Source organism: Parasphingorhabdus sp. JC815 (genome assembly GCF_040717415.1).
GTDB lineage: Bacteria > Pseudomonadota > Alphaproteobacteria > Sphingomonadales > Sphingomonadaceae > Parasphingorhabdus.
In genome coordinates this window covers 1,143,327-1,200,997 of the sequence record NZ_JBFEFM010000001.1, presented here as the reverse complement: position 1 = coordinate 1,200,997, position 57,671 = coordinate 1,143,327, and the positions used below count along the sequence as shown (strand labels likewise).

Annotated in this window: 46 protein-coding genes and 1 tRNA gene (2 of these 47 cut by a window edge); 31 read left to right on the top strand and 16 right to left on the bottom strand. The window is 50.9% G+C overall.

Features of this window, described 5'->3' with window-relative positions; genetic code table 11:
- Together AB1K62_RS05750 and AB1K62_RS05745 are read right to left on the bottom strand one after the other, a co-directional pair.
- Nucleotides 1-1,223, bottom strand: the 5' portion of a protein-coding gene (locus AB1K62_RS05750) for an acyl-CoA synthetase (protein ID WP_367001973.1). The gene continues 391 nt to the left of window position 1, outside the view; only the first 1,223 of its 1,614 coding nucleotides appear in the window; the start codon lies at nt 1,221-1,223; the stop codon falls past the left edge of the window.
- A gap of 239 nt (nt 1,224-1,462) precedes the next feature.
- A tRNA-Gln gene (locus AB1K62_RS05745) sits at nt 1,463-1,536 on the bottom strand.
- Between the two features lie 392 nt (nt 1,537-1,928).
- Here AB1K62_RS05745 and AB1K62_RS05740 point away from each other — a divergent pair.
- The 6 genes from AB1K62_RS05740 (at nt 1,929) to AB1K62_RS05715 (ending at nt 8,904) form a co-directional block, all read left to right on the top strand.
- Nucleotides 1,929-3,032: an acyl-CoA dehydrogenase family protein gene (locus tag AB1K62_RS05740; protein ID WP_367001971.1), complete on the top strand. Its 1,104-nt coding sequence runs from the start codon at nt 1,929-1,931 to the stop codon at nt 3,030-3,032.
- A complete protein-coding gene (locus AB1K62_RS05735) occupies nt 3,032-4,243 on the top strand; it encodes an acyl-CoA dehydrogenase family protein (protein ID WP_367001970.1) in 1,212 nt (403 codons plus the stop codon). Before AB1K62_RS05740 ends, AB1K62_RS05735 begins: the two co-directional genes overlap by 1 nt.
- Nucleotides 4,244-4,497: 254 nt before the next feature.
- Nucleotides 4,498-5,694 carry an acyl-CoA dehydrogenase family protein gene (locus tag AB1K62_RS05730; RefSeq protein ID WP_367001969.1) on the top strand — a complete coding sequence of 399 codons (1,197 nt, stop codon included), beginning with the start codon at nt 4,498-4,500 and terminating at the stop codon, nt 5,692-5,694.
- Between the two features lie 20 nt (nt 5,695-5,714).
- Nucleotides 5,715-6,830, top strand: a complete 1,116-nt coding sequence (locus tag AB1K62_RS05725; protein WP_367001968.1) for an acyl-CoA dehydrogenase — start codon at nt 5,715-5,717, stop codon at nt 6,828-6,830.
- A 276-nt stretch (nt 6,831-7,106) separates the two neighbouring features.
- Nucleotides 7,107-8,210: a Ppx/GppA phosphatase family protein gene (locus AB1K62_RS05720; RefSeq protein WP_367001967.1), complete on the top strand. Its 1,104-nt coding sequence runs from the start codon at nt 7,107-7,109 to the stop codon at nt 8,208-8,210.
- Between the two features lie 19 nt (nt 8,211-8,229).
- Complete coding sequence (locus AB1K62_RS05715) at nt 8,230-8,904, top strand: RlmE family RNA methyltransferase (protein WP_367001965.1); 675 nt, start codon at nt 8,230-8,232, stop codon at nt 8,902-8,904.
- 313 nt (nt 8,905-9,217) lie between these two features.
- On the opposite strand, the gene AB1K62_RS05710 is transcribed toward AB1K62_RS05715, so the two are convergent.
- From AB1K62_RS05710 to AB1K62_RS05700, 3 genes are all read right to left on the bottom strand, one after another.
- The gene (locus tag AB1K62_RS05710; RefSeq protein WP_367001964.1) at nt 9,218-9,970 is read right to left on the bottom strand and encodes a DsbA family protein; all 753 of its coding nucleotides are present in this window, start codon (nt 9,968-9,970) and stop codon (nt 9,218-9,220) included.
- 119 nt (nt 9,971-10,089) lie between these two features.
- Nucleotides 10,090-11,556, bottom strand: coding sequence for a M48 family metalloprotease (locus tag AB1K62_RS05705; protein WP_367001962.1), 1,467 nt, complete (start codon nt 11,554-11,556; stop codon nt 10,090-10,092).
- A 229-nt stretch (nt 11,557-11,785) separates the two neighbouring features.
- A complete protein-coding gene (locus tag AB1K62_RS05700; RefSeq protein ID WP_367001960.1) occupies nt 11,786-14,650 on the bottom strand; it encodes an Rne/Rng family ribonuclease in 2,865 nt (954 codons plus the stop codon).
- A 605-nt stretch (nt 14,651-15,255) separates the two neighbouring features.
- On the opposite strand from AB1K62_RS05700, the gene AB1K62_RS05695 reads away from it, so the two are divergent.
- The 3 genes from AB1K62_RS05695 (at nt 15,256) to lepA (ending at nt 20,901) form a co-directional block, all read left to right on the top strand.
- Nucleotides 15,256-16,254 carry an N-acetylmuramoyl-L-alanine amidase gene (locus AB1K62_RS05695; RefSeq protein ID WP_367001959.1) on the top strand — a complete coding sequence of 333 codons (999 nt, stop codon included), beginning with the start codon at nt 15,256-15,258 and terminating at the stop codon, nt 16,252-16,254.
- A 315-nt stretch (nt 16,255-16,569) separates the two neighbouring features.
- The gene (locus AB1K62_RS05690; RefSeq protein ID WP_367002076.1) at nt 16,570-18,942 is read left to right on the top strand and encodes a PBP1A family penicillin-binding protein; all 2,373 of its coding nucleotides are present in this window, start codon (nt 16,570-16,572) and stop codon (nt 18,940-18,942) included.
- A 153-nt stretch (nt 18,943-19,095) separates the two neighbouring features.
- Entirely contained in the window at nt 19,096-20,901 is a 1,806-nt protein-coding gene (gene lepA / locus AB1K62_RS05685) for a translation elongation factor 4 (RefSeq protein ID WP_367001957.1), read from the top strand.
- Nucleotides 20,902-20,954: 53 nt separating this feature from the next.
- On the opposite strand, the gene AB1K62_RS05680 is transcribed toward lepA, so the two are convergent.
- Nucleotides 20,955-21,710 (bottom strand): class I SAM-dependent methyltransferase, encoded by a 756-nt coding sequence (locus tag AB1K62_RS05680; protein ID WP_367001955.1) that lies wholly within the window; start codon nt 21,708-21,710, stop codon nt 20,955-20,957.
- Nucleotides 21,711-22,021: 311 nt separating this feature from the next.
- On the opposite strand from AB1K62_RS05680, the gene AB1K62_RS05675 reads away from it, so the two are divergent.
- The 3 genes from AB1K62_RS05675 to AB1K62_RS05665 all read left to right on the top strand — a co-directional run bounded on the left by AB1K62_RS05675 (nt 22,022) and on the right by AB1K62_RS05665 (nt 24,716).
- Nucleotides 22,022-22,417, top strand: a complete 396-nt coding sequence (locus AB1K62_RS05675; protein WP_367001953.1) for a hypothetical protein — start codon at nt 22,022-22,024, stop codon at nt 22,415-22,417.
- A gap of 100 nt (nt 22,418-22,517) precedes the next feature.
- On the top strand, nt 22,518-23,864 hold the full coding sequence (locus tag AB1K62_RS05670) for a metallopeptidase TldD-related protein (protein ID WP_367001951.1): 1,347 nt from the start codon (nt 22,518-22,520) through the stop codon (nt 23,862-23,864).
- A gap of 57 nt (nt 23,865-23,921) precedes the next feature.
- Nucleotides 23,922-24,716 (top strand): 3'(2'),5'-bisphosphate nucleotidase CysQ, encoded by a 795-nt coding sequence (locus AB1K62_RS05665; protein ID WP_367001950.1) that lies wholly within the window; start codon nt 23,922-23,924, stop codon nt 24,714-24,716.
- Nucleotides 24,717-24,720: 4 nt separating this feature from the next.
- Here the strand turns inward: AB1K62_RS05665 and AB1K62_RS05660 are convergent, their stop codons facing one another.
- The 3 genes from AB1K62_RS05660 to crtY are packed head-to-tail and all read right to left on the bottom strand — an operon-like array spanning nt 24,721 to nt 28,340.
- Nucleotides 24,721-25,656: a phytoene/squalene synthase family protein gene (locus tag AB1K62_RS05660; RefSeq protein WP_367001949.1), complete on the bottom strand. Its 936-nt coding sequence runs from the start codon at nt 25,654-25,656 to the stop codon at nt 24,721-24,723.
- A gap of 3 nt (nt 25,657-25,659) precedes the next feature.
- A complete protein-coding gene (locus AB1K62_RS05655) occupies nt 25,660-27,171 on the bottom strand; it encodes a phytoene desaturase (RefSeq protein WP_367001948.1) in 1,512 nt (503 codons plus the stop codon).
- Nucleotides 27,172-27,182: 11 nt separating this feature from the next.
- Nucleotides 27,183-28,340 (bottom strand): lycopene beta-cyclase CrtY, encoded by a 1,158-nt coding sequence (gene crtY / locus AB1K62_RS05650; protein WP_367001947.1) that lies wholly within the window; start codon nt 28,338-28,340, stop codon nt 27,183-27,185.
- 150 nt (nt 28,341-28,490) lie between these two features.
- Here crtY and AB1K62_RS05645 point away from each other — a divergent pair, with 150 nt between their 5' ends.
- Genes AB1K62_RS05645 through AB1K62_RS05635 form a run of 3 tightly spaced genes read left to right on the top strand, consistent with a single transcriptional unit; the run spans nt 28,491 to nt 30,517 of the window.
- Complete coding sequence (locus AB1K62_RS05645) at nt 28,491-29,198, top strand: sterol desaturase family protein (protein ID WP_367002075.1); 708 nt, start codon at nt 28,491-28,493, stop codon at nt 29,196-29,198.
- Entirely contained in the window at nt 29,173-29,595 is a 423-nt protein-coding gene (locus AB1K62_RS05640) for a DUF2141 domain-containing protein (protein ID WP_367001945.1), read from the top strand. The genes AB1K62_RS05645 and AB1K62_RS05640 overlap by 26 nt, the downstream gene beginning before the upstream one ends.
- Before the next feature lie 52 nt (nt 29,596-29,647).
- Nucleotides 29,648-30,517, top strand: a complete 870-nt coding sequence (locus AB1K62_RS05635; RefSeq protein ID WP_367001944.1) for a MipA/OmpV family protein — start codon at nt 29,648-29,650, stop codon at nt 30,515-30,517.
- Nucleotides 30,518-30,538: 21 nt separating this feature from the next.
- On the opposite strand, the gene prfB is transcribed toward AB1K62_RS05635, so the two are convergent.
- The 3 genes from prfB to AB1K62_RS05620 all read right to left on the bottom strand — a co-directional run bounded on the left by prfB (nt 30,539) and on the right by AB1K62_RS05620 (nt 34,740).
- A complete protein-coding gene (gene prfB / locus AB1K62_RS05630) occupies nt 30,539-31,666 on the bottom strand; it encodes a peptide chain release factor 2 (protein ID WP_367001943.1) in 1,128 nt (375 codons plus the stop codon).
- Between the two features lie 113 nt (nt 31,667-31,779).
- Nucleotides 31,780-33,801, bottom strand: a complete 2,022-nt coding sequence (locus tag AB1K62_RS05625; RefSeq protein ID WP_367001942.1) for a GMC family oxidoreductase N-terminal domain-containing protein — start codon at nt 33,799-33,801, stop codon at nt 31,780-31,782.
- Nucleotides 33,802-33,972: 171 nt separating this feature from the next.
- Nucleotides 33,973-34,740 (bottom strand): CsgG/HfaB family protein, encoded by a 768-nt coding sequence (locus AB1K62_RS05620; protein ID WP_367001941.1) that lies wholly within the window; start codon nt 34,738-34,740, stop codon nt 33,973-33,975.
- Between the two features lie 329 nt (nt 34,741-35,069).
- On the opposite strand from AB1K62_RS05620, the gene AB1K62_RS05615 reads away from it, so the two are divergent.
- Nucleotides 35,070-36,377 (top strand): FAD-dependent oxidoreductase, encoded by a 1,308-nt coding sequence (locus tag AB1K62_RS05615; RefSeq protein ID WP_367001940.1) that lies wholly within the window; start codon nt 35,070-35,072, stop codon nt 36,375-36,377.
- Here the strand turns inward: AB1K62_RS05615 and AB1K62_RS05610 are convergent.
- On the bottom strand, nt 36,374-37,264 hold the full coding sequence (locus AB1K62_RS05610; RefSeq protein ID WP_367001939.1) for an alpha/beta fold hydrolase: 891 nt from the start codon (nt 37,262-37,264) through the stop codon (nt 36,374-36,376). The two genes, AB1K62_RS05615 and AB1K62_RS05610, sit on opposite strands and share 4 nt — an antisense overlap.
- A 78-nt stretch (nt 37,265-37,342) precedes the next feature.
- On the opposite strand from AB1K62_RS05610, the gene AB1K62_RS05605 reads away from it, so the two are divergent.
- Nucleotides 37,343-39,085, top strand: coding sequence for a D-aminoacylase (locus tag AB1K62_RS05605; protein WP_367001937.1), 1,743 nt, complete (start codon nt 37,343-37,345; stop codon nt 39,083-39,085).
- A gap of 62 nt (nt 39,086-39,147) precedes the next feature.
- Here AB1K62_RS05605 and AB1K62_RS05600 read toward each other — a convergent pair whose 3' ends face one another.
- The 3 genes from AB1K62_RS05600 to dnaN all read right to left on the bottom strand — a co-directional run bounded on the left by AB1K62_RS05600 (nt 39,148) and on the right by dnaN (nt 41,950).
- Nucleotides 39,148-40,230: a transporter gene (locus AB1K62_RS05600; RefSeq protein WP_367001935.1), complete on the bottom strand. Its 1,083-nt coding sequence runs from the start codon at nt 40,228-40,230 to the stop codon at nt 39,148-39,150.
- A gap of 65 nt (nt 40,231-40,295) precedes the next feature.
- The gene (locus tag AB1K62_RS05595; RefSeq protein WP_367001933.1) at nt 40,296-40,709 is read right to left on the bottom strand and encodes a hypothetical protein; all 414 of its coding nucleotides are present in this window, start codon (nt 40,707-40,709) and stop codon (nt 40,296-40,298) included.
- A 125-nt stretch (nt 40,710-40,834) separates the two neighbouring features.
- Nucleotides 40,835-41,950 (bottom strand): DNA polymerase III subunit beta, encoded by a 1,116-nt coding sequence (gene dnaN / locus AB1K62_RS05590; protein WP_367001932.1) that lies wholly within the window; start codon nt 41,948-41,950, stop codon nt 40,835-40,837.
- Between the two features lie 276 nt (nt 41,951-42,226).
- Between dnaN and AB1K62_RS05585 the strand changes: the two genes are divergently transcribed.
- From AB1K62_RS05585 to AB1K62_RS05520, 14 genes are all read left to right on the top strand, one after another.
- Nucleotides 42,227-42,883 (top strand): histidine phosphatase family protein, encoded by a 657-nt coding sequence (locus tag AB1K62_RS05585; RefSeq protein WP_367001930.1) that lies wholly within the window; start codon nt 42,227-42,229, stop codon nt 42,881-42,883.
- Nucleotides 42,880-43,374 (top strand): hypothetical protein, encoded by a 495-nt coding sequence (locus AB1K62_RS05580; protein WP_367001929.1) that lies wholly within the window; start codon nt 42,880-42,882, stop codon nt 43,372-43,374. Before AB1K62_RS05585 ends, AB1K62_RS05580 begins: the two co-directional genes overlap by 4 nt.
- 155 nt (nt 43,375-43,529) lie before the next feature.
- The gene (locus AB1K62_RS05575) at nt 43,530-45,257 is read left to right on the top strand and encodes a hypothetical protein (RefSeq protein WP_367001927.1); all 1,728 of its coding nucleotides are present in this window, start codon (nt 43,530-43,532) and stop codon (nt 45,255-45,257) included.
- 64 nt (nt 45,258-45,321) lie between these two features.
- On the top strand, nt 45,322-46,569 hold the full coding sequence (gene rlmN / locus AB1K62_RS05570; RefSeq protein WP_367001925.1) for a 23S rRNA (adenine(2503)-C(2))-methyltransferase RlmN: 1,248 nt from the start codon (nt 45,322-45,324) through the stop codon (nt 46,567-46,569).
- A 126-nt stretch (nt 46,570-46,695) separates the two neighbouring features.
- Nucleotides 46,696-47,508: a cytochrome b/b6 domain-containing protein gene (locus AB1K62_RS05565; protein ID WP_367001924.1), complete on the top strand. Its 813-nt coding sequence runs from the start codon at nt 46,696-46,698 to the stop codon at nt 47,506-47,508.
- Nucleotides 47,509-47,570: 62 nt separating this feature from the next.
- A complete protein-coding gene (locus AB1K62_RS05560) occupies nt 47,571-48,281 on the top strand; it encodes a molybdopterin-dependent oxidoreductase (protein ID WP_367001922.1) in 711 nt (236 codons plus the stop codon).
- 35 nt (nt 48,282-48,316) lie between these two features.
- Nucleotides 48,317-49,558 carry a cyclopropane-fatty-acyl-phospholipid synthase family protein gene (locus AB1K62_RS05555; protein WP_367001920.1) on the top strand — a complete coding sequence of 414 codons (1,242 nt, stop codon included), beginning with the start codon at nt 48,317-48,319 and terminating at the stop codon, nt 49,556-49,558.
- Nucleotides 49,559-49,697: 139 nt separating this feature from the next.
- On the top strand, nt 49,698-50,921 hold the full coding sequence (locus AB1K62_RS05550; protein ID WP_367001918.1) for an argininosuccinate synthase: 1,224 nt from the start codon (nt 49,698-49,700) through the stop codon (nt 50,919-50,921).
- 8 nt (nt 50,922-50,929) lie between these two features.
- Nucleotides 50,930-51,904 carry a calcium/sodium antiporter gene (locus tag AB1K62_RS05545; RefSeq protein WP_367001917.1) on the top strand — a complete coding sequence of 325 codons (975 nt, stop codon included), beginning with the start codon at nt 50,930-50,932 and terminating at the stop codon, nt 51,902-51,904.
- A gap of 168 nt (nt 51,905-52,072) precedes the next feature.
- A complete protein-coding gene (rimP, locus tag AB1K62_RS05540; RefSeq protein ID WP_367002073.1) occupies nt 52,073-52,624 on the top strand; it encodes a ribosome maturation protein RimP in 552 nt (183 codons plus the stop codon).
- Nucleotides 52,625-52,626: 2 nt separating this feature from the next.
- Entirely contained in the window at nt 52,627-54,255 is a 1,629-nt protein-coding gene (gene nusA, locus AB1K62_RS05535; protein WP_367001916.1) for a transcription termination factor NusA, read from the top strand.
- A complete protein-coding gene (locus AB1K62_RS05530) occupies nt 54,236-54,880 on the top strand; it encodes a DUF448 domain-containing protein (RefSeq protein WP_367001915.1) in 645 nt (214 codons plus the stop codon). The genes nusA and AB1K62_RS05530 overlap by 20 nt, the downstream gene beginning before the upstream one ends.
- A 92-nt stretch (nt 54,881-54,972) precedes the next feature.
- Complete coding sequence (infB, locus tag AB1K62_RS05525; protein ID WP_367001914.1) at nt 54,973-57,543, top strand: translation initiation factor IF-2; 2,571 nt, start codon at nt 54,973-54,975, stop codon at nt 57,541-57,543.
- Nucleotides 57,543-57,671, top strand: partial view of a PaaI family thioesterase gene (locus AB1K62_RS05520; RefSeq protein ID WP_367001912.1) — the 5' portion only. 324 nt of this gene lie beyond the right edge of the window; only the first 129 of its 453 coding nucleotides appear in the window; its start codon is at nt 57,543-57,545; its stop codon lies beyond the right edge, outside the window. Before infB ends, AB1K62_RS05520 begins: the two co-directional genes overlap by 1 nt.

The following is a 57,671-nucleotide window of genomic DNA, read 5'->3' as shown; positions in this document are numbered from 1 at the left end:
GCGCCGTTTATAACCCTGAATGTAGAATCGGTTTTAGCCTTATCTTTGTAATATCCGAGTGGAACAGCCCCGCCTCGAGCGATGAAACCGCGCTCGCCTGAACCAGGCTGGACTTCGCGGTCATCCTCGGTAAAGACTTTGCAATTGCCGCCAATCTGAAACTTGGACGTTTGCGACACACCTTCTGCTGTTGTCACAGAGGCACCAAACCCTATGGCCTCCGATGCGCCAAAACTGTCCATCAAAGCGACCTGTGGCATGTGGCGGATCAGACCCTTTTTAACTTCCATTGACCACATCACGCCAGATGAAACTATGGCCTGCATTGAGCTTACATCATATTTCTCGGGATTTTCGTCCAGTTCGAGCAGCAAGGGCTTGGCAAATGCATCTCCTACAATAGCCATTTTGGTCACGCCTCTATTCTGCACAGTGGTCCAGATTTCTTCGACGTCGAGAGACTTGTTGTTCTGAAGTGTTACTACACAACCGCCATTTACCATCGTCCCCAGAGCAGTAAAAAAACCTGTGCCATGCATGAGTGGGCATGCCGGGATTTGACGCGCAAGACGGCCAGTTTCTAGCGCTGAGGATATATGGTCAGCCATGGTTTCAGGAACGGGCAAGCCACTTTCTGCTAATGCTTCCAAGCCCGCTTCGTGCCAAACTGCCTGGGTCCACATGACACCTTTTGGCATCCCGGTTGTGCCCCCGGTATAAAGAAAAAACATATCGTCGCCGGACCGTTCGATATTAAGTGGTGAACCGTCACCTTCACTCACCAAATCCTCATAGTTCACAGCCCAATTTGGTGTTTCGTCAGCCTCGCCAATCTCGATCCAGATTTTTACCTTGGGTAGGCGCGGGCGCACCCGAGCCACATTGTCTCTAAATTCAGCGTCGTAAAAAACTACAGCAGAGTCTGAGTTATCGAAGATGTAGTAAAGCTCATCATCAAGGTAGCGGTAATTGACATTTACAGGGACCAACCGTGCTTTGAAACAAGCTGCCACTCCCTCCATATATTCCGGTTGATTCCGCAAATAGAAGCCAGCTTTGTCGCCATAATCGACTCCGCGTTCGAGCAAAGCGCGCGCCATTCTATTGGACCTTATGGTCATTTCCGGCCACGATATTACGCGATCGCCATGGATAAGCGCGAGGTCATCCGAGCCAAGCGCCAAACCAAGTTCATCCAAAATATTGCCAAGATTCCAATCCATTACACCCTCCTAACTGACTTTGTCAGATTATGAGAATCTTGTGACTGATGTGCTGACACAAGACAAGACCTAATCAGAATTATACTGAGAGATTAGGCTATCTATTTAAAAGCAATTAATTCGGATTCCGGCGTTCAATAATATAACTTTTGATAATGACCTCGAAATGGGGAAATGCGAGCGTTTCAGGCTTTTCACATATAATAGGCATGAGTATCAATATTTTAGATACATGATACTGGATCCCCCGTGAGGATTCGAACCTCAATTAACGGAGTCAGAGTCCGTGGTATTACCATTATACGACAGGGGAGTGTCGGGGGCGCTCTAAAGCGCGGTTATCTGCGGGTCAAGAAATATTTCAAGGGATAGGCCTACTGTTTTGGCATTGGTCCGGTCGCCTTCTAGATCCAACGACGTGCTATATAATTAGCTAGAGATATTGTCTTTTGATTGGTTTTGATAAGTGAAAGCCTGGGTCTTCAACAATTGGATTACTTAGATAATTTCATTGCAGCTGTGGAGATATAGCTGAACTCTTATATTAATAAAGTTTAGTAAATCTAGTGACTGCTACAATCTCATAATTAGAGATGCCGAAAGGTGAAAGTAATGAATGTTACCAAGATATGTCATTGTCATCAATAAGATAGAGCATTAAGGCAGCTAATTTGAGAGGGTCCCTTAAATAATGAAGGCTAAGGAATGAATGATATATCGAAAGAAGAACGTCACGCTATGCGCGACGCTTTTTCGAGGTTGCTAGCCGAGCAGGCAGGCGAGAAGGCGTTGCGTGACGCAATTGCCACTTCACATGGTTACGACGAGAACTTGTGGAAGACTATGTCTGAGATGGGACTTCTCGGGTTGATTGTCGATCCAAAATATGGCGGTGTCGGAGGTGATGCACAACTTCTGGAAGATTTGATGGAGGAGGCGGGCGCACATCTATTATGCAGCCCTTTCATATCTACCGCCGTTATTGCAGCCAGTCTGATATCCGCCTCTTCAGATGAAAGCTTAAAGACGGAGTTGCTCACCTCAATTTGTAATGGAACTAAAATTTTCGCCATTGCTGCTACAGGCAAAAACGGCCTCTGGACAAATGACGACATTTCTATCAAAGCGCGCAAAAATGGCGATCAATGGGTCTTGGATGGTGTCGCATCATTTGTCCTGCATGCCGAAAAAGCTGATCACCTGTTGGTTTTTGCCCTTGCGGATGAGGATACGCTTGTATTTCAGATTGACCATGACGCTGTTGAAATCCAGAAATTGGACACTAATGACCCGACATTACGATTGTCGAAGGTTATTGTCTCAAACACCAGTGCTAATGTCCTTACCGATGTCGGAAAAGTAGCAATTGAAAGAGCTCTTGATCTCGCGAAAGTAGCACTGGCGGGCGAACATGCTGGCGGAGCAAAGACAATATTTGATATGACCGTGGAATATTTGAAAACCCGGTATCAGTTCGGCCGTCAGATCGGGAGCTACCAATCGCTCAAACATATCGCAGCGGATATGCTGATCGAAGTGGAATCGGCAGCCTCTGCGGCTAGGCACGCAGCTAAAATGCTAGCACAGGGTTCGCCAGAATCGAAAACTTTTATTAGTCTTGCCGCCTTCGCATGTGCCGATGCTTATCGCGACGTATCTGCTCAGGCCATTCAGCTTCACGGCGGTATAGCCTATACTTGGGAACATCCCGCGCATCTATACTGGCGGCGCGCGCGGACGGGCATGTGGTTGTTCGGATCTTCGGATCAGCACCGTGAAGAATATCTTACCTGTCTGGAGACGATATAATGGTTAGCAACGCAGCAGAAATGTCTAATGATGCACTCGCGGCAGAAGTTGAAGCTTGGCTCGACGAGCATTGGGATGAGCAAAATCGACGGGAAAAAGGAACTGATCGGTTAAATGTGAAATCGTGGCTCGGAAAACTGGTTGATGCCGGTTACTCGGTGCCAACATGGTCCCCCGATTGGTTTGGCCGGGGATATAGCAGTAAACAGGCTCGTTTGATTGACGAAATATTGAAGTCTCGAAATGTCATCGGCCGTTCGCAGGATCGGTATAATCTAGGAGCCGTCACAGTATATCGGCTCGGTAGCGAGCAACTTAAATCTGAACTTTTGCGAGAGATGTTGACCGGCGCACAAAGCTGTTTGCTTTATTCCGAGCCCAACGCAGGTTCTGATCTTGCAGGAATACGTACCAAGGCAGAGTGGAGCACGGGAGCAGACGGCGGTGAATATGTGATCAATGGTCAGAAAGTGTGGACATCCAACGCGACGGAAGCGACTTATGGAATGTTGATTGCCAGAACCGATTGGGATGTACCAAAGCATAGTGGCATTTCTTTTTTCATTTTCCCAATGAAACAGGATGGCGTGGATATTCGTCCGATTAACCAGATCACGGGGGAATCAGAGTTTAACGAGATTTTTATTGAAAATGCTCGCGTTCCGGCAAGATATGTCGTCGGCGAACTAAATGGCGGCTGGAAAGTATTACAGACCGCGCTCGCCTATGAACGATTAATCATGGGAGAAGGAGCGACCGAAAGACGAGGAAAACAAAAATCAAGCGTGCCCCCTTTGTTAGAACTTGCCAAGAAACACGGCAAGATCGATCATCCGGTTATCCGTCAGAAAGTTGCTCAAGCGGTTGCTTATAGGCAGCTTAATTCCCTTAATATGAGACGGGCAAAAGCAGAGATTATCGCCAACGGTTCATCCTCGTTGATGTCATTGGGAAAACTTGCAATGTCGCGAATACAACACGGTGAAGCACAGGTTGCTGCCGATATTCTCGGGGCCGAAAGTATGCTCGATGGACCAGAATTTAGGGATTCAGCAAACATGAATTTCGATTCTGCCAAAGCCTATATGAATTCGATCGGTGGCGGTAGTGACCAGATCCAGCGTAATATTATTTCTGAACGCATCCTTGGTTTGCCAAGAGAGATAGAGGTCGATCGCAACATGCCTTTTCGAGATGTAAAGTCCGGCTAGTGTTAGTGATTTTGCCAATCACATAATGGATGTTCTCTACATTCTTATGTCATACGCTGTGCGGTTCAGACTTTTGTTTAAAGCCTGGCGCTATTTCTTCATCATATAGTTAGTTGATGTGTTTGAAATGAGCATTACGAATGGTCGCTGTAATCCACCTATTTTATTGAGCAAATTGAAGGGTGAGGAGCGAATTTAGCAGGCGTTCTGACGTGTCAATAAAGGTAATGCTATTCTAGCTATTCGAGGAATATATGGATATAAATTTTAACGTTGACCTCATCACTTTTCGTGATGAAGTTGCGGCATTTCTTGATAGCGCACCGACGGATTCAATCCGTGAAGCGGGCCGTAAAGTGACAAGTGCATTTTCCGATTTTGATAATGCAGTTGAATGGCAGGCTATATTGAATGAAAAGGGTTGGGCTGCACCAAGTTGGCCAAAAGAATACGGCGGAACCGGATGGTCAGTAGAGCAACGGTTCATTTTTTCTGAAGAATATTGTAAGCGCGATTTACCACCATTGCTGCCCAACAGTTTACTGATGGTAGGACCGCTGTTGATTGATCTTGGCACAGCTGAGCAGAAAGCCAAATATCTGCCACGCATATTATCCGGCGAAGATTATTGGACGCAAGGTTACTCTGAACCCAATGCCGGCTCCGATCTGGCTTCATTAAGTTGTCGGGCTGTTCGTGACGGAGATGATTATATAATTACCGGCAGTAAAATCTGGACTACATTAGCGCATCGCGCCAATCGGATGTTCATGCTGGTTCGCACCAATGATCAAGGAAAAAAGCAACAGGGGATTACGTTTCTATTGCTTGATCGGACTGATTACCCCGGCATGGATATTCGCCCTATAACCGGGCTCGATGGTTTTCCCGAACAATGCGAAGTTTTCTTCGACAATGTCCGGGTTCCGCAATCTGGCCGTGTAGGTGAAGAGAATGACGGTTGGGCAGTTGCTAAACATCTCTTGAAGCATGAGCGGGGTGGAGGTGCAAAAAGCCCGACTTTGAGACGTTGGATCGAACGCATCCGTGAAGCAGCTGACATGACGCCTTCACCACACGGAGGCACTTTACTTGAGGACCCTGTTTTCCAGAGAGACTTGGGTGGGCTGGAAGCGGACATCATGTCACTGGAGCACTTTGAAAAACTCGTGATTAGCGGTCATGAAATGGCGAATGATCCGGCTTATCCTTCGATCAACAAGACAATCAGTACAGAACTGGCTCAAAGAGTTTCTGTTCTGATGACACAGGTATCTGGGATTGAGGGTTTGTCGCTAGAGTTAGAAGCATTGAAAATTGGATCGACTGTCAAACCGCTAGGCAGTGAATTCGACTTGGTAGCGATGCCATTTTATCTCAATAGCCGGGCTACCACAATTTATGGTGGCACAAACGAAGTGCAGCGCGACCTCATCGCTCGATCCCTGTAGCGCGGTTAAAGGAAATACGAATGGACTTCTCGTTTACTGAAGAACAGCAAATGCTGCGTGACACCATTACGCGCTTTTTGGGCAAGGCTTATACATTTGATACACGCCAAAAATTGGTATCTTCAGAGCAGCCGTGGTCCCCGGATGTCTGGAATATATTGGTCGAGATGGGACTTACCGAGTTACCTTTTTCTGAAAAAGCGGGTGGTTTAGGGGGCTCGATTGTTGATATAGTGTCCGTAGCAGAACCTTTTGGTGAATATCTGCTGATCGAACCTTATCTGTCATCAATCCTTTTGGCGGGCAAAGCACTAGAATTGGGCGAGAATGATATTTCCCGTTCCTGGTTGCAAAAGATTATTTCTGGCAAGGCAATAGGTGCTTTCGCACATGAGGAGGGCAAAGGAACGGCCACAACTGCTTTGGTGGAGTTTACCGCTAAGGACACTGACGATGGATATATGCTCAATGGTGAAAAACGTCTGGTTCTGGGCGGAGGTGAAGCCGATATTCTGGTCGTTTCAGTCAGAAAGTCAGGCAGGGCAGGTGATACTGGCGGTATCGCCCTTATGCTTGTTGACCCCAAAGCAGAAGGCATAGAAATCAACGCATTTCAGACAATTGACGGGCGAAGCGCAGCGCATATTAAAATCGACAACGTAATGGTCCCAGCAACGCATTTGCTCTCAGAAGATGCGTATGAAGCTCTGTCGGCCATAATTGAAAATGCATCCATTGCACTTTGCGCTGAGGCTGTGGGTATTATGAGGGCGCTGCTCAATATCACAAACGAATATACGGCGACCCGAAAGCAATTTGGTGTGCCTATCGCTTCTTTTCAGGCTATCGCGCACAGGCTTTCGGATATGAAGATCGCTTTTACGAAGGCGCAGGCGACACTCTATTACACAACAGCGCTGGCAGAAGCGGGGCGAACAACATCACGGGATATTGCGATTATGAAAGGCCAGATCGGCAAACTCGGTCGTGCCATTGGTGAGGGGGCTATTCAATCGCATGGCGGAGTAGGTATGACTGATGAACTGATTGTTAGCCATCATCATAAGCGGCTCATTGCAATTGACGCTATGTTCGGTGACAGCGAATATCATCTTCGAAAAGTTGGGCTGAACTAGCTCAATATCCGGATATTGAGGGATTCGCGAGATACATTCCAAGAATGTAGAGCATATTGTATAGAGCAGCTGATCTGAAATCTGGTTGATCTTTCCGTTCGACACTTCCGGTATAACTATAAGAATTTTCTCCGTTTCATTGGTAACGGGCAGTCAAGACCGCACATCAATACGTCCTTTTGCGCTAAATCCTTGCACAACGGTTTTCCTGCGGTTATCTCTATATTCAAATACCGGCGGTATGATCCGATCCGGAGAGATATAAGAGTAACGGTTATGGCGGATGAAGCATCCCCATCGCCGCAACAACAGGACGGCGGAAAATCCGCGAGGATGAACCGCTCGAAACATGCGGCGACATATAGAGGTGGTAGGCGAAAAGCGCCTCCTTCTCATACCAATGGTGTCCGCTGGCCGCGGCTGCGGTCCTATGCGGCAATTGATTTGGGCACGAATAACTGCCGATTATTGGTAGCAAAGCCTTCTTCGGATGGCTTCATTGTTACCGATGCGTTTTCGCGTGTCGTGCGGCTGGGTGAAGGTTTGATCGAAACAGGCCGGATCAGTAACCGGGCGATGGACCGGGCCGTTGCGGCACTTTCCATTTGTTCGGACAAATTGAAGCGCCGGAATGTCACGCTTGCCCGGTCCGTGGCGACAGAAGCATGCCGCCGGGCCAGCAATGGCGACAGGTTTATTGATCGTGTACGACAGGAAACCGGCATTGCGCTCGACATTATTACCGCAGAAGAAGAGGCGCGGCTTGCAGTATTGGGCTGTCAGATATTGCTAGAGCCAGGGGAGGGGCCAGCGCTGATTTTCGATATTGGCGGCGGATCGACAGAATTGGTGCTCGTCGATACTTCGGGCGCTGCACCAAAAATTATTGACTGGTTGAGCGCCCCTTGGGGCGTTGTCTCGCTGACCGAGACAGAAAAACATATCGGTGATGACGCGCAATCCCGCGCACAGGCATATCAAAATATGCGTGCGCGGGTAAGGGATAGCTTTTCTGAATTCGCTGGCCGCCTGCCGATTACGGAACATAGCGATTTCCGGTTACTGGGAACCAGCGGCACAGTGACAACGCTGGCCAGCCTCCATCTGAAACTTCCCCATTATGACCGAAAGCTGATTGATGGTTTGATTGTTCCGGCAGATTCTATGCGTGATATTAGCGCAATGCTTGCTGCTTGCTCACCGGAAGAGCGCGCCGCGATACCCTGTATCGGCAAGGAACGTGCGGGTCTGGTCGTTGGCGGCTGTGCGATACTTGATTCTATTCTTGAAATCTGGCCAGCCAGCCGGGTCGGAGTGGCAGACCGCGGCATCAGAGAGGGCATATTACGATCGCTAATGTCTTCCCATGAGCGGAAGTAGCCATGATGGGAGTATTTAGATGAGCCGAGGAAGATCAGGCCATAAAGAGCGGGTAAAAACTGCAAAGGGCCGTAAAATCGGTTCCACCCGCTGGTTGGAACGGCAGTTAAATGACCCCTATGTCAAAAGAGCGAAAGCCGATGGCTATCGTTCTCGTGCTGCCTATAAAATATTGGAACTGGATGAGCGATTCAAATTCGTCCGTAAAGCGCGGGCCGTGGTCGATCTGGGGATTGCGCCGGGGGGCTGGGCACAGGTCATTCGTAAATCTGTGCCAAAGGCCAAAATTGTCGGTATAGACCTGCTTCCGGTAGATCCGATTGAGGGCGTTACCATTTTCGAAATGGATTTCATGGACGATAGTGCTCCTGACTTGCTTATGGATGCCCTGGGCGGTCCCCCCGATCTGGTCTTGTCGGATATGGCAGCGAATACCGTTGGTCATCAGCAAACCGACCATCTGCGGACCATGGGGCTGGTTGAGGCCGGCGCCCATTTTGCTGTCGAGAACCTGCAAGAAGGCGGAGCTTTTGTGGCAAAGGTTCTGGCCGGGGGGACTGATAAAGATTTGCTCGCTTTGCTGAAAAAACATTTCAAGACTGTCAAACACGCCAAACCTCCAGCAAGCCGAAAAGGTTCATCCGAATGGTATGTCGTGGCGCAGGGCTTTAAAGGGCGGCAAAATCAGGGGTAGGTTTTGCTTTGTCACGGTCCAAAGTTCACACAAGTCACACAGGTGGTTTTTCGTAAGTTATTGAATATAAATCGAAATTTTCTAGCGGCGTTCTAATTTTGGACATAGCGCCATGAATGACCCCTGCACAAGCATAAGGTGAGAAAAATATTCAGAACTGAGAAAGAGCGGGTAAACTATCATAGGGCAAGCCGGTTAGGAAAGCAGTTTAAGCATGGGGCCAAAATATATAGCCGGTAAAAATATCTCACAAGTCGCGCCGCCAATCGGACAAATCATGTCCGTCAATCCGATGAGCCAAAACTGCTTGATGTTATTTCGACTTGCGTGCTTTCGCGATCATTTCTTTTAAACCATTATAGCCGACTGCGCCGACCTCTGTTTGATTGCCGATTACAAACGCGGGCGTGCCAGTGAATTGCAGCTTGCGCGCGATCTGGATATTATTTTGCAGCTCTTTACGGGCTTCGGGTGATTTGATGAATTTACGGGCGGCTGCCATATCCAGTCCGACCTCTTTGGCCGCACTTTCAATGGTTGAAGGGGTAGGACGCCCGGTGGCGAACATGGTTTTGTGGAATTGGTAATATTTCCCCTGTTTCGCAGCGGCCAGCGCCATTAACGCGGCATCATTGCTGGCCTCGCTAAGTATCGGGAGTTCGCGAAAGACAACCTTGATATTCTTGTCTTCCTTCACAATCCGGTCAATGTCGGCGGTGGTTTGTTTGCAATAAGGGCAGGCAAAATCGGAATATTCGACAAGAATGACATCGCCATTGGGATTTCCAGCATAGGCATTCCCGGCAAAGGGACTTTCAATCTCGGCCCGTATGCCGTCAAGTGCTGCTCCCTTTTGCCGGTTTTGCAAAATTTCTACCGCCTCGGGGATGATCTCAGGGTTTTCGAGGATATAATTCCGCACAATAGCTTCGATCGCGGCCTGTTGCTTGCTGTCAATGCCCGCGGCCAATGCGGCCTTTGCGGCTTCGTCACTTGCTGATGCGCTATTTGCCTGCATGAACCAGACGGCTGCACCCGCAGCTATGGCCATAATGCCACCTGCCATAATCATCCACTTTCTTTTAATATTGTCCACATGTCACCATTTCAAAAAGGTTCCGGCTTCCTTGCGGAAGCTTTCTTCAATTGTCCACAATTGTTACTAAAGGGGGGCGGGTAGCAAGATTAACGTCGCCGCTTGTCTGCTCGTTCAAATTCGTTTTTCGCGATCAGCGAGATATCCTGTGCACGGATCCATTCCGGTGTGTTTTCCGTAATACCGGACATGGCGATTTGCGAGCTGCGGATTGCGCTGCTGTAATTGCGTTGCAACAGAGCGCTTTCCGCGGTTGCAAGCTGTGCGCGAGCGGTGTCACCTTGACGCGAATACACAACGCCTAATTGATACCATGCAAACGGATTTTGATTGTCCTTTGCTACTGCGGCTTTCAATACGCGCTCGGCTTCCTCAAAATGGGACTCGTCCTCGGTGGCGATAAGCGCATGACCAAACAGACTGGCGATCAGAGGGTGGTTATTGGTCAGTTGGACCGCTTTGCGTAACGAGGCAATGGCTTCTTCCGGTCTACCGGACTCCAACAATATCTGTCCACGTAGTTCCAGGAAATAAGGGTCTTTCGGAGCATCGTTTAACAGATTGGTGACTTCTGCCAATGCGCGGTCGGGATAAGCGCTTTTGTGCCAGGCATAGGCGCGGGCATAGCGTGCGGGAACGCTTTGATCGCTTTCAGGAAATTCCCGTAAGGTCACCGCAGGTTCGCTGGTATAGCCGAGCAATTTTGCCTTGACCCGCTGGAACCGTTTCTCAAGTTCCGGATCAGGAGGCGTATCCCATGCCGGGTCGGCCTGATAGACATCGCGGAGCAGTGTGATACGTTCTCCTGATAGCGGGTGGGTGCGACTATAGCTGTCTTCTTGCGGAATACCGAGGCGGAATTCGTAATTTTGCAGCTTCTTGAAGAAATCAATCGACCCTTTGCCGGTAATACCCGCTCCGGAAAGATAGCGCGCGCCCGCTGAATCGGCGCTGCGCTCCTGAACCCTGCTAAAGGCTAGAAACTTGCTGGTAGCGGCTTGCTGACCTGCCGCCAATATACCTGCTCCGGCATCTCCTGCACCAGCAGCAATAGCCGCGGCGCCCAGTATAAGACTGAGTATCGTGATGCCGGTCGCCGTTTTTATACCTTCGTTAAACCGGATGATATGCCCGCCGGTAATATGGCCAAGCTCATGGGCCATGACACCTTGAATCTCGACAGCGCTTTCCGCTTCTTCGATGGTTCCGGAATAGAAATATATACGCTGCCCACCTGCTACAAACGCATTGACCTGTTTGCTATTGATCAGGACAACATCAACATCCTTGGCATCCAGTTCAGATACTTGCACCAATGGCGCGACCATATCACTGAACAGGGCTTCGGTTTCTGCGTCCCGTAGAATGGACTGCGCTGCCACCGGCTGTGCGGTGATAGCGACTATCGCGAGTAAGGCCGTGATAAATTGTCCAGCGCGAAACAGGGAAGCGCGGGACAAGCGCGCACGGGACAGGGATGCACGGGACAGGGAGAAACGGGCAAAAAGCGCATGTTTTCTATGCTGCGGCGCTGTTATGATATTCCCCTGGGGCATATATTTCCTCTGAATGTAATCCTGGCGAATAGATATTCCTGTAACGAACCCTTAATCCAACAGGCTGAACCTGCGATGAAATGCTGATGCTAACAAGCAGCGGCCTGCCATCCTTGCTATGGCAGTTGATATCAGAAGTTGTGCCCCCGCTCAAACGAGGCGTTTGTTCGGAGGCACATATAATTAGGCCAATAATTGCTCTCAGTAGATTACTACCGGCCACATATCTTTAACCAAAGGTCCGTTGCCACCATCCGGCACGCGGAGCGGCTTTCTTTTTGGTTCCGTCATCTTTTTCGGTTCCGCTATTATCGGTTCCGGATTCTTTGGCATCATTGCTTTTTTCAGTTCCAGAAGACTGTTCAGCTGCTTTTTTCTCAGAGGACGTTTCTTTCCCGGAAGGCGCTTCTTTTGTTACGTCTTCATCGGCTTTTTTCGCTGAAGATTTTTTAGCCGCCGGTTTTTTGGTTGCTGGCTTCGCTGGCTTATCATCAGCTTTTTTAGCTCTAGCTCGCACTGCCTTTTTTGCAGCCGGTTTCTCGGCTTTGGCTGCATCAGCAGTTTCCGCTGTTTCTCCAGCTGGTTCCGCCGCTGTCTCTGATGTTTTCTCGGCGGTCGCCTTGGCTTTGCGCGGGGCGCGGCGGCGTTTGGGCTTTTCCTCGACCTCTTTCACTGCGGCATCTTCTGTTGCCACATTTTGGTCAGGCGCCTGTTCCGGTGCCGCATCCGAAGCACCGTCTGATGTGTCGGCTTTCTTGCGCGAACGACGGGCTCTTTTTGGCTTTTCGGCTGGTGTAGCTGTTTCTTCGGTCACAGCTTCAGCGCTGCTTTCCGCCGGACTATCTGAGGCTGCATCCTTCGCCGCTACGGCCTCGTCATCTGAAGATTTGCGGGTGCGTCCGCCGCGTGAACGGCGTGATTTTGGCTTATCACCATCTTCGCTGTCCGGTTTCGCGGTGTCCGCATCAGAAGCAACGGCATCCTGCTTTTCGCTGTTGTCGTTATCACCATTGCCGGTGTCATTATTACGGTCGTTACGCCGGCCTCCGCGTCGTCCTCTTCGTCCACGACGCTTGCGGGGGCTTCCGTCCGTTTCGTTATCCTGCTCTACTTTATCAGAGGATGCGTCATCTTCATCCTGATCGACAATCGGTTCAAATTTCGGCGCATTTTTTGGCGGGCTACCAGAGCCCTTAACTTCCATCCGAGCGCCTTCTATCTCTCCGTCGGGCACGATTTCTACTGAAACGCCGTAACGCTTTTCGATCTCGTCAATTTCATGCCTTTTGCTGTTCAGAACATATATAGTCGCTTCCTGACTGGCCGTAAGGGTGATTTGGCTGGCTTTACCTTTTGCGGCTTCTTCCTCAATCAGGCGCAGAGCCGATAGAGCAGAGGATGATGCCGTGCGGACAAGGCCGGTGCCTTCACAATGCGGGCATATTTTTGTTGATGCTTCCAGAACGCCGGTGCGGAGGCGCTGGCGGCTCATTTCCAGCAAGCCGAAGCTAGAAATACGGCCTACCTGAATACGGGCGCGGTCGTTTTTCAATGCATCACGCATCGCTCGCTCAACTTTGCGGATATTGCTTTGTCGGTCCATGTCGATGAAATCGATCACCACCAAACCGGCCATATCGCGCAAGCGTAGTTGGCGGGCAATTTCCGCTGCGGCTTCCAGATTGGTTTTGACTGCCGTGGCTTCAATGCCATGCTCGCGGGTGGAACGGCCAGAGTTAATGTCGATCGACACCAGTGCTTCGGTCGGGTTGATGACCAGATAACCACCGGATTTCAACTGGACCTCCGGCTGATACATGGCGGAAAGCTGATCCTCTACGCCGTAACGCTGAAACAGGGAAACCGGGTCAGCATAGCTTTTGACCCGCCGGCTATGGCTGGGCATTAGCAACTTCATGAAATTTTTGGCGGCGGCATAACCGTCTGCGCCTTCGACCAGAACTTCCTCAATCTCGCGGTTATAGATGTCACGGATCGCCCGTTTGATCAGATCACTATCGCTATGGATCAATTTGGGAGCTACTGCACCCAATGTATTTTCGCGCACTTCATCCCACAGTCTGGCGAGATAATCAAAATCGCGTTTTATTTCCGGTTTCGTGCGAGAAAGCCCGGCGGTCCGAACGATGCATCCCATCGTGCTGGGTAGATTCAGATCCGCAATGATGGACTTTAACCGTTTCCGGTCACCGGCATTATTGATTTTGCGACTGATGCCGCCGCCATGGGATGTATTGGGCATGAGAACGCAATACCGTCCCGCAAGGCTGAGATAGGTGGTGAGGGCAGCTCCTTTGTTGCCGCGCTCTTCCTTGACAACCTGTACCAGAACAACCTGACGTCGTTGAATAACGTCCTGAATCTTATACCGTTTTCGTAGGGCCATGCGCTTCTGGCGTGCCTGGTCACTGGCTTTGGCCACGTTGTTGCGCCCACCATTGGATTCACCTTGTCCGCGATTACGGCCTTTGCCGCGTCTACGGTTGTTGCGGCGCTTGTTCGCTGATTCATTGCCGTCATTATCGGAATCATCACCGGCTTCGTCATTATTATCGACGTCGCTGTCATCATCGTCGCTGTCATCACTGTCGCTGTCATCACTGTCGCTGTCGGCATCATCATTGGGAACTTCGCCTTCGGTGACGTCAATCGTATCAACGCTATCATCTTTTTCTACTTCGACCAGCGCGGTATCCAACTCTTCGGTGGCTTCGCTACGCACCATATCAGCAGGCGATTCATCTTCCTCTTCTTCTTTCGCGCGCAGGGCTGCTTCTTCGGCAGCATGCTCTGCTTCTTCGGCGAGCAGACGTTCACGATCTTCCTGAGGGATTTGATAATAGTCGGGATGAATTTCGCTAAATGCCAGAAATCCGTGACGGTTGCCGCCATAATCAACAAATGCAGCCTGAAGCGAGGGTTCTACTCGCGTTACTTTTGCTAGATAAATATTGCCTTTTAACTGTTTGTGATCGGAGGATTCGAAATCGAATTCCTCAATTTTGTTCCCTTTTACGACTGCCACCCGGGTTTCTTCCTGGTGGCGCGCGTCGATTAACATGCGCGTGCTCATTCAATATACTCCTGACATGGCGCGGCGGAAATTTACCCGGCGGAGCCATGCAATATAAAAGGGATGACGTCTTCTTGCGCACAGCCAAACCAATGGCTCTCCATCGATGGGGGGCGGGCGGCGTCATCCGGTTAAGTTCAAACATCTCTGAAAAAAATGTGTCTGCAACAAATACATGGCCCGGGCCGTTAGCCAGGGACTTTCCGTCCATAGAAACACTTCCCTGTGGAAGAGTTCCGGAGCCGGAGATGTCATGCCTCATGTCGCGTCAACCTGTAAGTGCAGGGCTGATGCCCCGCTTAGTTCGTGTCTTTTAGAAATTTTCTAACGACACAAATGGTGTGCTAGCACCGTAATTGCAAATCGGCAATACAAACTATCATATGGTCAGATTACTATATCGCCACTCATCTGCTGTGATTATATCACCGGCGGCAAGCGGAGTGGCTATAGAGACAATCCTTATTAACTATTTAATTTTACAAGATAATATGGTTAATCCTTCATTGTAAAATAACTCTCTTCTATGGCCGGGTGCCAACTATATTGCGGACGATATGAATTTTAACTGGACCGATAGAACAGGCTGGCTGCATATGATGCCCATGTCTTTTGTAGCAATTTTAGCGTCCACGCTATTGGCCTTATGTCCTGCGAATGCCGGTTCCATTACATTGTTTCAGGAAAGTTCTGGATTAAAAGGAGATTTTGGCAATTCCCAGCATTTCAGCGCGGTATTAAGTGACCATCTTGTAATGAACAGCTTGCCAATGGGGAGTGGCCGCCATGTTTTACCTTCAACGACCAAATTGCGGGCCGAACCGCCTAAATCCTCTTACAGTGTAAAAATGCCTCTCGGTAAACCCCAGACCAAGCTTGTTTTACCTAAAATATACGGTCCAAAAAACCAAAACCGCCCGTTGGTGGTCATTGATGCCGGTCATGGCGGTCATGACCCGGGCACGGTTTCGCCGCATGGCGGCTTGTATGAAAAAAATATTGTGCTCGAAATTGCTAAAGCAGTCCGGGACGAGTTGGTTTCCAATGGCCGGATTCGCATAGCATTGACGCGAGAAGGGGATAATTATCTGTTTCTGGAAGAAAGATACGGCATTGCCCGGCGACTGAACGCAGACCTTTTTATTTCTATCCATGCCGATGCCGCTGGCAATCCGTTGGCTTCCGGCGCGACCGTATATACATTATCAGAAGTCGCATCAGACCGGGAAGCAGCCAAATTGGCAGCGCGTGAAAACCGGGGAAATATCATAAACGGTGTTAATCTTGGTGAGGCTAATCGCGAGGTGTCTTCCATATTGATTGATCTCACCCAGCGCGAAACAATGGCCAAATCTGCTGATTTTGCCAAATTACTGATCCGCGAAGGAGAGCGAATGATAAAATTTCGCACCAACCCGCATCGCTTTGCTTCACTGGTCGTGCTGAAAGCGCCGGATACGCCGTCAGTATTGTTTGAAAGTGGTTATTTAACGAACGAGGAAGATGTTGCGCTTTTAGGCTCCCAGACAGGGCGATCAAAGGTTGCGATCGGTATCGCCAATGCAATCGAGGCGCATTTTGCCCGAAAAGCGACGAAACATTAGTTGCGAGACATTCGTTGCTTTGTGCGCGATGCCCGGGGAAGATTGATGGTTGCGGCTTAATGCTTTGTGCACTCCCGCTCCAATTTAAGCAGTTTGATTTTTTCGTCGATATTTTCTGGATAATGCCTCTGATGGTGCTAGATAGCGCAGTATATGGTCAATACTCCCGATACCGATGGCCCCGAAGCCACAGAGAGCCTTGCGTACAAGCTGGAACGCAATAGTGGCGGTTTTACACGCTGGTTGGGCAGGCTATGGAAGAAGCCCTGGTTCCGTATTCTCTTGGCGTTCTTGGCATTATGCCTAATCGGCTGGATGCTGATCTGGTTTCTGTTCGCGCGTGATTTGCCTGATGCGAAAATGCTGAAAGAATATGAACCGCCATTACCGACTGTTGTTCGCGCCTATGATGGTGAACCGGTGCACAGCTATGCCAGAGAAAGACGGGTACAACTACAATATAGCGATTATCCGGTCTTGTTGATCCGGGCCTATCTCGCTGCGGAAGACCGGACATTTTTTGAACATGGTGGTCTGGACTATCCCGGAATTGCGGCTGCGATCATCACCAATCTCACCAGAAGCGGTAGGCCGGTTGGTGCCTCTACAATCACGCAGCAGGTTGCCAAAAACCTGCTTTTGACAAATGAGCTTTCCTACCGCCGTAAAGTCCGTGAAGCCTTGCTTGCCTATCGAATAGAGGAAGTGCTCACCAAACAGGAGATATTGGAACTTTATCTCAACCAGATTTTTCTCGGTCGTAACGCTTATGGTGTGCAAGCCGCCGCACAGGCATATTTTGGCAAAGATGTAGACGAGTTGGAGCTTCAGGAAATGGCCTATCTCGCGATTCTGCCAAAGGGGCCGGCCAATTACCGTCCGGAAAACAACCAGGAACGGGCCATCTCCAGACGGAACTGGGTGCTGGGCCGGATGCTGGCCAATAAATGGATTACGCGGGAGCAGCATGATGTGGCGACTGTCCAGCCTTTAGAGACCATCCGTTCGCGTGGCGAACGATATGAGCGGGTCGGTGGTTATTTTATTGAGGAAGTGCGCCGTCAATTGATCGAGAATTTCGGAGAAACCGAAGAAGATGGCTCGAACAGTGTATATGCCGGAGGCCTGTGGGTTCGTACTTCCCTAAATCCGCGATTGCAGGAATATGCCAAGGATGCTCTGCGTAATGGTTTATTGCGCTATAGTCTTGGTAAGCGCTGGAGCGGGCCGATTAACACCATTAAAATAGACGAAAAATGGGCGCAGCGGCTGGCATCGACCTATATCGCTACTGATTATGACGACTGGCAAATCGCTGTGACATTGGAGCGGCAGGGGAAAGGCGCTGAGATCGGATTTTCCGACGGAAGAACAGGCGCGATAGCCAGTGCGCCTGACAAGCTGGCCGCTGGTGATATAATTGCTGTAAGTCCACAAGGCGGGAGCAACTATGCACTACGCAATGTGCCCAAAGTGTCAGGCGGGATGGTCGTGCAGAATCCGCATAATGGCCGTATATGGGCGATGCAGGGTGGTTTTGATGATCGGATGAGTGCGTTCAACCGCGCAACGCAGGCAGAGCGTCAGCCGGGCTCGACGATCAAGCCGTTCGTCTATGCGACTGCGCTTGACCAAGGCATGACCCCTGCGTCTATCATTGTGGATAGCCCGTTCTGTGTATATCAATCGGCGTCGCTGGGGCGGAAATGCTTTCGCAATTTCGGTAACTCAAGAGGGGCCGGAGAACAGACTTTACGCTGGGGCGTAGAACAGTCACGCAACCTGATGACAGTGCGCGCCGCCAATGATGCTGGCATGGAAAATGTCGTCAAAACCATCAAGACCATGGGTATTGGTGATTATGAACCATATCTTTCATACGCGTTGGGGGCAGGCAGCACGACAGTACAGAAGCTGACCAATGCATATTCGATGTTGGTCAACTATGGGCGTGAACTAAAGCCCACTGTCATTGATTATGTTCAGGATCGGCACGGAAAAGTGATATTCCGGGCAGACAAACGGATTTGCGAAGATTGCAATCAGGTTGATTGGGACGGGGGACGGATGCCGCGTCCACGTCCTGTCGGGAAACAGCTTATGAACCCGATGACCGCTTATCAGATCGTTAATATTATGGAAGGCGTCGTGACTCGCGGGACGGCGCAACGGCTGCGAAGCCTTGATCGTCCGTTATTTGGTAAAACCGGAACGTCGAACGGCCCCACCAATGTCTGGTTCGTAGGTGGATCGCCGGATATGGTAGCGGGTGTCTACATGGGCTTTGACCAGCCAGCGAATATGGGCGGCTATGCACAGGGCGGGACATTGGCCGCGCCGGTTTTTAAAGAATTTGCTGAAAAAGCTATGAAGGGAATGCCGAAGACGCCATTTGTCGCGCCGCACGGAATCCGGATGGTTCGGGTTGACCGCAAGACCGGCAAGCGGGTTTTTGGAGGCTGGCCGTCTGACGACCCACGATCGGCAGTCATATGGGATGTGTTTAAACCGGAAACTGAACCCAGACGTTCTATTCGCAAAGAGGAATTGCTGGCCCGGCTGGAAGCCAAGAAGGCGCAATTGAAAGCTGCCAAGATTGCCGCGCGTAACCGGGCAGCAAATGCAGGAAACCGCGGGAATGCACAAAATGATAGTGAGTTTCTTCAAGAAGAAGGCGGTATTTACTAGAGCAGCTTTTCAAGCTGGATGCTGCTTGAAAGATATGCACTGGTTAAAGAATATACACGCCGACCCTTGGTGCTAGCATTATTCTTTGCCTAACAGTGGCCATTTTACTGTTTCCCTGCTGACAGGGGGAGAAAGCCCTGCTATCGGCGCGCTATGACTGAACGCTCTCATATTCGTAATTTTTCGATCATCGCGCATATTGACCACGGTAAATCAACGCTGGCCGATCGGCTGATCCAATATACTGGTGGTTTGAGCGAGCGTGAAATGAGTGAGCAAGTGCTCGACAATATGGATATCGAGCGTGAACGCGGTATTACCATTAAGGCGCAAACCGTTCGGTTAAACTATACCGCGAAAAATGGTGAGACTTATGAACTCAGTCTCATGGATACGCCGGGCCATGTTGACTTTGCTTATGAAGTGTCACGCAGTCTCGCTGCCTGTGAAGGGGCACTGCTGATCGTTGATGCGGCGCAGGGCGTGGAGGCGCAGACGCTGGCCAATGTCTATCAGTCTATCGAGCATGATCACGAAATTATTCCGGTTTTGAACAAGATTGATTTGCCCGCCGCCGACCCGGAAAGGGTGCGTACGGAGATTGAGGAAATTATCGGGATTGATGCCTCTGAAGCGGTGCAGGCCTCTGCAAAATCGGGCATCGGAATAGAAGATATACTCGAACAGATAGTCCAAAAGATACCGCCACCCAGCGGCGACCGCAATGCACCATTGAAGGCCATGCTCGTCGACAGCTGGTATGATCCCTATCTGGGCGTTGTCATTCTGGTTCGTGTCAAAGACGGTGTGCTGACCAAAGGTCAGCGAATCAAATTCATGGCGCAGGGGACCGAGCATCTGGTCGACCGTGTCGGCTGTATGCGGCCAAAGATTGAGCAACTGCCTGAGCTGGCCGCAGGTGAAATTGGTTTCATCACCGCGCAGATCAAGGAAGTATCACAAACCGCGGTCGGCGATACGATCACTACGGTCAAAGGCGGGGCGGCAGAGGCGCTGCCAGGCTTCCAGGAAGTGCAATCGGTTGTTTTCTGTGGTTTGTTTCCGGTTGATGCCGCCGATTTTGAAAAGCTGCGTGAAAGTATCAGCAAGCTGCGTCTGAATGATGCGAGCTTTAGCTTCGAGATGGAAACAAGCGCGGCGTTGGGGCAGGGGTTCCGCTGTGGTTTTCTGGGACTATTGCATCTGGAGATCATTCAGGAGCGATTGACCCGTGAATATGATCTGGATCTTATTACGACGGCGCCTTCTGTTGTTTATCGTATGGTGATGAATGACGGATCGGAACAGTTTTTGCACAACCCCGCTGATATGCCCGATGTTGTGAAAATCGCGGATATTGAAGAGCCATGGATTGAAGCGACCATCTATTGCCCGGACGAGTATCTTGGCGGTATCCTGAAACTCTGTCAGGACCGGCGCGGGATACAGAAGAACCTGACTTATGTCGGGGGCCGGGCGCAGATCATTTATGAATTGCCGCTCAACGAGGTGGTGTTTGACTTTTACGATCGGCTAAAGAGTATCTCGCGCGGTTATGCGAGCTTTGACTATCATCAAGTCGGTTTACGGTCTGGGCAACTCGTCAAGATGAACATCATGGTGAATGGTGATCCGGTTGATGCGCTTAGCATGATTGTACACCGCGACGCGGCCGAAGCGCGTGGGCGTCATATGTGTGAGCGGCTAAAAGACCTGATCCCGCGTCACTTGTTCAAAATCCCGGTACAAGCGGCCATTGGCGGCAAGGTGATTGCCCGCGAAACGATTGCAGCGATGCGTAAGGATGTGACGGCCAAATGCTATGGCGGCGACATTAGCCGCAAGAAAAAGCTGCTCGACAAGCAGAAGAAGGGCAAGGCCAAGATGCGCGAATATGGCAATGTCAGCATACCACAGGAAGCGTTTATCGCAGCTTTGAAAATGGGTGACGAGAGTTAAGTAACCCATTGGGGTTAAACGTTAAGTTCTACTTCCTGAGAGGGGCAGGCCCGTTACTCTTGCAATCCACACGGTTTAATCTCATCGGGAAGCGGCGCTTTGCCAACGGGATAGAAGCGGGCAAAATAGCCGCCTAGTTCGGGCCGTTGCATAAAACCCGCCAATTGATAGCCCACCGCTTCAAATTCGCAAAAAAGCTGTTTGGGCGGCGTGCCATGCTGCGAAAAGGGGCGGTCGACTTCAACCACAATCACTTCGCCGCCATCATAGCGTCCTCCGTTCTGGTCCCGGCGAATGGCAGGGCGCAGACGCGACAGAAAAGCATAAGGCTCGCTTACCTCATGATACATGTGGACAAGAAATATACGATCAAAGCTATTTTCCGGCAAACGCGGATCATCTGGCGCGCCCAGTTTAATTGACACATTGTCGAGTGATTCCCGCGCTACCCTGTCCGCCAGCCTTTCAATCGCTTCCTTGTCAATATCCTGTGCCAATACGCGCCCGTCGGCTCCGACTTTTTCCGCGAGCCGTACCGTATAATAGCCTTCACCAGCACCAATATCGGCAACTGTCATGCCGGGCTTTATATTGGCAGAGGCCATGATCTCCTCCGCCTCTCCGCGCTTGTCGCGCGCTGTTTCGGTAGACCATTGATTGCCGGAAAGATCAGAAACAGGCCGGGAGGCAGGGGGATAGCCCCGTGCGGTTTCCAGCCGGTTGCTATCCTCCTCCGACACCCGCTTACAACCAGCTAAAGGAATCGCGAGCATTATAACCACGGAAAATAATATGGAACGATGGGCCATAAATCTAGTCATAGAAATGAACTAGGTGAGGTGAGGGGCGGGAGCAATGGTGTTTTATTCCCTATTCTGAAAATGAGGGAATTAGGCCTTATCTTGACCAGGCGTGTGAACATTGTTTGATTATGGGAAAACATGTCCCAAAAATTGCTAGTGAAACTACAACATTTGGTAATCCAGATAGCAGATCCTTGTAATTTTTGGCCTGAAACAAGTTGATTTGGCTTTTGAGAAAAAAGAGTTATACTGATGAAAATGTCAGCCGAAGGAAACATTTGGCGGCGCAGTGTGAGAGTATGCAGAAAGGATATAAGATGGTTGCAGCGGCATCCCATAAACCGGCCAGAAAAGGTCGTGCCAATGGTAATGACCTGCCCGGACCAAATGTGTCCTGGAGCAAAAAGATGAGCAATAACTGCGCCGCAGCCTTGCTTGTTTATACCATGCTGCAAATTTTCTTTGTGCTCAATTTTATCAAGACCGAAGGCATGTCCATTGCTCCTTATTTTGGACTGATATTATTGGTTGCGGTGATCATTCCATTCTGTCGCAAATATGAAAAACGCTGGGAAAAGATGGATTCCACGGGTCTCACGGCGGAAAGCCTGGCCGCCCGGTTTCGTAAGGATCAAATCATCCTGTGGATGTTGGCGCTGGGCCTGCCGTTTGTATTTGTCGGAATCATCCTGCTAATCGGCGCGATATTTTAGACAGATCATGCAACGAAACTCTGTTTTTGAAAAGACTGTCAGAAGGCAATAGGCGGATAGCGGCGTTGACCTGATCGCCGGGCGTATCTATGTCCTGCACATGCTAAAACCAGAAGAAGCGCAGGATCGCGCCGACGCCCTTATCTCCCAAGCCAAAAAAGCCGGTGCTGATGCTGCCGATGCTATTTACGTCTGTGATGCCTCTACGCAGGTGCAGATGCGGCTCGGTAATCTGGAAGATGTCGAGCGATCCGAAGGTGAAGAGATCGGCCTGCGTGTATTTGTCGGCAAACGATCTGCTACAGTTTCCTCATCCGATATGGATCCGCAGATTTTATCCGATCTGGTCGGACGGGCTATGGACATGGCGCGTGAAGCACCCGAAGATGAATATGCCGGTCTTGCGCCCGAAGAACTATTGTTAAAATCTGCTCCGCATTCAATCGACGGCGATGACGGGCTTGACCCTGATCCGCAAGTATTGCGCGAGATGGCGTTGAAATCGGAAGAAGCAGCGCGCGCCGTTGAGGGTGTGACCAATAGCGAAGGCGGCGGAGCCAGTGCTGGACGCTCCATTGTCGCGCTTGCAACCAGCCACGGTTTTTCCGGCGCTTATTCTACCAGCGGATATAGCGCCCATGCCAGCGTGATTGCCGGGCAGGGCAGCGGTATGGAGCGCGACTATGCCTTTGATAGTAAGCGGCATTTTGAGGATTTGGATACAGCCGAGGAAATTGGCAAAGAAGCCGGTGAGCGTGCAGTCGCCCGGCTGAACCCGGTGGACTTCAAATCCGGCGCGATGCCGGTCGTGTTCGATCCGCGCATCAGCAATTCAATGCTCGGTCATTTTATCGGTGCGATAGCAGGTAGCGCAATTGCCCGTAAAACAAGTTTTCTGCTTGATGCCATGGGCACGGAAATATTCGACAGCGCGATCAATATTATTGATTGTCCTCACCGCAAGCGCGGTTTGCGGTCAAAGGCTTTTGATGGAGAGGGATTGCCCACCACAAAAACCAAATTGATCGACAATGGCCGTTTGACCCAATGGATTATGGAAAGTGCATCGGCACGGCAATTGGGCTTGCAGCCAACCGGCCATGCCTCTCGCGGTGTAGGCGGCGCGCCCGGGGTCAGTGTGACGAACCTCCATATGAACGCCGGAACAATAAGCAAGGCGGAGCTTATTAGAGATATTAAACATGGCGTCTATATCACTGAATTAATTGGACAGGGCGTTAATTCGGTGACGGGTGATTACAGCCGCGGTGCAGGTGGTTTCCTGATTATAGACGGTGAGATTGGTCCGCCTGTTTCGGAAATTACCATTGCCGGGAACCTGAAAGACATGTTTGCTAGTTTCATTCCGGCTGATGATCTGGAATATCGCTATTCCGTTAACGCTCCGACATTGCGAACCGACAGCATGACCGTGGCCGGGGGATGATATTTTGCGAAATCCGCCACATTCCGATCCGTCGGGCAGGGCATGGGTGGATCGATCATGGCTGAAATCAATTACGATCAATTAGTCGCTATTGGCAAAGAAGCAGGGCAACTTGCCATGGCTGGCTGGGCTGCGGGTAAAATTGCAAGCAATGTCTGGGAAAAAACTCCCGGGCATATTGTCAGCAGCGTCGATATTGCTGTGGATGATTTTTTGAAAGATCGGCTTAACATATTACTGCCCGATGCGGGCTGGCTATCCGAGGAAACAGCAGATGACAGTCAGCGGCAGAGCAAGGATTTTGTCTGGGTCGTTGATCCGATTGATGGCACCAAGGATTTCGTAAAGGGCAAAACAGGCTGGGCAGTGTCCATCGCGCTGGTACAAAATGGCGTGCCGGTGTTCGGTATATTGGAAGCGCCCGCGATGAAGGAAACATGGGTCGCCAAATCCGGCAGCCATTCCGAAGTGAATGGCCGCGCTATAAAAGCCAGCACCAGAAAACGCTACGACGGTTCGCGAATACCGCTGGATACAGCGGATCTGCCATCAGATATTGATCTTATACCCGTGACGAAGCCCAACAGCATCGCGCTACGTATGGCCATGGTAGCGGATAATCGCGCTGATCTGGTGGCCTCGATCCGTTGGGGGCATGAATGGGATATTGCGGCCGCTCATGTGATTGCCAGTGAAGCCGGCGCATTGGTCAGTGACGCGCTGGGCCATGAATTGCACTATAATAGTGAGCATGGCAAAGCCTTTGGCGTGCTTTGCACTGCGCCGGAAATTCACGACGCGGCGGCCAAGCGCCTGTCCAAAATTGCGGAGGAGGTTCTGGCGCGTGATTAAAACATCAGGATAGCGAGCGGCTTGCCCGTCTATTCCACAATGTTTTGCGGTCCACAAACTTCGGTTTTCCAATAGCTTGGCCCAATGCCTTGACCACCCACATGAGTTTTGCGGCTTTGCTGGTAATTATACGCTGATCAAGCGCGGCGCCTTCACTTTGCTTCACGCCGCGGGCAATGTCGCCATAAATACCTGCCGCTGCTAAGACGGCCCAGCGGGAACGGAAGGGGAGCTGCGCGGCTCCTGTTCGTGCAGATGCGGCATATTGCTGCGCCAGATCGCACAGACGGGCAATGATCGGGATCAGGGCGCTACGATGGCTGTCAGCCAATATGTTATCAGGATCAATATCCTGTTCTGTCAGCCAGTTTTTGGGTAAATAACAGCGCCCGGCGCGCGCATCTTCGGCAACATCGCGGGCGATATTGGATAGTTGAAACGCCAGTCCCAGGTCACAGGCGCGGTCAAGAGTTTCGTCATCCCCGACCGGCACGCCCATGACCACCGCCATCATACAGCCCACCGCTCCGGCCACATGGTAGCAATATTGGTAAAGATCATCCTCGGATTGCGGCTGCCAGCCTTGGGCATCCAGCGCAAAACCGTCAATGACATCATGGGCGAAACGGTCCGGCAGACGACATTCCTGTGCGACCACGCCGATAGCGTCAAACGCAGGCTTGCCGGTTTGCTCACCCTTCATGGCCCGATTTGTCAGCATACGCATCATGGCGATGATGCGTTTAGGGTCCGTGACCGGTTTCATCTCATGGCCATGGTCTTGACCATCAGCCAAATCGTCACATTCCCGGCACCATGCATAGAGCAGCCACACCCGCTCGCGCGTTTGTTTGGCAAATAATTTGGAGGCAAGCGCAAAGGATTTCGATCCGCGATCAATACTGGCTTTGGCATGCAGGACCAGATTAGCGCGGTTCATGCTTTACCCTAAATCCTCGATCATAAGTTCTGCTGTAGCCTTCGCGCTGCCGACGACGCCCGGAATTCCGGCACCCGGATGCGTGCCTGCGCCAACGAAATAGAGGTTACTGATAATATCATCGCGGTTATGCACACGGAACCAAGCGCTTTGTGTGAGCAATGGCTCCAGACTGAATGCACTGCCCAGATAGGCGTTAAGGTCGCTGCCAAAATCCTGTGGCGTATAGTGGAAGCTGGTGACAATCCGGTCGTGGATGTCGGGGATCAGACGGTGCCCGATTTCGTCGAGAATACGCTTTTCATATATCGGCCCCATTTCTTCCCAATCAATCGGTAGTTTTCCCTGATGCGGGACAGGAGCCAGCACATAGAAACTGCTGTCGCCTTCGGGCGCCATCCCCGGATCGGTAATTGTCGGATGATGGAGATAGAGCGAAAAATCACTCGGCAACACGCCGTGATCGTAAATATCCTCCAGCAACTCTTTATAGCGCGGCCCGAACAGGATCATATGATGCGGAATGCCCGGCCATGTGCCTTTGATCCCGAAATGCACGACGAAAAGTGATGGTGAATATTTCTTTTTCTTGAGCGATGCCGTTACTTTTTCGCTGCGATGCTTGTGGCCCAGCAGATCGCGGTAACTATGCATGATATCGGCGTTTGAGGCTACTGCGTCAAAAGTCTCGCTCCATCCCGATTTACAGGTAACACCCGATGCACGGTCACCGATGGTGTCTATACACGTCACCGGATCGGACAGACGGATTGTGCCGCCCAGACGTTCAAAATGCTTTACCATGGCAGCGACCAGCATATTGGTTCCGCCTTTTGCAAACCAGACCCCGCCCAGCCGTTCAAGTTTGTGGATAAGGCCGTAAATGGCACTGGTCGTCATCGGATTGCCGCCGACAAGCAGGGATTGAAATGACAGGAATTCGCGTAGTTTTTCATTCTTAACAAAAGTGGAAACCTTTGCATAAACAGAGCGATAGGCCTGATACTTCATTAAAGCGGGCGCGGCGCTGATCATGGATTTGAAATCAAGAAACGGCACAGTGCCAAGTTTGACATAGCCTTCTTCATACAGGCTCGCACTATATTGCAAAAAGCGTTTATATCCCTCGACATCATCCGGTTCAATTTTGGCAATTTCCGCGTAAAGTGTTTCCGGATCGTTGACATAATCAAAATTCGTGCCGTCAGGCCAGTTCAGCCGGTAAAAGGGGGAAACCGGCATTAATTCAACATCGGCCGCCATGTCGTGGCCGGTCAGTTCCCAAAGCTGGCTCAGGCAATCAGGATCGGTGATGACCGTCGGCCCACCATCAAAAACAAAGCCGTCCTTTTCCCAATAATAAGCGCGGCCACCCGGTTTATCGCGGCTTTCCAAAATGGTTGTCTGGATACCGGCTGATTGCAAACGGATGGCCAGCGCAAGGCCACCAAAACCGGAACCAATGACGGCTGCTTTCCGGAAAAGCTCTGGTTGGCGCTGGCTTATTTCGGTCATCGTAATCCTGCTCACCTGTACTTCATCATGATGGGTAGGGCCTTTGTCACCGGAACTGGCGGGCGTCCGGTCAGCAGGGAGATTCGGTCCATTCTGGTGCTGTTACCGGCATAGAAACGCTCAATCAACTTTTCATCCTTGGCATAGGTATGTTCCAGTGTGAGATACCGTTTGTCCGGCTTTGCCGCTTGAAACATCATCGCGCAAAGCATGTGATAAAATTTGCTGTCCTGCCAGTGTTTCCGCGCATATTTGCGTAAGTTTTCATTCAGCTTATCTTGATTGATACGGGGCATGGAAGCAATCATTATCGCTGTGCGAACGGCCATGGGCAGGGAGTAGCTGGTGACCGGATGGATCAGTGCAGCGCGAGTACCAGCGCGGGCCTCTACCCCGTCATGCATGTTCCAGAATATATCAAAATCACCGCCATAAATCACCGGCAGACAGCCCGCTTCGCTCCGGCTGATCTTCGTAATGTTCCAGTCCCTGTCTCTCGCATAATCGGCAATGCGCTGATGACAGGCTGCTACATTCAGGTCACTGTCGGCGGAATAATAGGTGTCCTCAACAAAAACGTCGGTTGCGTTAAATGGCAGTGCGTAGACAAAACGATAGCCGTCAATCTGTTCGACTGTGGCATCTTTGACAATGGGGCGGGTCAGGCCATGCGGTTTTGCCAAGTGCAGCACCTGTCCGGCAAATTTCTGCCAGCCATATTCCAGCGCTGAATAATCACCACCGCCGCGTGCGTCCAATATGGTATCGGCGCTCAGCGTTTCGCCATTGGAAAAAACAATTTTTCCAGAATCAATTTTACTTATTCTAGTGTTAGTTAATAGGGATTCCTTCGGTAATATCTGGCGTATAATATGATCAAAATTCTCAGATATTATGGATCGGTATCCGGTATTCAGTGTGCGATTATATTTCGGAAAACGGACATCATAGCCTTCCCATTGAAACGAGATTAACGGTTCGACAAGCCAGAGATCGCTTGGCGCAATATCGCTTTCGAAAAATGACCAGATATGATTGCCGCCAAAAGTTTCTCCGGCGTCGATTAGTGCGACCGATAAATCGGGCTGCAACCGGCGCAATGCTAAAGCGACCAATCCACCCGCCAGTCCGCCGCCTGCTATCGCCAGATCAAATTGCTGCGCTTTCATATAAAGTCATTAGCCTATGCTAACCCGGTGGGAAAGCCTGTCCTGGAGCATTGGGCATAAATAGACTGCTTTCTGCTTGCTCGCGGCAGGGACGAGGCATAGCGTGTAAACGTGAACTACATCCTCGCCATTTCCTTGTCCGCTGCCGTAATGACGGCGATTGTTGGTGTGCGTTATTTGATCACCAGCGGATTTTTTGCATGGCTGACCCAGCGCATCCGCCCCGGCCATTATGACAGGTTAAAGCCCCAGATATCCCGCGAGATCCGCTGGTCACTCTATTCCGCAGCGATCTATGGTATTCTGGCAGGAATAGTGGCTTGGGGATGGCAAAATGCCGGCTGGACAAAGATTTACACAGATATTGGTCTATATCCGCTTTGGTATCTGCCGGTTTCATTATGTATTTATTTGTTCCTGCACGACACATGGTTCTACTGGACCCACCGTTTGTTTCATCGACGCGGCTGGTTTGAGATTGCCCATGCTGTACACCACGATAGCCGGCCACCCACCGCTTGGGCAGCTATGAGCTTTCATCCCATTGAAGCTATATCCGGTGCGATCGTAATCCCTGCTCTGGTCATCGCAGTTCCGGTTCATGTTGGTGTTTTGGGGCTTGTCCTGTTGATTATGACGTTTATGGGCGTCACCAACCACATGGGTTGGGAGATGTTTCCACGCTGGTTGGTTCATGGCCCATTAGGGCACGGGCTTATAACGGCTACGCATCACGAAAAACATCATAGCGCGTATAGAGGAAATTATGGGTTATATTTTCGGTTCTGGGACAAGGTCTGTGGCACTGATCTCGGGCTTGGCACTTTTGGCAATGTTTCCGATCAAGGTAATGGCTAACCAGACGGTTGCTGCCCCTGAACCAACGGCTACGCTTGATATTTTAATATCGGGGTTACGCTCGACCAAGGGCAATGTGCTTGTGTGCTTAAGCTCTAACCCCAAATATTTCCCCGATTGTGGCAAAGACAAAGAGGCACGCAAAATTAAAGTTCCAACTTCCAACGCGAGTCATTTGCAGATTAAAAAAGTAATGCCCGGCACCTATGCAGTGGCCCTGATCCATGATGAGAATAGCAATGGCAAGATGGATATGAGCCTGTTTCTGCCCCGCGAAGGTTTTGGTTTTTCGCGCAACCCGAAAATTGGCATGGGGGCTCCCAAATTCAAATCGGCCCAGTTTACGGTCGGGTCAGAAAATTTGAATTATACGGTGAAAATGAAATATATTTTGTGATCTCTCACTTAATATATTTGGAACTTTTGCCGGTTTGCCGCATTATTAAGAAATGAGATTTTATCCCTACGCAAAATTAAACACAGCCACCCGCGCCATTGGCCTTGGTGCGGCGTTATTACTAACCACAACTGCTTACGCGCAAGAACAAGAACGCCCTGAAAGCGTTTTTGACGGCGATTATTTGACCATTGGTGCAGGTGTGGGAGTCGGGTCCAGCTATGTTGGTTCTGATGATTATGTTGTATCACCCTTGCCGGTGGTAATTGGCAGCGTTGCAGGAATTGATTTTCAGCCGCGCGGTCCCGGTGTTGCCGTTGATGTGGTTCCCGATGCCGAGGACGCAAAGGTTGATTTCATATTCGGACCTGTCGCTCGCGCCCGGTTTGATCGTAATAATTCGATCAAGGATGATGTCGTCAAACGCTTGGGGAAGCTGGATGTCGCTGTGGAGTTAGGCGGTGTCGCAGGTGTGCAAGTTAACCGGGTGCTACATCAATATGATGCGCTGACGGCAGAAATTGATATGCGCTGGGATGTTGCCGGTGCCCATAAAGGGAGGGTGATCTATCCCAGTTTAACCTATTTCACACCGTTGAGCCGGGGTGTCGCGGTCAGCTTCTCGGTAAATGCCGAACATGTCGATGATGATTTTGCTGATTATTATTTCAGCATTGATCCCGCTGGCTCTACTGCAAGTGGACTTCCCGTTTTTAACGCTGAAGGGGGATGGAAAAATGTTGGAGCAACCCTGTTTGCCGGTATTGATCTTGATGGAGATGTAACCAATGGCGGGTTTGGATTGTTCCTGATTGGCAGCTATTCCAAATTGCTCGAAGATGCCAAACGCTCTCCGGTGACTTCCATTCGTGGCAGTTCAAACCAGTTTTTCGGCGGTATCGGGGTCGGATATACGTTCTAAACTCGTTAATGGACCGCTGGTCTAGTCAACATCCTCAACATCAACTTTCTCGCCCGTTACGCGCTGTGATAATGCGGCTGCGATAAAGGGATCAAGGGCTCCGTCCAATACATCGGAAGGCGCACTGGATGTTATTCCGGTGCGAAGGTCCTTGACCATCTGATAGGGCTGCAAAACATAGGAGCGGATCTGGTGACCCCAACCAATTTCAGTCTTTGCCTGATATTCGCCACTGGCTTCTGCCTCGCGCCGCTGCAATTCGGCCTCGAACAGGCGCGCTTTTAGCATGCCCATGGCCGTGGCACGGTTCTTGTGCTGGCTACGGTCATTTTGTGAAGCGACAACAATGCCGGTTGGCTGGTGGGTGATACGCACGGCGCTGTCGGTGGTGTTAACATGCTGGCCACCCGATCCGGAGGCGCGGTAGGTATCAATTTTCAGATCGCCTTCGTTAATCTCTACCTCGAAACTATCGTCGATTACCGGATAGACCCAGACACTGGAAAAGCTGGTATGGCGTTTCGCGGCGCTGTCAAACGGGGAAATGCGAACCAGTCGGTGAACTCCGCTCTCGGTTTTGGCAAAGCCGTACGCATTCTCACCTTTTATTTCGAGCGTGGCGGATTTGATCCCCGCCTGGTCCCCGGCCTGATAATCTACCATTGTGACTTTATATCCGCGTCCCTCGGCCCAGCGTTGATACATTCGCAGTAGCATTTCGGCCCAGTCCTGACTCTCGGTCCCGCCAGCGCCAGCGTGGATTTCCAGATAGGTATCGAGATTATCAGCCTCTCCGGAAAGCAACGCCTGAACCTTGTCGCGGTCTGCGCGGTCGGCGAGCTGGGCTAAGGTCGCGACTCCTTCATCGGCAAGATCATTGTCGCCTTCTTCCTCAGCCATTTCGATGAATTCGAGGGCGTCGTTCATTTCCTGTTGAATTTCCTTGGCCGCCGTGATGGATTCATCAAGCCGTCGCCGCTCGGTCATTACTGCTTGTGCAGCGCTTTGGTCATCCCACAAGGTCGGATCTTCGACCCGCGCATTCAGTTCATCAAGCCGCCGCAAAGCAACGTCCCAGTTGAGCGAAGTTTTAAGCAGGTTGAGCGCCGCGTTGATCCGGTCCACATGCCCCTGAGCTTCCGCACGCATTACTAAGTCTCCAAAAATATCTTGGCGTTTCGATTAGACGATATGACGGTGATGTAAACAGGCGATGATTTCGATCAGGGGTTTTTCATCAGCTTTTCTGATATTAAAACGCCTTAACCGAATCTTTTTTTCCCGGCCATTGCCCGGTGCGCCATAGCCATGGTGGTTAGCTGGGCATTCACGCGGATACAGCTTGGCATCACGCTGGCGTCGGTGACATAAATATTGGAAGTGCCATGAACGCGCTGGTCCAGATCGACCACGCCCTTTGCCGGATCGACATTGATCGCATTGCCGCCATGGGGGTGCGAGCTGGACAAAACGACGTCATCCGGTTCGATAATGGCTTTGGCATAAAAGGCATCAATATCCGCATCGCTCATGCTATTGCGTAGCGTCTGGCCTTTTAACAGGGCGGGATAGACTTCAACGGCACCATTAAGAAAATGAACCTTGGTCATGGTGGCTAAGGCACGGCGGAGCAGGGCAAGTTCTGGCTCACCGATTTTCAGCTTCAGCTTGCCGCCCACCATTGTGCCAAGGCGATCGGCGGGGAACAGCACGCCAGCAGAAACCAGCCGGTTATAATTGTGCATTCGCCGGAAATGCTCGTCAAACCAACCGGGAACCAATGTTGCCATGCTCATCGGTGGCTGAAAATGGCTTTCGATCAGATAATCGCCGCGATCAACATAGGTGGCCATCTGATCCTCGTTCCAGACATTCATGTCGTGACCCTCCGGCATCAGGGCGACGACCGGGCATGCGATGTTAAGCGAAATACCGCTGCCGCTATTATGGAAACCACTGTCGATCAAAAGTTTGCTGGACGCCAGCGCACCTGCGGCTACGACAACGCCTTTTCGCGCGGCTATGCTGCGTTTGCGGCCATCGCGCAGAGTGATTTGGACAGATTTTGCTACGCGTGTTCCATTCTTATCTTCTTGCCAGATGATTTTTGTCGCCTCTGCGCCGTCTAATATGCGGGCGGGTTTTTCACGCTCTACGCTAACAGCGTGCGACAAAAAGCTCTCCGGCATGGCTTTCTTGCGGCCATAGGGGCAGCCGGTGTTGCAATAGCCACAATAGACACATTCGCTGTCGGGTTTCTGTGGACCATAGTTTTTCCGGAACCATGCGGTAATTGCCTGCTTGTCCATCGGGTCCGCGGATTGCGCCGCATATTTATTCCAGCCATCAACCAAATGCGGCCCGTTGTTGCGCCCGCTTATCGGTGATATTTCGGATACTTCCAGCGCGCTTTCTATCGCTTCATAGCTGGTAGTCAGTTCCGACTCGCTAATTGGCGCGCCCAGTTTGGCCCAGCTTTTATACACATCCTCCGCTTGCGGGTGGACAAGCCCCGGATGCTTCATTCGCAAACATATACCATTGTTAATCACAGTCGAACCGCCGACAACACGGCCCTGAAAGACGATGACATCACGGTCACGGGTGGTTTGCAACGCGCCGTCTTTGAACAATCGCGCTGTCATACGGGCTTCTTCGTGCGTAATGCGGGAGGATGGGTAATGATGACCCGCCTCCAATATCAACACGCCATGCCCTTCATCCGCGAGAGCCGCAGCCGCCACCGCTCCGCCGGCACCAGAGCCGATGACGATAACGTCAACTTCTTTTGGAATCGCGTCATGGCCGACAAAAACCTCCGCTGTTAGATCGCGTTTGGTTTCGCGCCTCACTGGCAGTTCGTCGGGGGCAGTACGATCACGCTGTCCGGGTAATTCATATTTTAGCCGCTGATATATCGGATTATCGAAATTCTCTTCTTCATCGCCATATATCCAATGGCCGTAATAGCCCGCCAGAATGACGCCCTTCGTGCGGGCTATATCCTGAAATAAATCTACGCGGCTGTTTTGCAAGCGGCGGCGGATTAAGGTCTGGCGCAGCTTTGGTGAGGCAAGAAAGAAGAATGGCCCACCAAGAATCAGGAACAGACCATAAAGCGCCATCCCGATTTCTTTTGGCTTGTCGCCATCAATATTCGAAAAATGCTCTTGAAGATTTTCAACCACCTGCGCGGGGGATATTGCCATTGGCGTATTGTGGAACAGCGCCTGCGTGAGCGCTTTTAACATGCTTGCTTGCAGTCGGTTGAACGGTTTTTTCACTGCATTTTCCTAACGTCTCTTTTGGGAGCAGGTCATTTTTGCATGTGGGCTCTAAGTTTTGACATGACCTTATGAGGACGGGGACTTGTTGAGGCGGGACCGTTCAGACAAAAAAATCCCCGACAAGCTGTGAAGCTGCCGGGGATGTTTTCATTCTGGCCAAAGTGCCGCTTATTCCGCGAGTGGAGCAGCAGCGCTAGGATCTTCGGGAAGGCCACCCAATTGTGTCACCATTTTTGTATAGGCGTCGAGATAGGCGAGGGCCATGACCCGGCCTATCTGTGTATTGGTATAACCGCCGCCAGCTGCACCGGCCAGAACGCTACCAAATAGTCCGCCGGTACCACCTCCGAATTTTACGTCGGATTTACGTGAATAGCCTTCGGTAATGCGCTCCATTTCTGTGGTACGCACGTTAACCAGAGACAATGTCACATTGGCTTCTTTTTTGTTGACTTTGAGGCCGCCTACCAAGCCACCGAATACTCCGCCGCCCAATGCGCTTGCGATACCACCGAGGCCGCCGCCGCCGCCGGATTTGCTATTGGCCGAAATAATGTCCGGAACGATGACATAATCGGCTGCTTTTACTTGACGCTTGCCGATATTAGAGCCGCGTTGCAATTCACCGGAATCGCCCAGAGCCCGTTCAACAGCCCGGCTGGCAAGACCACGACCGCGATCCACCAGGCCAAAGCAGCCGGAACGTGCGACAAAGGTTTTAATCAATGCTTCGGGTGATCCCAATTCATAGCGAACCCACCAACGGTTCTCCGGTTCAACTATCGCAATCGTACCCAGCTTTTTATAGCAGACAGGGATCTGTGCAACGCCGCGATCCTGTGCCTGCTGCCCTTTGGATCTTCCCGCGGCCAATGCATTTCCGCTGGTAAGCGCAATAGATGATATGGCTATTGTAGTCATAATTTTCTTTAACATAATCTTCCCTCTATTCTAAAAATATAGTTTTAACAAAATGAACTAAAATGAATTGTTACTGACAATTATCAGGTCAGCTTGCCCCCTTCAGTCATATAGTCCGCAAATTGTGATTTATCGCTTTTTGCGAAGGCCGTGCAAATGTTAATAGATATAATATGTTCTTCCCGATGTGATCTATAGCACGTTTTCGACATTTTGATTGTGTCCAATTGTATCGGCAAAATACCAAACAAAAAGCTAACGAACTTCTCCAACTCTTTTCTTTTAGATTTATGCCGTTAGCATGGATGTGAAAATAGAAAATCCGGAGTGAGGAAGGAACGTGCATGCGCCATATCGCGATCATCGGATCAGGACCAGCAGGTTATTATTCGGCAGAAGCGGCCCAGAAAAAATATGGTGATGATGTAACTATCGACATTATCGACCGGCTACCGGTTCCTTTTGGTCTGATTCGGACGGGCGTTGCTCCGGACCATCAATCCATTAAAGCCGTATCGCGGCGGTATGAGAAGACCGCATTGGGTGACAATGTGCATTTCGTGGGCAATGTGTGTGTCGGAGATGATGTCAGCGTCGCGGAACTGCAATCTCTATATGATGCCGTGATATTGGCAACCGGCGCACCGAATGACAGACCGCTGGAGATTAAGGGCAGCGAGCTGCCGGGTGTAGTGGGCAGTGCAGCCTTCGTCGGCTGGTATAACGGACATCCCGATTACAAGGATCTTGATCTGCCGCTTGACGGGAAATCGGTTGCGATCATTGGCAATGGTAATGTCGCTCTGGATGTCGCACGCATATTGGCCAAGACAGCGGATGAATTTTCCGGCAGCGATATTGTTGCTCATGCGCTAGACGAGTTGACCCATAGTGGCGTAAAAAAAATCACCCTATTGGGACGGCGCGGACCCCACCAGATCGCAATGACGCCCAAGGAACTGGGCGAACTGGGACAGCTTGAGCGTGCTCAGCCGGTGGTCGATATTCAGGATTTTCCGGACGAAAATGATGATGCGCTGCTTGAACCGGGAAAGCGCAAATCTGTTACCCATTTGCGCGACTTTCATGCAAGAGCAGGCGAGCTTGAACATAAGCCGGTCAAGATCAATTTCGACTTTTTTGCTATGCCAGTGGCGATAGAAGGCAGTGATAAGGTCGAAAAGATGATCGTCGAGAAAACAGAGCTTGATGCACAGATGCGGTCGATCGGAACCGGCGAGCGATATGAGTTGGACTGTTCGATGGTGATTAGCTGTATCGGCTATCGCACCCCGCCGATTGAAGGCGTGCCCTATGAACATAGCCGGGGCCGTTTTACCAATGTCGAAGGCCGGATATTACCGGGGCTTTATTGTGTCGGATGGGCACGGCGCGGGCCAAGCGGGACTATTGGCACGAACAAACCAGACGGCTTTGCAATTATCGAGGCGGTGGCCGAAGATATCGGGGCAGGGACCGGAAAGGAAGGCCGCCAAGGACTGGACCGCCTGCTAGAGAGCCGCGGTGTGGAGGCAGTCTCTTTCCGCGACTGGAAAAAGATAGAGGAAGCGGAAGTCGCAAATGCGCGTGAAGGCGCACCGCGGGAAAAATTTACCGATGTTGCCGACATGATCGCCGCGAGTGGGGATTAGTCCAGCCAGTCGCGCAAAATATCGTTAACTTTTTCGGGCGCTTCTTGCTGAACCCAATGCGAGACTCCAGCTAATCGCCTTAAAGTAAAATTGGGAACCCACTCTTCGGTTCCTTCGGTGCATTTGATATTAAGCGCACTGTCTTCTTCGCCCCATATCATTAATGTGGGCAGGTCGATTTTCTTGTCATGCACCTCCACACTGTTCCCATGGCGTAGCAACGCGCGGTAATAGTTGACCATTGCTGTTAACGCACCGGGACGCATTGCCGCACTTGCATAGATATTCAGGGCTTCGTCCGGAAAATTGCTCTGGTCACAGGCCATGTTGGTGAACGCCTTCTTTATCGCTCTGCCATTGCCACGAGAGAGTAAAAGTTCCGGGAGCCAAGGAATCTGAAAAAAGAAAATATACCAGCTTCGCCGCAATTGCCGCCAGTGACGTATCTCGCGTTTGGCAACCATCGGGTGAGGCACGTTCATGATTACCAATTGTTTGAGCGGGCGAATTTGCTGTATTGCGAATGCCCAAGCTATAATCGCGCCCCAGTCATGAGCGAATATCGTGATTTCTCTGGCGCCGCTGGCGTCGATCAAGGCCGCGACATCGGCGCATAGATGATCCAGCGCATAATCACGCAATGTTTCCGGTTTGCTCGACCCCCCATAGCCGCGCATATTGGGGGCCCAGACACGGTATCCTTGTTCAACCAGTATCGGAATTTGAAAGCGCCATGAATAATGCAGTTCGGGAAAGCCGTGGAGACATAGCGCCAGCTTGTCGCCTGTTCCGGCCTGAGCCACTTCAAATCTCTGCCCGTTAGCCGAGACATGTTTGATTGCAATGCCGCTGTCAGGTTCCGGTTGCCAAGATGCTTTTCTATCCATGATATATTGTTAACAGAAGATAGCTTTAATCATCCAGTTAAATCTGTTACGCTTAAAAAAAATAAAAGGAGAGACTCGATGCATGACATGGTAATTCGTGGAGGTACGGTAGTTGACGGGACGGGCGGAGAGCCGTTTGTTGGTGATGTTGCCATTGACGGAGACCGCATTTCACTGGTCGGGACAGTGACAGCGCAGGGACGCGAAGAAATTGACGCTACCGGAAAGATCGTCAGCCCGGGTTTTGTTGACATTCATACCCATTATGACGGGCAAGCGACGTGGGACGATGAAATGGCTCCGTCAAGCTGGCACGGTATTACCACGGTTGTTATGGGCAATTGCGGTGTCGGATTTGCTCCGGCGCGGCCCGACCGGCATGACTGGCTGATCGGTCTGATGGAAGGTGTCGAGGATATACCGGGCACGGCGCTGGCCGAGGGAATGAACTGGAATTGGGAAACTTTTCCCGAATATCTCGACGAGCTGGACAGAATGCCGCGCACTGTGGATGTTGCGACACATGTTCCGCATGGCGCTGTACGTGCCTATGTATTGGGTGACCGGGAGCGGCCCGGTGCAGTGCCGACTGACGATGATATCGAGCAGATGTCTAAAATTGTTGAAGATGGCCTGAAAGCCGGAGCGCTTGGTTTTTCAACTTCCCGCACAATCCTGCACCGCTCGGTTGACGGGGAGCTGGTGCCCGGTACGACTGCGACCAAAGAAGAATTGATCGGCATTGGCCGCGCAATGGGGCGTGTTGGTTATGGCGTCTTTGAAATGGCATCCGACCTTAACCGCGAATGGAATGAATTTGACTGGATGGGCGATTTGAGCCGTGAAACCGGTATGCCCGTAACCTTTGCGGCTTTGCAGTCGATTGCCAAGGATCAAACACTGGACGAGCAAATTGCCAATATGCGGGCGCAAAATGATAATGGTGCCAATATTGTTGCCCAGATTGCCCTACGCGGCAACGGTATTGTCATGGCATGGCAGGGCACAGTCCATCCGTTCATGCGTCATCCAAGCTGGTTGGAGATGGAAAATCTGTCATGGGATGAAAAATACGCGAAATTGAAAGACCCTGCTTTCAAGGCGCAATTGCTCGGCGAAACCAGCACACCGCCTAAAGAAGTAGACATGATGCCAGTGTTTATGATCGTGACACAGGGATGGGCCGCGCAGTTCGAGATGGATGAGGATTTCAACTACGAACCGAAAGCCGACGAAAGTATAGCGGAGCGCGCGAAAACTGCAGGAAAATCACCGGCCGAATATGCCTATGATTTGATGATGACAGATGACGGCAAGGGCTTTATTTATTTGCCACTGCTTAACTATAATGACGGGAACCTCGATTTTCTTGAGGAATTGCAACAGGCTGACGACACTGTAAACAGTCTGTCAGATGGCGGTGCACATTGCGGCACTATTTGCGACGCGGCAAGTCCGACCTTCATGCTGGAATATTGGGTGAAAAACCGGGATCGGGGCACGATAAGTCTGGCGCATGCAATTAAACGGCAATGCCTCGACACCGCGCGGCTCTATGGCTTGAATGATCGCGGATTGCTGAAACCTGGTTATCTTGCCGATGTGAATGTGATTGATATGGACCGGATTAAGCTCGGTAAGCCGTGGCTGGCCTTTGACTTGCCCGCAGGTGGTAAGCGTCTGCTGCAAAAAGCGGAGGGCTATGATTATACGATCAAGTCCGGGCAGGTCACATTCAAAGGCGGCGTGGTGACAGACAAACGCCCCGGCGGCCTGATCCGTGGTCCGCAACAGGTCGAGCTGCTGGAAGCAGCAGAATAGAACATATATGTGCTCCGCATCAAATGTGATGATGCGGAGCACAAACATTTTGGCTTTTGGTTTTAAAAGGCTTTTTGCCAACCAATAGTCAGCATCCAGTCGCCGGCCATTTGTGGCCCGTTCAGGTCCTGATAGACAGGCGCGCCGACTTCAATTCCCAGCCTGTGACCGGCCAGTGGGCCATGTGTCCCGACCAAATTGATGCCACCAATTATATCAACGCGCTCACCGCCCTGAAAATCGGGGTTAGCGGTCTGCACCGGCCCCATAATCATCGGGTCGATTCCCTGAACTTTGCCGGTTGAGCGGCCCATGACACGGCCAGACAGGCTGATCCACTGGGCAGGGCGATAGCTGACCCAGGTTGTGAGTTCGTGGACATCGCCAAAACGGTATCCCTGATCATTGGTTCCCGTGCGGATTGTCCCTGAATATTGCGAACCCATTCCAATCGCGCCGTGCCAGCTTTTATAGGTCACGGACGGTTTAAGATCCCAGGTTCCCGATCCACTTTGCATCATATAAGGTATGCGGATTGTTGGCTCCATGCCCATAGGCGTAAGGATTTTCGCGGTTTTGGTTGTTGAGCCGGTCGGAATCGAAACAGCAGCGCGAACATTAAGCTCATGCTGATCCTCTCCTTTACGATCAGCTACGCCAAATATCGGAAAAATGCCTCCAAGCGTGATGTCGCCAAGTCCTTTGGGATTGGTAGAAAATGTGCCCTGGATATGAGTGCCCGCTGCATGGGCAAAAGTCGTATGCTCCATCTCCTTTTCAACATAATTGCCCATTGCGAGCAGCGTGATCCAATCGGTCGGGGCATACATGGCTCCTACCATCGTCATGTCGGTCCGCATTTCCGTGGGCACGATACGAAGCGTTGGCGGTTGTCCCGGCATGGCGGCAAAGCGGTTGGGGATGCTAGTCACAATGTCTTCAGGTGATATATTGTTGGTTCCGATCTGGTTGCCGCTCATCTCCATGTGCATATGACGAACGGAAAACATAAACTCGCCCTTTTTATGGGCGTGATCGGCCATCACGCCAATGGGCGCATGGTCGTCGGCCCTGACATCATGGGCAAGAGTAGGCGTAGCAAAGCAAGCAGCGACAAGCGCGCCCGCCAAAAGCGAATATTTCATAGATTTTTCCTGTAATTGTCTGAATTTGTAGCTTCCGGAGTTATCCGGGAAGCCGATAAATAATGTCAGACGGTTACAGGCGGTCCGGTTGAGGGCGGCAGATCGATCCGGTGACGGATAGCAAAACGGCGCTGTGTTTCGGGTTCATGGGGCGCAGCAACCTGATCACGGAGCGCTATTGTCGGCGCGGAAGCGAGGAGAGCGGCTCCGGTGGCAGCGGCAAAGATACACACGGGGTTGGCTGCTTCCGGCGCATCCTGTTCAACCGGACCGCCATAAACCAAGGATAGTAAAGCATAGTCGGGATGATCCGGAGTGATGGCCAAGCTGGTGTCGGTATGGCCGGAACATAATTTAATGGAAAAACCGTCAGAAGACTGCCCCGGCATAAAACCCTGCGGCGTCAATGCGGTAAGAAATACCGCCAGCAGTGCCAGCGGATATAAAAACAGGACCGGTGCGCGTCTATAAAATGGCATGACTTACAGGCTTCTGCCTAAGACAGAGATGCCACGGGCAGTAAATAGGCCTCCACAAAAGCAGTTTTCAGCACAGATCATGCTATCCTCGGAAAGGCCAAATTACCCATTCGATCCGGACATGCTTATACACGCATAGGCATCAGCACATAGAGCGCCGAGCTTTTGTCATTTTCGCGTATCAATGTCGGAGCACTTGCATCGGCAAGGTGAAGTTCGACATTGTCGCCTTCAATACCGCCCAATATGTCGAGCAAATAGCGAGAATTAAAGCCGATTTCAAAAGGATCATTTTTGTATGAACCAGGCACATCTTCTGCTGCTGTACCGTTTTCTGGCGAAGTGACGGACAATGTGATTTTGTCCTCGCCAAGCGCCATTTTAACCGCACGGGTTTTTTCGGTTGCGATAGTCGATACGCGGTCAACGCCTTGTGCAAAGCTTTTCGGATCAATTTTCAGGATTTTGTCATTTCCGGTCGGAATGACGCGGGTATAATCCGGGAAAGTTCCGTCGATCAATTTGCTGGTCAGGATGGCCGTGCCAAGGGTGAAGCGGATTTTACTCGCGGACAGATCAATCTGGATGGATGCTTCGCTGTTTTCATCCAAAAGTTTACGTAGTTCGTTTACGCATTTACGCGGGACAATCACATCAGGCATGCCTTCGGCCCCCGCAGGGCGTGGCAAGGTTACACGGGCCAAACGGTGCCCATCGGTAGCAGCGGCTTTCAATACCGGTGTTTCTTCATCCTGCACATGCAGGAAAATACCGTTCAGATAATAGCGCGTTTCCTCGGTTGAAATCGCAAATCTGGTCTTATCGATAATCTGGATCAGTGAAGCCGCTGGCAATTCGAAACTGGTGGGTAATTCACCTTCGGCAATGATCGGAAAGTCATCACGGGGCAAGGTTTGCAGGTTAAACCGCGCGCGGCCTGCATTCACCTTCATTTTGCCATCGGCAGCATCCAGTTGCACCTGCGATCCATCAGGCATTTTACGAACTATATCAAATAATGTGTGCGCGGAAACTGTAATGGAGCCAGCTGTTTCTACCTGCGCCTCGACCGTGGCGACCACTTGCAGATCAAGGTCGGTTGCCATTAATTTTATGCCGCCACCTTCGCTGGCTTCGATTAAAACATTAGACAAAATGGGGATAGTATTGCGCCGCTCAACCACTGACTGGACGTGGTCCAGACTTTTAAGCAGTGCTGCGCGTTCAATAGTCGCTTTCATAAGCTGTCCTTCATTTTCTGTCCCCGGCGGTGTTTAACCACGTTGACCACTGTGTCCCATTATATGCCCCAGAGCTGTGTTCGGGCACGGCAAAAGACTCCGTCCAGTTCACAGATAGTCATCGCTTCATTAACAATATCGACCGATAGGGCAAGCCCGATACAAAGCTGATGAAATATAATGTCATGAAAATCTGTGGAAAAAACCCCTAATGCGGCTAAACCCGTTAGAGATATCATCCATAGACATAGTTCAGGGGTAATTTAGATCTTAGATATGAGTAGTTTAATCAAGGATATGGGGACAAACGGGAAACGGCTGTTTATCGCCCGTCATGGAGAAACAATTTTCAATCTGGCCGGGCGGATACAAGGCAATGAAGCCCATACTCCGTTGACCCAGCGCGGCTTTGCCCAAGCGAATGAAATGGGTAGCGCACTGGCACGTTATCTGGAAGATTCCGGCAATGATCTGGAACTGGTCGCTTCCGACACCGGACGGGCGTTACAAACCCTGTCGGTGATATGCGAACATATTAATATGGACTGGCATCAGGTCGCCGCTGATCACCGGTTGAGAGAAATTAATATGGGCGAATGGGAGGGAATCTATTATCATGCGCTTGATGGCCAACTCCAGATTGACAGGGAACAGGGCTTGTTCCTCAGTCAGGCACCGGGTGGAGAAAGTTACAGCGATATTGTCGGCCGGTTGAAAGATTGGATTGCCGAGCAGAGCTTTGAACGCGACATGCTGTTAATCAGCCATGGTATGACCAGCCGGGTTTTGCGCGGTTTGTTGACCGGGCGAGAACCATTGGAATTGATCAGTGCGCCCATGGCCGAAAGTCTGCCTCAAGGCTCAATGGTGCAGATTGTCGATGGCGTGGAAACAATAATCCACCTCGGGTCAGGAGAGAGCGAAAAGGCATGAGGGTTTATGCCGTGCTTTTTATCTTTGTTTTGATTGTCGCAGCCGGTCCGGCAGCGGCAAAGGTTTCGCTTGGCATTTTCAACAGTTGGGGCGCGTTCCGCGATCCGGCCGTCCCGCGTTGTTACGCCATTGCTGAGTCAGAGGAAATTACCGGCAAAGCACAGCGCAAATCCTATGTCTCGGTTGGCTACTGGCCACGGCGCAATATTCGCGCACAGTTCCATGTGCGGTTGAGCCGGGACCGTTCAACCAATAGCCGGGTGATGGTCGGAATCGGGGGCCGCCGGTTTCAACTCACGGCCAACAGGTCGGATGGTTGGTCTCAAGATCGCAAAATGGATGCCGCGATTATAAAGGCGATACGTTCGGCAAATAGCATGACCATCGAAAGCACAGGTCGCGATGGTCGCCCGATTGTTGACGCCTATCTTTTGCGCGGCGCTGCTACGGCAATTGATGCTGCCTCTCTGGGTTGTTCCAAACAGCATTAATTTACGACTGACCCGCGCTATTACACTTGTTAATAGAATATAACGGCAAGAAATGCGTTTTTCTTCGATTATTTGTCAAAAATAGGCTATAATGCCGCCAAATAGTTTCGTGCGTATCCGGTAATTGATTTTATAGTCATCCAGCTGAGGGTTCCATGAACAAAGCAGCCAGTATAATCGTTGTAAATATTCTTTCTTTGGGGCTAGCAGTCGCGCTATCTCCGGCCAGTTCAAGCACGGTTGCTACCGCTGCGGAAGCCGGGAAAGCAGATGTAGCCAAAGCAAATAAAGCCGATATAGCCAAACGTGCCGGAGCACCCCTGTTCGACGGATTGGGTGACTATAACCGGCCCATCACAACGACTTCACAATCCGCTCAACGCTACTTTAATCAGGGAATGATACTGTCCTTTGGCTTTAATCATGCCGAAAGCATCCGCTCTTTCCGTGCAGCGCAAAAGCTGGACCCCCAGTGCGCCATGTGTTTCTGGGGGGAGGCTTTGGCAACCGGTCCCAATATCAATGTGACGAGCAAGGGTAAGGCGGTGATGAGCGAAAAGGACCGTCGAGCGGCTTATAAGGCCATTAATCGGGCGCTGGCGCTAAAAGACAATGCATCGCCCTTGGAACAGGCGCTAATCGAAGCGCAGGCCAAACGCTACAACGGCGATCCGTCTACCCAGCGAGAGCCATTGGACCTTGCTTATGCCAATGCGATGGGAAAAGTGGTGAGCGCCTATCCCGAGGATGACGATGCAGCAGCAATCTACGCCGAAGCGTGGATGAATACGATGCCTTGGGATTATTGGTCGGCAGACGGCAAGCCAAAGGCAGAGACAGAAAAAGTCATTGCCGCACTGGAACGGATAATTGCACGTAGCCCGAAACATCCACTGGCATTGCATCTTTATATACATGCAGTCGAAGCATCGAATAACCCGGGCAGAGCGGAAGATGAAGCCGATGCGCTGGCTGGTCTTGTCCCTGCTTCCGGGCATCTGGTGCATATGCCTTCCCATATTTATTGGCGTGTCGGGCGCTATGACGACGCGGCAAAGGCCAATATTCGCGCAGCGGCTGTGGATGAGGAATATATTGCTGCCTGCAATGCTCAGGGGTTTTATCCAGCGCTCTATTACCCGCATAATATCCATTTTCTGTGGGCAGCAACCAGCATGGCTGGACAGAGCGAGCTGGCGACGGATACAGCAAAAAAACTGGCCGCCAATGTCCGGCTTGAACAGATCGAGCAATTTCCGACTGTTGAGTTTTTCAAGACAATCCCGATTTTAACGCTAACCCAATTTGGCAAATGGTCAGAGATCATGGCGCAGCCGGCCCCGCCCGATAATCTCGATTATTCGAACGCGATCTGGCATTATGCCCGTGGTATTGCGCTTGCCAATACGGGGGATAGCGCCGGGGCAAAGGCCGAACGTGCCAAGCTTGCGGCAGTAAAAGACTCAGTGCAGATACGTTTTCTGGACAATGCGGATTATCCCGCCAGTGTGCTGCTGAATATCGCTGATGACTTGCTTCAAGGTGAAATCGCTTTGAAATCCGGCAATTTTACTGAAGCGGTCAAACATTTTCAGCACGCTGTGAATAGACAGGATGAGCTGCCCTATATGGAGCCGCCTTTCTGGTATTATCCATCCCGCCAGTCTTTGGGTTTTGCGTTGATGCAGGCCAAAGACTACGCAAAGGCCGAAGCAGTATATCGCCGTGATCTGGAAGATTATCCACGCAATGGGTGGTCAATGTCGGGACTGGCTGAGGCACTGTCCGCCCAAGGTAAAGCAGAGGAGGCGGCCAAGGCCCGGTCAGCGCTTGATGTGATTTGGTCTAAGGCAGATGTTACGTTACAAGGCTCGCGGATTTGAGCGTTGGTCTGTTGTCGGCTGCTAAGGCTGGCAATTTCAGCAGAGCCACACTATATGCGGCTTCATGCAAATGCCCGGCCATATTGATCCTGTACCGATCCCCGCGAAAGTAACCCCCCGTGATGACGGGCGCGTTGACCTGATTGGTCTTAGCGTAGCTGAAATCAAAGATGTTTTGATACAGGCGGGTCTGGAAGAGAAGCAGGGAAAACTGCGGTCAAAACAGCTTTTTCATTGGATATATCATCGCGGGATTACTGATTTTGGGCAGATGACCGATATGAGCAAGACGTTGCGGCCGTGGTTGGCGGAACGGTTTGTGATTGGTCGTCCAGACATTGTCGAGGCGCATCTGTCGGAAGACGGAACGCGTAAATGGTTGCTGCGCTCTGCGGATAAACAGGAATATGAAATGGTTTTCATTCCTGATGAGGATCGCGGAACATTATGTATTTCCTCGCAAGTAGGATGCACGCTTAACTGCCGTTTTTGCCATACGGGCACGATGCGGCTGGTACGCAACCTAACGCCCGGTGAAATCGTTGGACAGGTCATGCTGGCGCGCGATGATCTGGGTGAATGGCCCAAAGGCGTGATGGATTTTATTGACGAAGATGACGCTGAAAATACCAAAGAATATAATCAGGCGTATAAATCCGATGGACGCCTGCTGACCAATATTGTGCTGATGGGCATGGGTGAACCGCTTTATAATTTTGACAATGTACGCGATGCGATGAAAATTGTCATGGACGGGGCTGGTCTGGCCCTGTCGCGTCGCCGGATCACCCTGTCGACCAGCGGCGTGGTGCCAATGATTGCGCGCGCTGGCGAGGAAATAAACGTCAATCTGGCGATTTCGCTGCACGCGGTAAACAAGGAAACGCGCGACGAGATTGTCCCGCTCAACCGTAAATATTCGATCGAAGAATTGCTTCAGGCTTGTGCCGACTATCCCGGCTCCAGCAACTCGCGGAGGATCACGTTTGAATATGTGATGTTGAAAGACAAGAATGACAGCGACAATGACGCCCGCGAGTTGGTCAATCTGTTACGGCATTATGATTTACCGGCGAAAGTTAACCTGATTCCATTTAATCCATGGCCGGGATCTGATTATGAATGTTCCACGCCTGAACGGATCAAGGCTTTTTCCAAAATTGTGTTTGATGCCGGTATCAGCGCACCAATAAGAACACCGCGCGGGCGCGATATCATGGCTGCTTGCGGTCAGCTTAAATCGGCAAGCGAAAAGAAAAGCCGGGCCGAGTTGGATCGTCTTGCGGAAGAAAAACAAGCGGCTTTGGGATAAAAGGATATTGAAAACGGGATTAAAACCCCGTCCCTGCCATATTCGCACGGCAGATAATCGACACATGCGCCAAGCAATGGCAACCATCTGCTTTCCTTTGCCGTGCCAATTGGTAAGATGCTTCCGATGACTGAGGAGCGCTCTATCAAGCCTTTGAAAAAACACCGGCTGCCTACCCGGATATGGCACTGGGTTAACGCATTGTGCATCTTGGTAATGGTGATGAGCGGGCTAACGATTTTTAATGCACATCCACGTTTATATTGGGGAGAATATGGAGCGAATGATGATTATGCGTGGGCGGCTGTCGGATCATCGCAAAGCACTGGGTATGTCAGAATAGGCAATAGGAAAATCGATACTACCGGTTACATCGGCAATTGGCGGGACAGCGCAGGCAATATTCAGACATGGGCCATTCCAGGATGGGCTACTATCCCTTCCTATTATAGCTTGGCTGAAGGACGACGCTGGCATTTTTTCTTCGCTTGGGTGTTTAGCATTGCCCTTACTTTATTCATGATAATATCATTATTAAACCGGCATGTGCAGAGAGATATTCACATCAAACGCGCTGAATGGCAGCCGTCACATATATGGCGCGATATTAAAAATCACCTGCGGCTGCGTTTCCATGAACCGGAATCCACCCATATTTATAATATCCTACAGAAGTTCAGCTACATCGCGGTGATATTTGTCTTGCTGCCGTTAATGGTTTTTACCGGCCTTGCTATGTCCCCGGCTATGGATGCCAACTGGCCTTGGCTGACCGATATTTTCGGTGGCCGTCAATCCGCGCGATCAATCCACTTTCTAGGCATGTTTTCGCTGGTACTTTTTTTTATTTTTCACATGATTGCATTATTGCTTGCGGGTCCGATTAAACAGACTTGGGCAATGATTGCCGGGGGCGAACGGGAAGCAGTGATAAAATGATAATTAGCTCAAAAACACCATTATTGAACAGACGGTCACTGCTCACCGCGGGCACCGTAGGTATGGGGAGTTTATTGAGTGGTTGTGATGCACTGAGCCGTAATCCGTCTTTTCAGAATATATTGAGCAGCGCTGAAGGTGCCAATTTTATGGTTCACCGTGCTTTGGGTGACCGTATGCAATTGGCCAGCGAATATAATTTTGCGGATATTTCCCCGAAGTTCCGCCCTAATGGTACACGCGATCCTGGCACAGCAGATTACACAGCCAGTGCTGCGAAGGGCTTTGCGGACTGGCAATTGCGTTTAACCGGGCTGTTTGCCAAGCCCCAGAATTTTTCGTTAGCGGCGTTACAGTCCATGCCACAGCGAACCCAGATTACCCGTCACGATTGCGTTGAGGGTTGGAGCGCAATCGGTCAATGGACCGGAGTGCCACTGAAACTGCTACTTGATCTGGCGCAATTGCATAGCAGCGCGAAATTTTTGGTATTCCACTGTGCGGACAGACTGGGTGGGCGGCCTTATTATGAAAGCATCGATTTGCTGGATGCCTTTCATCCGCAAACGATATTGGCATATCGGTTAAATCAAGAAGCTCTCCCCATCGCCAATGGGGCGCCATTGCGACTTCGGGTGGAACGGCAACTGGGCTATAAACATGCCAAATATGTTACGGGGGTTGAAGCAGTAGCGACGCTGGAAAATATCGGCGCCGGTAAGGGCGGCTATTGGGAAGATGTTGCCAATTATGAATGGTATGCAGGGATTTAAGGCGATGGGTAATTTTATGCTAAAGGAGCACAGGAATGTCCATATTAGGTCGTTTATTGAACAGTCTGGTAAAGCAGGGAACACTCGTAATCGTCCATCCTGATGGTTCGATGGAGAGTTTTGGCCAGTCAGAGGCCGGATTTCCGGATATTATTGTTCGGCTTGCTGACAAAGGAGCAATGCGTCAGATATTGCTTGATCCGCGATTAGGTGCTGCCGAAATGTTCATGGACGGGCGCTTGATAATCGAGCAGGGCGACATCATGCAGCTCATTCAACTGGCTCGTGCCAATAGGCGGTGGGAACGGGGCGGGCAGTTTGTTGAAACGGGCTTTTTGAAAAAAGTTCAGGGCTATATTGCCGGCAGCCTGGACCGGTTTAACGGGCGAAGCCGATCCAAGGCAAATGTAGCGCATCATTATGATTTAAGCCGGGGATTATATGAACTGTTCCTAGACAAGGACATGCAATATAGCTGTGCCTATTGGACAAACCCTGACAACACGCTTGAACAAGCGCAGTTGGATAAAAAAGCGCATATTGCTGCGAAGCTGGATTTGAAGCCGGGCCAACGCGTGCTGGATATTGGCTGTGGTTGGGGCGGTATGGCAATATACCTGCATCAGCAATTTGGTGTTGATGTGCTGGGCATTACATTGAGCGATGAACAGCTTAAAGTCGCGCAGGAGCGAGCTAAAAAAGAAGGTGTAGCAGATAGGGTCAGGTTTGAATTGATCGACTATCGCGAGCTTGCGGAGCGTGATGCAGGCAATTTTGACCGGATTGTTTCAGTCGGTATGTTTGAGCATGTCGGCACACCAAATTTTAAAACATTTTTTCAATGTTCCGCGAATCTGATGACCGATAACGGCGTGATGCTGCTCCACACCATCGGGCGGATGGGGCGGCCGGGAACAACCGATGCGTTTACCCGTAAATATATTTTTCCGGGCGGATATATTCCTGCGCTAAGCGAGACATTGCAGGCAAGCGAGCATTTCCGCTTAATACCGACTGATATTGAAACGCTACGGCTACATTACGCGTTGACATTGCGCGAATGGTATAAGCGCACGACCGCGAACAAGAACAAGATCGTTGCGATTTACGACGAACGGTTTTTCCGGCTGTGGACTTTCTATCTTGCTGGTGCGACGGCGGCGTTTGAAAGCGGAGGCATGTGTAATTACCAGATTCAGTTTAGCCGTAATCGCCATACGCTGCCCATCACGCGAGACTATATTGGAGAGGTTGAAAAACATCTGCACGTAGAATGATAATAGTAATGCCCGGATAGGCGAACATGAAAATTATATATATTTTGCTTCCGGCCTAGCTTAATCCTTGCATATCATATTGCGTGGCCCTGTTCAGCCTGATAGGCGCGCGACTTTATATATTTTGAAAGACTGATTAATGAGCGATTCCGTCAAACGTGTGGTTCTGGCCTTTTCCGGAGGGTTGGACACAAGTGTTATTCTGAAATGGCTGCAACAGGAATATGGTTGTGAAGTCGTCACTTTCACTGCCGATCTGGGGCAGGGTGAAGAATTGGGTCCAGCGCGCAAAACTGCCGAAATGCTGGGCGTAAAGCCGGAACATATCTTTATTGATGATCTGCGTGAAGAATTTGTGAAAGATTATGTTTTTCCGATGATGCGCGCCAATGCTGTTTACGAAGGACTATATCTGCTCGGAACATCAATTGCCCGGCCGCTGATTTCCAAACGCCAGATTGAGATTGCCAAGGCAACCGGAGCGGATGCTGTCGCCCATGGTGCTACCGGGAAGGGCAATGACCAGATTCGTTTTGAGCTGGGCTATTATGGCCTTAATCCCGATGTAAAGGTAATCGCACCTTGGCGGGAGTGGGATTTAACCAGCCGAACACGGCTGATCGAATTTGCTGAAAAACATCAGATTCCTGTACCTAAAGATAAACGCGGTGAAGCGCCGTTTTCCACCGATGCGAATATGTTACATACATCTTCGGAAGGTAAAGTGCTGGAAGATCCTTGGGAAGAGGTGCCCGATTATGTGTATTCTCGGACTAACAATCCCGAAGATGCTCCCGACACACCGGAATATATCACCATTGATTTTGAACATGGCGACGGCGTTGCGATCAACGGAGTGGGGATGAGCCCTGCGACTTTGCTTGAAAAGCTTAATGATTATGGCCGTGAGCATGGCATTGGCAGGCTTGATCTGGTTGAGAACCGCTTTGTCGGGATGAAGTCACGCGGTATGTATGAAACGCCCGGCGGGACCATTTATCATGCAGCACACCGCGGCATTGAACAGCTTACTCTGGATAGCGGCGCGGCCCATCTGAAAGATGAACTGGCCCCGCGCTACTCCGAACTGGTCTATAATGGCTTCTGGTTTGCGCCAGAACGCGAAATGCTACAGGCTGCTATCGACAAAAGCCAAGAGCGTGTGACCGGAACTGTCCGGTTAAAACTCTATAAGGGGTCGGTGAATGTCGTTGGCCGCAAAGCTGATGTCGATTTTAATCTTTATAGCGAAGATGTCGTCACCTTCGAAGATGATGCGGGCGCTTATGACCAGAAAGATGCCGAAGGCTTTATCAAGCTGAATGCTTTGCGCCTCCGGTTACTTGGAAAGCGTCATCGCTAAACCATGACATGATAGTCGCAGCTTTAACCTTGCTGGCGGGGTTTGTTATACTAATTGGCGGGGGTGAGCTGCTGGTCCGCGGGGCTGTGCGTATTGCGGAGCGCGCAGGGATGTCAGAGCTGCTTATCGGTCTGACCATTGTCGGATTTGGTACATCGGCTCCAGAGCTGGTGGCCAGTGTCGAGGCTGCGCGTGCCGGATCGCCGGGCATTGCTTGGGGTAATATTGTCGGTTCTAATATCGCCAACAGCCTTTTAATACTGGGGGCGGCCTCGGTTATTTTGCCCATGGCCGTCCCGCGAGGGCCATTATGGCGTGATGGTGGATTGGCGCTGATTATGACGGCGGTGCTTTGGTATGTTGCGAATAATAGCGGGATTACCATTGCAATTGGCGCAGGGTTTATAGGTATTTTGCTTATCTATCTCGGCTACGCCTATTGGGCAGAACAAACACATGACACGGGTGCCAGCGCAGTGCATGAAAAAGCAGAGGCGCTCGAAATAACGGATACCCAATTACATTTTAAACAACCCTTGTGGCAATCTTCTCTGATTCTGATTGTGGGGCTTATACTGGTAATTTTGGGTGGTAAGTGGCTTGTTGAAGGCGCTGTTGATCTCGCTAGAATGATCGGATTGAGCGAGGCTGTTATCGGTTTGACGGTGGTCGCCATTGGAACCTCGTTACCGGAAATGGTCACTTCCGTGATTGCAGCTTATAAAGGGGCCAGTGCAGTTGCTTTGGGCAATGTTCTGGGTTCAAATATATTCAATCTGCTTCTTATCGGCGGTGTTACAGCAATGATTGCGCCGGGAACAATTCCTTTTGAAATAGCAGGTTTCGGCTTGCCTTTGCTGTTTGCTACATCTGTATTATTATTGATTTTTGCTGCCACAGGGAGAAAAATTTCTCGCTGGGAAGGCGCAGTCTTACTGTTAGTTTATGTCGGTCAGCTTGTTTATAATGTGGCTGCCATTTAAGTTTTTCGCTATGCAGAAAATTAGTTGCTGTAGAATTGCATTGCAAAAACGGGAAACATTCCCTAAGTAACATTCATCCCGACATTGTAGAGAATTTGAAGGGGCTGGCGCCGGACGGGGCCGGCACGAAAGAGTTTTGCATTATAGCTGGAACAAAATTTGACCGAAATGACTGCCATCATCGACCTTGTTAAACCTGAAGTACAGGCTTTAGGCTTTGATCTGGTGCGTGTGCAATTTATTGCTGGTGCAGATGAGCCTACATTACAGATTATGGCTGAGCGGCCAGAAACCGGACAACTTGACATAGATGATTGTGCGGCTCTGTCGCGGCGGATTTCAGCAAAGTTTGACGCGCTGGAAGAAGAAGGGCGTGATCCGGTTGAAGGGGCTTACAGGCTTGAAGTCAGCTCTCCCGGAATAGACCGTCCGCTAACCCGGGCAAAAGATTACAAAAATTGGGCAGGGCACGAAGCGCGGATCAATCTGATTGAGGCGGTTTCGGGCAAGAAACAATTGCGCGGCTTGCTTGAAGCTATTGAAGGTGAGATAATAGCGATTGACGATCGCAAGCTGGGACGTCAAACGACGCATCTTGAGAATGTGCACAGCGCCAAGCTGATTCTGACTGATGCCTTGATTGCTGCGGCCATGCCGGTTTCGACCGATGGCGCAGATGAAATTGAAGAAGATATTTTAACCGAAGAACAGGAAGACTAATCATGGCCAGTGCCATTTCTGCGAATAAGGCTGAATTGCTAGCTATTGCCAATGCGGTTGCATCGGAAAAAATGATCGACAAGACCATTGTGGTTGAAGCGATGGAAGAAGCGATTCAGAAAGCCGCGCGGGCCCGCTATGGTGCGGAGAATGATATTCGCGCGAAGCTCGACCTGCAAAGCGGTGATTTGCGGCTTTGGCGTGTGGTTGAAGTGGTTGAGGAAGTCGAAGACTATTTCAAGCAGGTTGATCTGAAGCAGGCTGAAAAACTGGAATCGGGATCGAAAGTCGGTGACTTTATCGTTGATCCGCTGCCCGCTGTTGATCTGGGGCGTATTGACGCGCAATCCGCAAAACAGGTTATCTTCCAGAAAGTCCGCGACGCAGAGCGTGAGCGGCAGTATGAAGAGTTTAAGGACCGTGCCGGTGAGATTATTACCGGTGTCGTAAAATCGGTTGAGTTCGGTCATGTCGTCGTCGATCTTGGCCGCGCCGAGGGCGTTATTCGCCGTGACCAGCAAATCCCGCGTGAGGCCGCTCGTGTAGGGGACCGCGTTCGCTCGCTGATCATGAATGTTCGCCGCGAAAACCGTGGCCCGCAAATATTCTTGTCGCGCGCACATCCTGATTTCATGAAGCTGCTGTTTGCACAAGAAGTGCCGGAAATCTATGACGGTATTATCGAGATTAAAGCCGCTGCACGTGACCCGGGTAGCCGTGCCAAAATCGGTGTGATTAGTCATGACAGCTCCATTGACCCGGTTGGTGCCTGTGTCGGTATGAAAGGTAGTCGCGTTCAGGCCGTCGTGCAGGAAATGCAGGGCGAGAAGATCGACATTATCCCATGGTCCGACGATATCGCGACCTTTGTCGTTAACGCGCTACAGCCTGCGACGGTAAGCCGCGTGCTAATCGACGAAGAAGAAGGCCGTATCGAAGTGGTTGTCCCTGATGACCAGTTAAGCCTTGCTATTGGTCGTCGCGGACAGAATGTACGTCTTGCATCTCAATTGACCGGTTTGGCGATTGATATCATGACCGAAGCGGATTCCAGCGAGAAGCGTCAGGCCGAATTTGCTGTTCGCACTGCGATGTTCCAGGAAGATCTCGACGTTGATGAAACCTTGTCGCAGCTTTTGGTTGCAGAAGGCTTTAGCGAGATGGAAGAAGTCGCTTATGTTGCTCCAGAAGAGCTTTCTAATATCGAAGGCTTTGATGAAGAGCTGGCCGCCGAATTGCAAAGCCGCGCTTTGGAAGCGTTGGAGCGCCGGGAAGCGACAGCCAAGGCAGAACGGACCGAGATGGGCGTTGAAGATGCCGTGGCTGAGCTTCCTTATATGACGGAAGCTATGTTGGTGACTTTGGGCAAAGCTGGCCTCAAGACATTGGATGATGTTGCCGATTTGGCGACCGATGAACTTGTTTTGAAGCGAAAATCCGAACCACGCCGTCGCAATGACAATCGCAAGCCTGAGCCGGACGGCGTTCTCGCTAGCTACGGCCTGACCGAAGAGCAGGGCAATGAGATTATCATGGCTGCTCGCGCTCATTGGTTTGAGGATGAAGACGAAGCGGCCCCCGCCGCTGAAGGTGAAAAAGGGGAGGACGCGAATGCGGAAACTCCCCAATGAGACGCCTTCTAAACCTTTAGATCGCGCGCCGCACCGTAAATGTATACTGACTGGGGAAAGCCTTCCTCAGGAGGGTTTGGTGCGTCTAGCGCTAAGTCCAGATGGTCAGATAGCACCCGATGTTCGTGCCAAGGCGCCCGGTCGCGGTGCTTGGATCAGTGTGGATCGCCGTGGCCTTGAGCAGGCTCAGGATAAGGGCACATTGAAAAGTGCGTTGTCGCGTGCTTTCAAGACTGGCAAGGTTGATATTCCGGATGATCTGGCTCAGCAGGTTGAAAATGCGCTTGAACGCGCCACATTAGACAGGCTGGGTCTGGAAGCGCGTGGCAGTATGCTGTTGACCGGTTCGGAAAAAATTGAAACTGCTGCCCGGCAGGGGGACGTCGATATGCTCCTCCACGCATCCGACGCTGGACGAGATGGTTCTGCGAAACTGGATCAGGCCTGGCGCATTGGTAGCGACCGTGAAGGACAGGATGTCCGTGGTCGGATTTTGCCAGTGGACCGACAGGCCCTTTCTGTGGCATTGGGGCGTCAAAATGTCGTGCATATAGGGATTATCGACCACAGAGCGGCGGAGCGAATTTCGCACATGCTGGACAGATGGTGTCACTTTAAACGATAGCCATATTGCGGAGACGAGAGTTGCGTGAGTTAAATTGAAGTTGCCTGTTAGATTATTGAAGTAATGAAATTTTTAAGGATTAAGTCTGTTCGATGAGTGAAGATAAGAAAGATACCGCCAAACCTGAACGCAAGCCTTTGGGATTGAAGCGTTCGGTTGAGCCGGGCGAAGTCAAACAGACGTTTAGCCACGGACGCACCAACAAAGTCGTCGTCGAGGTCAAGCGCCGCAAGCTGGTTGGCAAGCCGGGGGCTCAGGAAGCGGCCAAGAATATTGTGCCGGAAACTCCGGCTCCTGCGCCTGCGCCTGCTCCGGTGAAAAAAACCGCACCTGCTCCTAAGCCAAAACAGGATGACATGCTGACCCGTCAAGAAAGGCAGGCAAAATTACTGCGCGAGGCCGAAGAAGCTCGTTTGGCTGCCATGGAGGAGGCGCGTAAACGTGATACGCAGGCTAAGATAGCTCAATCCGCCGAAGAGAAGAAGCGCGCTGAAGATAAGCGCAAAGCGGAAGAGGAAAAGGCTAAAAAGGCTCAGGAAGAAATTAAGGCAGCCGAGGAGGCCGCGGCCGCATCTGTTGAAACTGATGATGCAAATGTTCCTCAGCCTGATCCAGCACAGCCCGTGTCAGAAAAACCTGCTCCAGCCAAGCCGAGTACTGCGCCCAAGCATCCACCGGCGCGCAAATTTACGCCTGTGGAGGCGCCGAAGCGACCAGAACCCAAGCCGAAGCCCAAAACTGGGCGCAGCGATCGCAGTGATCGCCGCCAATCGGGTAAATTGACCGTTAACCGCGCGCTGCGCGGTGATGATGGCGCGGCGCGTGCTCGTTCTCTTGCTGCGCTCAAGCGTGCGCGGGAAAAGGAAAAGCGTGCACAAATGTCTGGTCAGCCGCGTGAACCACGTGAAAAGCAGATTCGCGATGTAATTGTTCCAGAAGCAATTACGGTTCAGGAACTGTCAAAACGTATGGGCGAAAAAGGCGCTGACCTGGTAAAATCACTGTTCAACATGGGGTCCATGGTTACCGTCAACCAGACGATTGATCAGGATACCGCAGAATTGCTGGTCGAAGAATTTGGCCACCGTATTCAGCGTGTGTCCGAGTCTGATGTTGAAATTGACACAGAGAAAGATGTCGATCCGGAAGAAACGCTTAAACCGCGTCCTCCTGTGGTTACAATCATGGGGCATGTCGACCATGGTAAGACATCCTTGCTGGACGCCTTGCGCGGAACCGATGTGGTTGCGGGTGAATCTGGCGGTATTACCCAGCATATTGGCGCTTATCAGGTCAAAATGAAAAATGGTGACAAGATCACATTTTTGGATACGCCGGGCCATGAAGCCTTTACCAGCATGCGGCTGCGCGGAGCCAATGTCACAGATATTGTGATTTTGGTTGTGGCGGCAGACGATGGTTTGATGCCACAAACAATTGAGGCGATTAACCACACGAAAGCGGCAGATGTGCCGATGATTGTAGCGATCAACAAGATTGACAAGGAAGCTGCTGATCCGATGCAGGTTCGCACTCGTTTGCTTGAACATGAAGTGATAGTTGAGGCTATGTCTGGTGATGTGCAGGATGTAGAAGTCTCTGCGCTCAAAAAGACGAATCTTGATGAGTTGATCGAGAAAATTCACTTGCAGGCCGAATTGCTTGAACTCAAAGCCCGTCCGGATCGTCCTGCCGAAGCTATTGTAGTGGAAGCCAAGCTCGATAAAGGGCGAGGCCCGGTTGCGACCGTGTTGGTTCAACGTGGTACTTTGAAACGCGGCGATGTTTTTGTTGTTGGTTCGCAAACCGGTAAGGTACGTGCGATGATCGACGAAAAAGGCGCGCAGCTTAAAGAGGCTGGGCCATCGGTCCCGGTCGAAGTCCTGGGACTATCAGGTGTGCCCTCAGCCGGTGATAAATTGACCGTGGTTGAGAATGAAGGCCGGGCCCGCGAAGTCGCTGCTTATCGTGCAGAGCAACAGAAATTGCTACGCACGACACAAGCCCCGACATCATTGGAAAATATGTTCTCAGCTGCTGCTGACAGTGCGGTTGAGTTTCCGTTGCTCGTCAAAGCAGACGTTCAGGGATCGACCGAGGCGATTGTGCAGGCACTCAATAAAATATCGAATGATGACATTAAGGTGCGGATTTTGCACAGCGGTGTCGGAGCGATTACCGAGAGTGATGTGACATTGGCTGCGGCCAGTAATGCGCCGATCATTGGCTTTAACGTGCGTCCAAATGCAAAAGCGCGCGATATAGCCAAGCGTGATGGTGTGCGACTTAAATATTTCGATATTATCTATGATCTGACCGATGAGATCCGTGCCGAAATGGCCGGTGAACTTGGTCCGGAGAAAATCGAGAATGTCGTGGGCCGTGCAGAGGTCAAGGATGTGTTTAAATCCGGTAAGAAAGATAAAGCCGCTGGTCTGCTTGTCACCGAAGGCGCACTGCGCAAAGGCTTGTTCGCTCGCCTTACCCGCGACGATGTTATTGTCAGCGCAACGACCATTGCTTCATTGCGCCGTTTCAAAGACGATGTTGAGGAAGTGCGCGCGGGCATGGAATGTGGTGCGGTGCTCGAAGATACCAACGACATCAAGCCTGGAGATATGCTTGAAGTCTTTGAAGTTGAAGAGAAAGAACGCATTCTTTAATGGCAGATCAGTCCTTCTGGGGAGCAGAAATGATTGAAGCGTTAAAACAAGAGGACATGTTGGGCTTCAAACGCCCACCATGTTCCGAGACGCTTAATTCTCTCGTTTTGGAAGCAAATAAAGACACT

Coding starts and splice junctions, on each gene's coding strand:
- AB1K62_RS05740 (WP_367001971.1), top strand. CDS start 1,929: ATGAATGATATATCGAAAGAAGAACGTCACGCTATGCGCGACGCTTTT.
- AB1K62_RS05735 (WP_367001970.1), top strand. CDS start 3,032: ATGGTTAGCAACGCAGCAGAAATGTCTAATGATGCACTCGCGGCAGAA.
- AB1K62_RS05730 (WP_367001969.1), top strand. CDS start 4,498: ATGGATATAAATTTTAACGTTGACCTCATCACTTTTCGTGATGAAGTT.
- AB1K62_RS05725 (WP_367001968.1), top strand. CDS start 5,715: ATGGACTTCTCGTTTACTGAAGAACAGCAAATGCTGCGTGACACCATT.
- AB1K62_RS05720 (WP_367001967.1), top strand. CDS start 7,107: ATGGCGGATGAAGCATCCCCATCGCCGCAACAACAGGACGGCGGAAAA.
- AB1K62_RS05715 (WP_367001965.1), top strand. CDS start 8,230: ATGAGCCGAGGAAGATCAGGCCATAAAGAGCGGGTAAAAACTGCAAAG.
- AB1K62_RS05710 (WP_367001964.1), bottom strand. CDS start 9,970: ATGGCAGGTGGCATTATGGCCATAGCTGCGGGTGCAGCCGTCTGGTTC.
- AB1K62_RS05705 (WP_367001962.1), bottom strand. CDS start 11,556: ATGCCCCAGGGGAATATCATAACAGCGCCGCAGCATAGAAAACATGCG.
- AB1K62_RS05700 (WP_367001960.1), bottom strand. CDS start 14,650: ATGAGCACGCGCATGTTAATCGACGCGCGCCACCAGGAAGAAACCCGG.
- AB1K62_RS05695 (WP_367001959.1), top strand. CDS start 15,256: ATGTCTTTTGTAGCAATTTTAGCGTCCACGCTATTGGCCTTATGTCCT.
- AB1K62_RS05690 (WP_367002076.1), top strand. CDS start 16,570: ATGCTGATCTGGTTTCTGTTCGCGCGTGATTTGCCTGATGCGAAAATG.
- lepA (WP_367001957.1), top strand. CDS start 19,096: ATGACTGAACGCTCTCATATTCGTAATTTTTCGATCATCGCGCATATT.
- AB1K62_RS05680 (WP_367001955.1), bottom strand. CDS start 21,710: ATGGCCCATCGTTCCATATTATTTTCCGTGGTTATAATGCTCGCGATT.
- AB1K62_RS05675 (WP_367001953.1), top strand. CDS start 22,022: ATGGTTGCAGCGGCATCCCATAAACCGGCCAGAAAAGGTCGTGCCAAT.
- AB1K62_RS05670 (WP_367001951.1), top strand. CDS start 22,518: ATGCTAAAACCAGAAGAAGCGCAGGATCGCGCCGACGCCCTTATCTCC.
- AB1K62_RS05665 (WP_367001950.1), top strand. CDS start 23,922: ATGGCTGAAATCAATTACGATCAATTAGTCGCTATTGGCAAAGAAGCA.
- AB1K62_RS05660 (WP_367001949.1), bottom strand. CDS start 25,656: ATGAACCGCGCTAATCTGGTCCTGCATGCCAAAGCCAGTATTGATCGC.
- AB1K62_RS05655 (WP_367001948.1), bottom strand. CDS start 27,171: ATGACCGAAATAAGCCAGCGCCAACCAGAGCTTTTCCGGAAAGCAGCC.
- crtY (WP_367001947.1), bottom strand. CDS start 28,340: ATGAAAGCGCAGCAATTTGATCTGGCGATAGCAGGCGGCGGACTGGCG.
- AB1K62_RS05645 (WP_367002075.1), top strand. CDS start 28,491: ATGACGGCGATTGTTGGTGTGCGTTATTTGATCACCAGCGGATTTTTT.
- AB1K62_RS05640 (WP_367001945.1), top strand. CDS start 29,173: ATGTTTCCGATCAAGGTAATGGCTAACCAGACGGTTGCTGCCCCTGAA.
- AB1K62_RS05635 (WP_367001944.1), top strand. CDS start 29,648: ATGAGATTTTATCCCTACGCAAAATTAAACACAGCCACCCGCGCCATT.
- prfB (WP_367001943.1), bottom strand. CDS start 31,666: ATGCGTGCGGAAGCTCAGGGGCATGTGGACCGGATCAACGCGGCGCTC.
- AB1K62_RS05620 (WP_367001941.1), bottom strand. CDS start 34,740: ATGTTAAAGAAAATTATGACTACAATAGCCATATCATCTATTGCGCTT.
- AB1K62_RS05615 (WP_367001940.1), top strand. CDS start 35,070: ATGCGCCATATCGCGATCATCGGATCAGGACCAGCAGGTTATTATTCG.
- AB1K62_RS05610 (WP_367001939.1), bottom strand. CDS start 37,264: ATGGATAGAAAAGCATCTTGGCAACCGGAACCTGACAGCGGCATTGCA.
- AB1K62_RS05605 (WP_367001937.1), top strand. CDS start 37,343: ATGCATGACATGGTAATTCGTGGAGGTACGGTAGTTGACGGGACGGGC.
- AB1K62_RS05600 (WP_367001935.1), bottom strand. CDS start 40,230: ATGAAATATTCGCTTTTGGCGGGCGCGCTTGTCGCTGCTTGCTTTGCT.
- AB1K62_RS05595 (WP_367001933.1), bottom strand. CDS start 40,709: ATGCCATTTTATAGACGCGCACCGGTCCTGTTTTTATATCCGCTGGCA.
- dnaN (WP_367001932.1), bottom strand. CDS start 41,950: ATGAAAGCGACTATTGAACGCGCAGCACTGCTTAAAAGTCTGGACCAC.
- AB1K62_RS05585 (WP_367001930.1), top strand. CDS start 42,227: ATGAGTAGTTTAATCAAGGATATGGGGACAAACGGGAAACGGCTGTTT.
- AB1K62_RS05580 (WP_367001929.1), top strand. CDS start 42,880: ATGAGGGTTTATGCCGTGCTTTTTATCTTTGTTTTGATTGTCGCAGCC.
- AB1K62_RS05575 (WP_367001927.1), top strand. CDS start 43,530: ATGAACAAAGCAGCCAGTATAATCGTTGTAAATATTCTTTCTTTGGGG.
- rlmN (WP_367001925.1), top strand. CDS start 45,322: ATGCAAATGCCCGGCCATATTGATCCTGTACCGATCCCCGCGAAAGTA.
- AB1K62_RS05565 (WP_367001924.1), top strand. CDS start 46,696: ATGACTGAGGAGCGCTCTATCAAGCCTTTGAAAAAACACCGGCTGCCT.
- AB1K62_RS05560 (WP_367001922.1), top strand. CDS start 47,571: ATGGGGAGTTTATTGAGTGGTTGTGATGCACTGAGCCGTAATCCGTCT.
- AB1K62_RS05555 (WP_367001920.1), top strand. CDS start 48,317: ATGTCCATATTAGGTCGTTTATTGAACAGTCTGGTAAAGCAGGGAACA.
- AB1K62_RS05550 (WP_367001918.1), top strand. CDS start 49,698: ATGAGCGATTCCGTCAAACGTGTGGTTCTGGCCTTTTCCGGAGGGTTG.
- AB1K62_RS05545 (WP_367001917.1), top strand. CDS start 50,930: ATGATAGTCGCAGCTTTAACCTTGCTGGCGGGGTTTGTTATACTAATT.
- rimP (WP_367002073.1), top strand. CDS start 52,073: ATGACTGCCATCATCGACCTTGTTAAACCTGAAGTACAGGCTTTAGGC.
- nusA (WP_367001916.1), top strand. CDS start 52,627: ATGGCCAGTGCCATTTCTGCGAATAAGGCTGAATTGCTAGCTATTGCC.
- AB1K62_RS05530 (WP_367001915.1), top strand. CDS start 54,236: ATGCGGAAACTCCCCAATGAGACGCCTTCTAAACCTTTAGATCGCGCG.
- infB (WP_367001914.1), top strand. CDS start 54,973: ATGAGTGAAGATAAGAAAGATACCGCCAAACCTGAACGCAAGCCTTTG.